Annotated in this window: 51 protein-coding genes (1 of these 51 running past the window's edge); 25 read left to right on the forward strand and 26 right to left on the reverse strand. The window is 63.6% G+C overall.

Going from position 1 to position 57671, the window contains the following annotated elements:
- Window positions 1–324: 324 nt before the first annotated feature.
- Genes AB6804_RS23665 through AB6804_RS23675 form a run of 3 tightly spaced genes read right to left on the reverse strand, consistent with a single transcriptional unit; the run spans window position 325 to window position 3248 of the window.
- Window positions 325–1767: an NAD(P)(+) transhydrogenase (Re/Si-specific) subunit beta gene (locus tag AB6804_RS23665; RefSeq protein WP_370888557.1), complete on the reverse strand. Its 1443-nt coding sequence runs from the start codon at window positions 1765–1767 to the stop codon at window positions 325–327.
- The gene (locus AB6804_RS23670) at window positions 1768–2088 is read right to left on the reverse strand and encodes an NAD(P) transhydrogenase subunit alpha (RefSeq protein ID WP_035961918.1); all 321 of its coding nucleotides are present in this window, start codon (window positions 2086–2088) and stop codon (window positions 1768–1770) included. It abuts the gene before it with no gap.
- 14 nt (window positions 2089–2102) lie between these two features.
- Window positions 2103–3248, reverse strand: a complete 1146-nt coding sequence (locus tag AB6804_RS23675; protein ID WP_370888558.1) for a Re/Si-specific NAD(P)(+) transhydrogenase subunit alpha — start codon at window positions 3246–3248, stop codon at window positions 2103–2105.
- A 204-nt stretch (window positions 3249–3452) separates the two neighbouring features.
- Here AB6804_RS23675 and AB6804_RS23680 point away from each other — a divergent pair, with 204 nt between their 5' ends.
- The 4 genes from AB6804_RS23680 (at window position 3453) to AB6804_RS23695 (ending at window position 7048) form a co-directional block, all read left to right on the forward strand.
- On the forward strand, window positions 3453–3935 hold the full coding sequence (locus tag AB6804_RS23680) for an NUDIX hydrolase (RefSeq protein ID WP_370888559.1): 483 nt from the start codon (window positions 3453–3455) through the stop codon (window positions 3933–3935).
- A gap of 30 nt (window positions 3936–3965) precedes the next feature.
- Window positions 3966–5105, forward strand: coding sequence for a tRNA 2-thiouridine(34) synthase MnmA (gene mnmA, locus AB6804_RS23685; RefSeq protein WP_370888560.1), 1140 nt, complete (start codon window positions 3966–3968; stop codon window positions 5103–5105).
- A gap of 125 nt (window positions 5106–5230) precedes the next feature.
- On the forward strand, window positions 5231–5788 hold the full coding sequence (locus AB6804_RS23690) for a TetR/AcrR family transcriptional regulator (protein ID WP_370888561.1): 558 nt from the start codon (window positions 5231–5233) through the stop codon (window positions 5786–5788).
- 234 nt (window positions 5789–6022) lie between these two features.
- Window positions 6023–7048, forward strand: a complete 1026-nt coding sequence (locus AB6804_RS23695; protein WP_370888562.1) for an alpha/beta hydrolase — start codon at window positions 6023–6025, stop codon at window positions 7046–7048.
- Between the two features lie 38 nt (window positions 7049–7086).
- On the opposite strand, the gene AB6804_RS23700 is transcribed toward AB6804_RS23695, so the two are convergent.
- From AB6804_RS23700 to AB6804_RS23720, 5 genes are all read right to left on the reverse strand, one after another.
- Window positions 7087–7698, reverse strand: a complete 612-nt coding sequence (locus AB6804_RS23700; RefSeq protein WP_370888563.1) for a glutathione S-transferase N-terminal domain-containing protein — start codon at window positions 7696–7698, stop codon at window positions 7087–7089.
- A gap of 301 nt (window positions 7699–7999) precedes the next feature.
- On the reverse strand, window positions 8000–8683 hold the full coding sequence (locus AB6804_RS23705; RefSeq protein ID WP_370888564.1) for a membrane integrity-associated transporter subunit PqiC: 684 nt from the start codon (window positions 8681–8683) through the stop codon (window positions 8000–8002).
- A complete protein-coding gene (locus tag AB6804_RS23710; protein WP_370888565.1) occupies window positions 8680–10341 on the reverse strand; it encodes an intermembrane transport protein PqiB in 1662 nt (553 codons plus the stop codon). Before AB6804_RS23710 ends, AB6804_RS23705 begins: the two co-directional genes overlap by 4 nt.
- Entirely contained in the window at window positions 10334–11023 is a 690-nt protein-coding gene (locus AB6804_RS23715; protein WP_370888566.1) for a paraquat-inducible protein A, read from the reverse strand. Before AB6804_RS23715 ends, AB6804_RS23710 begins: the two co-directional genes overlap by 8 nt.
- Window positions 11020–11682: a paraquat-inducible protein A gene (locus tag AB6804_RS23720; protein WP_370888567.1), complete on the reverse strand. Its 663-nt coding sequence runs from the start codon at window positions 11680–11682 to the stop codon at window positions 11020–11022. The genes AB6804_RS23715 and AB6804_RS23720 overlap by 4 nt, the downstream gene beginning before the upstream one ends.
- A 411-nt stretch (window positions 11683–12093) precedes the next feature.
- Between AB6804_RS23720 and AB6804_RS23725 the strand changes: the two genes are divergently transcribed.
- The 3 genes from AB6804_RS23725 to AB6804_RS23735 all read left to right on the forward strand — a co-directional run bounded on the left by AB6804_RS23725 (window position 12094) and on the right by AB6804_RS23735 (window position 13968).
- On the forward strand, window positions 12094–12663 hold the full coding sequence (locus tag AB6804_RS23725) for a cytochrome b (RefSeq protein ID WP_370888568.1): 570 nt from the start codon (window positions 12094–12096) through the stop codon (window positions 12661–12663).
- Window positions 12664–12776: 113 nt separating this feature from the next.
- Window positions 12777–13340 carry a YceI family protein gene (locus AB6804_RS23730; RefSeq protein ID WP_370888569.1) on the forward strand — a complete coding sequence of 188 codons (564 nt, stop codon included), beginning with the start codon at window positions 12777–12779 and terminating at the stop codon, window positions 13338–13340.
- 64 nt (window positions 13341–13404) lie between these two features.
- Entirely contained in the window at window positions 13405–13968 is a 564-nt protein-coding gene (locus tag AB6804_RS23735; protein WP_370888631.1) for a YceI family protein, read from the forward strand.
- Between the two features lie 75 nt (window positions 13969–14043).
- On the opposite strand, the gene secF is transcribed toward AB6804_RS23735, so the two are convergent.
- The 5 genes from secF to queA form a co-directional block, all read right to left on the reverse strand.
- Entirely contained in the window at window positions 14044–14994 is a 951-nt protein-coding gene (gene secF, locus AB6804_RS23740) for a protein translocase subunit SecF (protein WP_370888570.1), read from the reverse strand.
- A gap of 18 nt (window positions 14995–15012) precedes the next feature.
- Window positions 15013–17082 (reverse strand): protein translocase subunit SecD, encoded by a 2070-nt coding sequence (gene secD / locus AB6804_RS23745; RefSeq protein WP_370888571.1) that lies wholly within the window; start codon window positions 17080–17082, stop codon window positions 15013–15015.
- Between the two features lie 130 nt (window positions 17083–17212).
- A complete protein-coding gene (gene yajC, locus AB6804_RS23750) occupies window positions 17213–17542 on the reverse strand; it encodes a preprotein translocase subunit YajC (protein ID WP_370888572.1) in 330 nt (109 codons plus the stop codon).
- A gap of 206 nt (window positions 17543–17748) precedes the next feature.
- The gene (gene tgt / locus AB6804_RS23755) at window positions 17749–18909 is read right to left on the reverse strand and encodes a tRNA guanosine(34) transglycosylase Tgt (RefSeq protein ID WP_370888573.1); all 1161 of its coding nucleotides are present in this window, start codon (window positions 18907–18909) and stop codon (window positions 17749–17751) included.
- A 50-nt stretch (window positions 18910–18959) separates the two neighbouring features.
- Window positions 18960–20006, reverse strand: a complete 1047-nt coding sequence (gene queA / locus AB6804_RS23760) for a tRNA preQ1(34) S-adenosylmethionine ribosyltransferase-isomerase QueA (protein WP_370888574.1) — start codon at window positions 20004–20006, stop codon at window positions 18960–18962.
- 81 nt (window positions 20007–20087) lie between these two features.
- Between queA and recG the strand changes: the two genes are divergently transcribed.
- The 9 genes from recG to AB6804_RS23805 all read left to right on the forward strand — a co-directional run bounded on the left by recG (window position 20088) and on the right by AB6804_RS23805 (window position 30015).
- On the forward strand, window positions 20088–22277 hold the full coding sequence (recG, locus tag AB6804_RS23765; protein ID WP_370888575.1) for an ATP-dependent DNA helicase RecG: 2190 nt from the start codon (window positions 20088–20090) through the stop codon (window positions 22275–22277).
- Window positions 22278–22429: 152 nt separating this feature from the next.
- A complete protein-coding gene (locus AB6804_RS23770; protein WP_370888576.1) occupies window positions 22430–23389 on the forward strand; it encodes a LysR substrate-binding domain-containing protein in 960 nt (319 codons plus the stop codon).
- A gap of 233 nt (window positions 23390–23622) precedes the next feature.
- Window positions 23623–23988, forward strand: coding sequence for a DUF805 domain-containing protein (locus AB6804_RS23775; protein WP_370888577.1), 366 nt, complete (start codon window positions 23623–23625; stop codon window positions 23986–23988).
- 299 nt (window positions 23989–24287) lie between these two features.
- On the forward strand, window positions 24288–25766 hold the full coding sequence (locus AB6804_RS23780) for a catalase (RefSeq protein ID WP_370888578.1): 1479 nt from the start codon (window positions 24288–24290) through the stop codon (window positions 25764–25766).
- 42 nt (window positions 25767–25808) lie between these two features.
- The gene (locus AB6804_RS23785) at window positions 25809–25979 is read left to right on the forward strand and encodes a hypothetical protein (protein ID WP_370888579.1); all 171 of its coding nucleotides are present in this window, start codon (window positions 25809–25811) and stop codon (window positions 25977–25979) included.
- Window positions 25980–26170: 191 nt separating this feature from the next.
- Window positions 26171–26665, forward strand: coding sequence for a Dps family protein (locus tag AB6804_RS23790; protein ID WP_370888580.1), 495 nt, complete (start codon window positions 26171–26173; stop codon window positions 26663–26665).
- Between the two features lie 135 nt (window positions 26666–26800).
- A complete protein-coding gene (ubiA, locus tag AB6804_RS23795) occupies window positions 26801–27661 on the forward strand; it encodes a 4-hydroxybenzoate octaprenyltransferase (protein ID WP_370888581.1) in 861 nt (286 codons plus the stop codon).
- A gap of 413 nt (window positions 27662–28074) precedes the next feature.
- Window positions 28075–29202, forward strand: a complete 1128-nt coding sequence (locus AB6804_RS23800; RefSeq protein ID WP_370888582.1) for a methyltransferase domain-containing protein — start codon at window positions 28075–28077, stop codon at window positions 29200–29202.
- Window positions 29203–29463: 261 nt separating this feature from the next.
- Window positions 29464–30015: an FkbM family methyltransferase gene (locus AB6804_RS23805; protein WP_370888583.1), complete on the forward strand. Its 552-nt coding sequence runs from the start codon at window positions 29464–29466 to the stop codon at window positions 30013–30015.
- A 16-nt stretch (window positions 30016–30031) separates the two neighbouring features.
- On the opposite strand, the gene proC is transcribed toward AB6804_RS23805, so the two are convergent.
- From proC to AB6804_RS23835, 6 genes are all read right to left on the reverse strand, one after another.
- The gene (gene proC, locus AB6804_RS23810) at window positions 30032–30844 is read right to left on the reverse strand and encodes a pyrroline-5-carboxylate reductase (RefSeq protein WP_370888584.1); all 813 of its coding nucleotides are present in this window, start codon (window positions 30842–30844) and stop codon (window positions 30032–30034) included.
- A gap of 21 nt (window positions 30845–30865) precedes the next feature.
- Window positions 30866–31561: a YggS family pyridoxal phosphate-dependent enzyme gene (locus AB6804_RS23815; RefSeq protein ID WP_370888585.1), complete on the reverse strand. Its 696-nt coding sequence runs from the start codon at window positions 31559–31561 to the stop codon at window positions 30866–30868.
- 56 nt (window positions 31562–31617) lie between these two features.
- Entirely contained in the window at window positions 31618–32844 is a 1227-nt protein-coding gene (gene glcF, locus AB6804_RS23820) for a glycolate oxidase subunit GlcF (RefSeq protein ID WP_035961579.1), read from the reverse strand.
- 21 nt (window positions 32845–32865) lie between these two features.
- The gene (gene glcE, locus AB6804_RS23825; RefSeq protein ID WP_035961572.1) at window positions 32866–33954 is read right to left on the reverse strand and encodes a glycolate oxidase subunit GlcE; all 1089 of its coding nucleotides are present in this window, start codon (window positions 33952–33954) and stop codon (window positions 32866–32868) included.
- A gap of 118 nt (window positions 33955–34072) precedes the next feature.
- A complete protein-coding gene (locus AB6804_RS23830; RefSeq protein ID WP_052005654.1) occupies window positions 34073–35626 on the reverse strand; it encodes an FAD-linked oxidase C-terminal domain-containing protein in 1554 nt (517 codons plus the stop codon).
- A 117-nt stretch (window positions 35627–35743) separates the two neighbouring features.
- Window positions 35744–37168, reverse strand: a complete 1425-nt coding sequence (locus AB6804_RS23835) for an FAD-binding oxidoreductase (RefSeq protein ID WP_370888586.1) — start codon at window positions 37166–37168, stop codon at window positions 35744–35746.
- A gap of 171 nt (window positions 37169–37339) precedes the next feature.
- Here AB6804_RS23835 and AB6804_RS23840 point away from each other — a divergent pair, with 171 nt between their 5' ends.
- The gene (locus tag AB6804_RS23840) at window positions 37340–37894 is read left to right on the forward strand and encodes a cob(I)yrinic acid a,c-diamide adenosyltransferase (protein ID WP_370888587.1); all 555 of its coding nucleotides are present in this window, start codon (window positions 37340–37342) and stop codon (window positions 37892–37894) included.
- Window positions 37895–37925: 31 nt separating this feature from the next.
- Window positions 37926–38153: a hypothetical protein gene (locus AB6804_RS23845; protein ID WP_370888588.1), complete on the forward strand. Its 228-nt coding sequence runs from the start codon at window positions 37926–37928 to the stop codon at window positions 38151–38153.
- A gap of 165 nt (window positions 38154–38318) precedes the next feature.
- On the opposite strand, the gene aroG is transcribed toward AB6804_RS23845, so the two are convergent.
- The 4 genes from aroG to AB6804_RS23865 form a co-directional block, all read right to left on the reverse strand.
- Complete coding sequence (aroG, locus tag AB6804_RS23850) at window positions 38319–39392, reverse strand: 3-deoxy-7-phosphoheptulonate synthase AroG (RefSeq protein WP_370888589.1); 1074 nt, start codon at window positions 39390–39392, stop codon at window positions 38319–38321.
- 324 nt (window positions 39393–39716) lie between these two features.
- Entirely contained in the window at window positions 39717–41183 is a 1467-nt protein-coding gene (gene tldD, locus AB6804_RS23855) for a metalloprotease TldD (protein WP_035961553.1), read from the reverse strand.
- 118 nt (window positions 41184–41301) lie between these two features.
- Window positions 41302–42135 (reverse strand): carbon-nitrogen hydrolase family protein, encoded by an 834-nt coding sequence (locus AB6804_RS23860; protein ID WP_370888590.1) that lies wholly within the window; start codon window positions 42133–42135, stop codon window positions 41302–41304.
- A 62-nt stretch (window positions 42136–42197) separates the two neighbouring features.
- A complete protein-coding gene (locus tag AB6804_RS23865) occupies window positions 42198–46484 on the reverse strand; it encodes a YhdP family protein (RefSeq protein ID WP_370888591.1) in 4287 nt (1428 codons plus the stop codon).
- A 215-nt stretch (window positions 46485–46699) separates the two neighbouring features.
- On the opposite strand from AB6804_RS23865, the gene glnE reads away from it, so the two are divergent.
- Window positions 46700–49495: a bifunctional [glutamate--ammonia ligase]-adenylyl-L-tyrosine phosphorylase/[glutamate--ammonia-ligase] adenylyltransferase gene (gene glnE, locus AB6804_RS23870; protein WP_370888592.1), complete on the forward strand. Its 2796-nt coding sequence runs from the start codon at window positions 46700–46702 to the stop codon at window positions 49493–49495.
- 46 nt (window positions 49496–49541) lie between these two features.
- Here glnE and recN read toward each other — a convergent pair whose 3' ends face one another.
- Together recN and AB6804_RS23880 are read right to left on the reverse strand one after the other, a co-directional pair.
- Entirely contained in the window at window positions 49542–51194 is a 1653-nt protein-coding gene (gene recN / locus AB6804_RS23875) for a DNA repair protein RecN (protein ID WP_370888593.1), read from the reverse strand.
- A 34-nt stretch (window positions 51195–51228) separates the two neighbouring features.
- On the reverse strand, window positions 51229–52122 hold the full coding sequence (locus tag AB6804_RS23880) for an NAD kinase (protein ID WP_370888594.1): 894 nt from the start codon (window positions 52120–52122) through the stop codon (window positions 51229–51231).
- Window positions 52123–52318: 196 nt separating this feature from the next.
- Here AB6804_RS23880 and hrcA point away from each other — a divergent pair, with 196 nt between their 5' ends.
- From hrcA to AB6804_RS23895, 3 genes are all read left to right on the forward strand, one after another.
- Window positions 52319–53335 (forward strand): heat-inducible transcriptional repressor HrcA, encoded by a 1017-nt coding sequence (gene hrcA, locus AB6804_RS23885; protein ID WP_035961537.1) that lies wholly within the window; start codon window positions 52319–52321, stop codon window positions 53333–53335.
- 160 nt (window positions 53336–53495) lie between these two features.
- Window positions 53496–54563, forward strand: a complete 1068-nt coding sequence (gene hemH, locus AB6804_RS23890) for a ferrochelatase (protein ID WP_035961533.1) — start codon at window positions 53496–53498, stop codon at window positions 54561–54563.
- 25 nt (window positions 54564–54588) lie between these two features.
- Window positions 54589–54996 carry an RNA-binding S4 domain-containing protein gene (locus AB6804_RS23895; protein ID WP_370888595.1) on the forward strand — a complete coding sequence of 136 codons (408 nt, stop codon included), beginning with the start codon at window positions 54589–54591 and terminating at the stop codon, window positions 54994–54996.
- Here the strand turns inward: AB6804_RS23895 and AB6804_RS23900 are convergent.
- A complete protein-coding gene (locus tag AB6804_RS23900; protein ID WP_370888596.1) occupies window positions 54968–55129 on the reverse strand; it encodes a hypothetical protein in 162 nt (53 codons plus the stop codon). The genes AB6804_RS23895 and AB6804_RS23900 overlap by 29 nt on opposite strands.
- A 352-nt stretch (window positions 55130–55481) precedes the next feature.
- Between AB6804_RS23900 and grpE the strand changes: the two genes are divergently transcribed.
- The 3 genes from grpE to dnaK form a co-directional block, all read left to right on the forward strand.
- Window positions 55482–56084: a nucleotide exchange factor GrpE gene (gene grpE / locus AB6804_RS23905; RefSeq protein ID WP_370888597.1), complete on the forward strand. Its 603-nt coding sequence runs from the start codon at window positions 55482–55484 to the stop codon at window positions 56082–56084.
- Between the two features lie 23 nt (window positions 56085–56107).
- Window positions 56108–56497 (forward strand): thioredoxin family protein, encoded by a 390-nt coding sequence (locus AB6804_RS23910; RefSeq protein WP_370888598.1) that lies wholly within the window; start codon window positions 56108–56110, stop codon window positions 56495–56497.
- A gap of 188 nt (window positions 56498–56685) precedes the next feature.
- Window positions 56686–57671: the 5' portion of a molecular chaperone DnaK gene (gene dnaK, locus AB6804_RS23915; RefSeq protein WP_370888599.1), read on the forward strand. 976 nt of this gene lie beyond the right edge of the window; the window shows 986 of its 1962 coding nt (coding positions 1–986); it begins with the start codon at window positions 56686–56688; its stop codon lies beyond the right edge, outside the window.

Here is a 57671-nt window from a genome sequence, read left to right on the forward strand (position 1 = left end):
GACGCCGTAGCCAGGCGGCTCAACGAACGTCCTAGAAAAACACTAAACTTCGATACGCCAGCTGAGCGATTTAACCAGATCGTTGCATCGACCGGTTGAATCCGCCTCTGGCAATCGCCGTTCGCAACGTGTACGTCGCTGCGGGTGTCGCGAATCCGGACTTCGACTGCGTCGTTACCTTTTTCGATACCCTCTTCGCGAGCAACCGAATGCGACTTCCTCTTAAAGGGATCTTGGTCGTTGGCTATTAAGCGGTGAAGTGGCATGACGTCGGGCGCTCGTCCGCCACTGGCGAACGAGCGCCGTGCTCCTCAGCGGGAAACGCTACTCCACCGCCTTCATCATCTCCTCGACAACCTTCTTCGCATCGCCGAACACCATCATCGTCTTGTCCATATAGAACAATTCGTTATCGAGCCCGGCGTATCCCGCCGCCATCGACCGCTTGTTCACGATGATCGTCCTCGCCTTGTACGCCTCCAGAATCGGCATTCCGGCAATCGGCGATTTCGGGTCCGTCTTCGCCGCAGGATTCACGACATCGTTCGCGCCGAGCACGAGCACGACATCCGTCTGCCCGAACTCGCTGTTGATGTCCTCCATCTCCTGCACCATCTCGTAAGGTACTTCCGCTTCCGCTAGCAGCACGTTCATATGCCCCGGCATCCGCCCGGCGACAGGATGAATCGCATACCGGACATCGATGCCCTTCTCGACGAGCTTGTCCGTCAGTTCCTTCAACGCATGCTGCGCGCGCGCCACCGCCAGCCCGTACCCCGGCACGATCACCACGCTTTCGGCATTGCCGAGCATGAACGCGGCGTCATCGGCGGATCCGGATTTCACCGGCCGCTGTTCCTGCGCGCCGCCCACCGCGGCACTGCCCGCTTCGCCGCCAAAGCCGCCCAGGATCACGTTGAAGAACGAGCGGTTCATCGCGCGGCACATGATGTACGACAGAATCGCGCCCGACGAGCCGACCAGCGATCCCGCGATGATCAGCATCGGATTGTTCAGCGAGAAGCCGATGCCCGCCGCCGCCCAGCCGGAGTAGGAATTGAGCATCGACACGACCACCGGCATATCCGCGCCGCCGATCGGAATGATGATCAGCACGCCCAGCGCGAACGCGATCAGCGTCATGATGACGAACGGCAACCACGCCTGCGTCACCATGAAGATGATGCCGAAGCCGATCATCGCGACCGCGAGCAGCAGGTTGATCAGATGCTGCCCCGAGTACACCACCGGCGCGCCCTGAAACAGCCGGAACTTGTACTTGCCCGACAGCTTGCCGAACGCGATGACCGAGCCTGAAAACGTGATCGCGCCGACGAACGTGCCGATGAACAACTCGACGCGATTGCCATACGGAATTGGCTCGCCGGGCGCGGCCAGCCCGAACGCTGAAGGCTCCGACACCACGCCATACGCAATGCAGACCGCCGCGAGACCGATCAGCGAGTGCATCGCCGCGACGAGTTCGGGCATCTTCGTCATCTCGACTTTCGCCGCGATATACGCGCCCGCGCCGCCGCCGATGATCAGCGCCGCGAACAGCAACGACAGCCCGAGCGCGAGATTCGCCTCCAGAAAAGCGGCCTGTTTGACGATCAGCGCGAGCGTCGTGACGATGGCGATCGCCATCCCCGCCATGCCGAACGTATTGCCGATGCGCGCGGTCTTCGGATTCGACAGGCCCTTGAGCGCCTGAATGAAGCACACCGACGCGACCAGATACAGGAGATTGACGACGTTCAGGCTCATTTACGCGCCCTCCTTGCTGACGAGCTTCTTCGGCTCCTTCTTCTTGAACATTTCCAGCATTCGCCGTGTGACGAGGAAGCCGCCGAACACGTTCACCGCCGCCAGCAGCACCGCGAGCGTGCCGAAGAACTTGCCCGCACCGCCGACCGTCAGCCCGACGGCAAGCATCGCGCCGACGATGACGATCGCGGAGATCGCGTTGGTCACGGCCATCAGCGGCGTATGCAGCGCCGGCGTGACGTTCCAGACGACGTGATAGCCGACGTAGATCGCGAGCACGAAGATGATCAGGTTGATCACCGTGTGATTGATGACATCCATGTTCGTCTCCGTGTTCAGGCGGTGGCGCGCGCGGGCTGTCCGTCGCGGCACTGAAGCGTGGCCGCGACGATGTCGTCCGCGAGGTCGATGTTGAGCGTGCCTTCCTTTGTGAGGATCAGCTTCAGGAAGTCGAGCAGGTTTCGCGCGTAGAGCGCGGAGGCATCGGCGGCGACCATCGACGCGAGATTCGTATGGCCGACGATATGCACGCCGTACTTCATCACCACTTCGTCGACTTCCGTGAGCGGGCAGTTGCCGCCCTTTCGGCCTTCGAACTCGGGACCGCGTCCGGCGGCGAGATCGACGATCACCGAGCCGGGTTTCATGTGCTTGACCGTTTCGACCGACAGCAGCGTCGGCGCGGGGCGGCCGGGAATCAGCGCCGTCGAAATGACGATGTCCGCCGCCTTCGCACGTTCATGCACCTGCGCCGATTGCCGCGCGAGCCAGCTTGGCGGCATCGGCCGCGCATAACCGCCGACGCCTTCCGCCGCTTCCCGTTCCTCGGCGGTTTCGAAGGGCACGTCGACGAACTTCGCGCCGAGCGATTCGATCTGTTCCTTCACGGCGGGCCGCACATCCGACGCTTCGACGACCGCGCCCAGGCGCTTCGCGGTGGCGATCGCCTGCAAGCCCGCGACGCCCGCGCCAAGCACCAGCACGCGCGCCGCTTTCACGGTGCCGGCGGCGGTCATCAGCATCGGCATGAAGCGCTGGTAGTAGTGGCACGCGATCAGCACCGCCTTGTATCCGGCGATATTCGCCTGCGACGACAGCACGTCGAGACTTTGCGCGCGGGTCGTGCGCGGCGCGGCTTCGAGCGCGAACGCCGTGACGCCCGCCGTGGCGAGCCGCGCGGTGTTTTCTGTGTTGAAGGGATCGAGCATGCCGATCAGCACGGCGCCCGGCGTGAGCAAGCCCAGTTCGGCTTCGGCCGGCGATTGAACCTTGAGAACGATTTCGGCCGAAAAGGCGGTGGCGGCATCGACGATATCCGCGCCGGCGGAGGCGAACGCGTCATCGATATAGCTGGCTCGCACGCCCGCGCCGCTCTGCACCGACACCCGATGCCCTTGCGCGACGAGTTTTTTCACCGTCTCCGGCGTGGCGGCGACGCGCGCCTCGTTCGCCCGCGTTTCAGCAGGCACTCCGATGTGCATTTTCGAATCCTCCGGTCTTGTTTTATCTTCCCGCGCCCTGGGGCCCGGCGGCGGGAAAGATCGAGGCTGAGTTTTGTTTCAAATGCTGGATCGACGGCTAGTGCCACTGTAACCGAAGAATGCGCGCCAAAAATGCGATCCGGCACCGCGCTAACCCTTAGGCCGCGCGCGCGTGTTCGGGGCCGGGACGGTAAAATGTCGGCCATGAAATCAGATACTTGGGCTCCACACGTCACGGTTGCGGCCATCGTCGAACGCGACGGGCGGTTTCTCGTCATCGAGGAACATACATCCGCAGGGCTGCGAATCAACCAACCGGCCGGTCACCTCGAAGCCGGCGAAACGCTCGTCGAAGCGGTGATCCGCGAGACGCTCGAGGAAACGGCGCATCGCTTCGAGCCCGAGGCGCTCGTTGGCGCGTATATGACGCACTTTGCGCGGCCGGGGCGCGATGTCACGTATCTGCGATTCACGTTCTGCGGAAAGTCCGCGGGCGAAGTGGCCGGCAGGGCGCTGGACAAGGGCATCGTCCGCGCGATGTGGCTCACGCCCGACGAACTGCGCGCGACCGTTACACAGCATCGGACGCCGCTCGTCATGCAGTGCGTCGACGATTACTTGTCCGGGCGGCGCGTGCCGCTCGATTTCATCCATACGCATTCGGTCGCGCCGGTCGTGCGCGCCTGACCCGCTCGCGCGGAACAAAGCGGTATTTCTATGAGCAAGCAAAGAGTGGTGGTGGGCATGTCGGGCGGCGTGGATTCGTCGGTCACGGCATGGCTCCTGAAAGAGCAGGGCTACGACGTCGTCGGCCTGTTCATGAAGAACTGGGAAGACGACGACGACAGCGAATACTGCTCGACGCGCCAGGACTGGATCGACGTGGTGTCGGTCGCGGATCTGATCGGCATCGACGTGGAAGCGGTGAACTTTGCCGCCGAGTACAAGGACCGCGTGTTCGCCGAATTCCTGCGCGAGTATTCCGCCGGCCGCACGCCGAATCCGGACGTGCTGTGCAACGCGGAGATCAAGTTCAAGGCGTTTCTGGATCACGCGATGTCGCTCGGCGCGGAAACCATCGCGACCGGCCATTACGCACGCGTCCGTGAACACGACGGCCTCTTCCAGTTGATGAAGGCCACCGATGCGACGAAAGACCAGTCGTACTTTCTGCATCGGCTGAACCAGCAGCAGCTTTCGAAGACGCTGTTTCCGCTCGGCGAAATCCCGAAGACGAAGGTTCGCGAAATTGCCGCGCAAATCGGCCTGCCGAACGCGAAGAAGAAGGACTCGACCGGGATCTGCTTCATCGGCGAGCGGCCGTTCCGCGAGTTTCTGAATCGATACTTGCCGACGAAACCCGGACCGATGAAGACGGCGGAAGGGAAGATCGTCGGGGAGCATATCGGGCTCGCGTTCTACACGTTCGGGCAGCGCAAGGGCATCGGTATCGGCGGCGCGAAGGACGGCAGCGGCGAGCCGTGGTTCGTCGCCGGCAAGGACATGGCGAGCAACACGCTCTACGTCGTGCAGGGCCACGATCATCCCTGGCTGCTGTCGCATACGCTCGTCGCCGGCAATACGAGCTGGGTCGCGGGCTTCGCACCCGACGACGGCGCGGCCTGCGGAGCGAAGACGCGGTATCGGCAGCAGGATGCGGCGTGCCGGTTTTCCGCTTTATCCGCCGATCACGCCCGCTTCGAGCTGCGCTTCGACGATGCGCAATGGGCGGTCACGCCGGGTCAGTCGGCCGTGCTGTATCAGGGCGATGTCTGCCTGGGCGGCGGCATCATCGAGCGCGCGGCGGCGGGCGTCGCTCAGGACGCGTCCGCACCGGCCGTCCCGACCGCCATCTGAAGGATTGCCCCGGCATCACCGCCGGGGCTGGCTATCGATTCGATAAAAACTTATTTGATACAAGTGCTTGACTGTCTACCTATCAGTAGATAAATTTCACCCATCGAGAGCAGGGGAAAGAAGTCATGGACAAGAACACGGTACGCGAATCACTGCTGGACCACGCACAGACCATCATGATGACGCGCGGCTACAACGGCTTCAGTTATCGCGACTTGTCCGAACTGGTCGGCGTGAAGACGTCGAGCATCCATTACTACTTTCCGACCAAGGAAGACCTCGCGCTGGAAGCGGTGAACGCGTACAGCGCCGACGTCATGTCGTCGATTTACGCGATCGACAGTTCCGCTCCCGCCGAGAAGAAGCTCGATCGCTACACGCGGCTGTTCGGGCGAATCATCGGCGACGGCAAGCAGATTTGTCTCTGCGGCATGCTTGCGTCGGATATGGAGTCGCTGCCCGAGAACGTTCGCCATGCAGTGCAGGCATTTTTCAAGGCAAACGAGAGCTGGCTCGCGAAGGTGCTTGCGGAAGGCGATGCGCAGGGCACGCTGAACGCACGCGGCAAGCCGGAAGCAACGGCGCGGGCGCTGTTCGCAGCGTTCCAAGGAAGTTTGCTCGCCTGCCGGCTGTTTCAGACGCGCGCGCGGCTGGAAGAAGTCGCCGATTCCGTGCGCCGGTAGATAAACCTGTGGATAACTCTGTGCAAAAGCAGGTATAAGCGTCGGACATTCTATCTTTTGATAGGTAGATTTTGGCGAGGCGTCAGTGGCGTGCAAAGCAATGCCGGCTCTCGTCAGAGCGACGCAGTCGCAATCAGAAACGTCGTGTTCGCTTGTAAAAGCAGAACCTTAGTCTGAAGAGTTATCTATCTAGTAGTAGATCCAAGTCTCGAAGTTCAACCACCGGAGTCACTCATGAAAAAGCTCAAGACCGCCATCATCGCCAGCGCAGTTGCAACCGCCGTCTTCGCTCACGCCGCAGCCGATGCCGCGCCTGTCCTCGAACCGGCGACACAGCAGTTCATCGATGCCCTTGCAGCCAGCAACGCCCCGCCGATCTACACGCTGTCCCCCGCCGATGCGCGCGACGTGCTGGCCGGCGCTCAGTCGCATCCGGTGAAGAAACGGGCGGCGGCCATCGAAGACCGCGTCATCCAAGCTGGGCCGACCGGCAAGATCGCGCTGCGCATCGTGCGGCCTGAGCATGCGAAGGGCGCGCTGCCGGTCATCATGTATCTCCACGGCGGCGGCTGGGTGCTCGGCGACAAGAACACGCACGATCGCCTCGTGCGCGAGATCGCGAACGGCGCGCAGGCGGAGGTCGTGTTCGTCGACTATGACCGCTCGCCGGAAACGAAATACCCGGTGCCGATCGAGCAGGCGTACGCCGCGACCCGCTACGTGGCGGAACACGCACGCGAGTTCAACGTGGATGCATCGCGCATGGCGGTGGCGGGCGACAGCGTCGGCGGCAACATGGCGGCGGCCGTCACGCTGCTCGCAAAGGAACGCGGCGGCCCGGCCTTGCGTGCGCAGGTGTTGTTCTATCCGGTGACGGATGCCCGCTTCGACGACGGCTCCTACAACGAGTTCGCCAACGGCCCGTGGCTGACTCGCGAGGCGATGAAGTGGTTCTGGGACGCCTACGCGCCGAACGCGGCGGATCGCGAGAAGATCACCGCGTCGCCGCTGCGCGCGACCATCGACGAATTGAAGGGCTTGCCGCCGGCGCTCGTGATCACCGATGAAAACGTCGTCCTGCGCGATGAAGGCGAGGCCTACGCCCGCAAGCTGACGCAGGCCGGCGTGCCGGTGACATCGACGCGATACAACGGCACGATCCACGATTTCGTGATGCTGAACGCCCTCGCGCAGACTCCGGCGACGCGGGCGGCGATCGCGCAAGCCAGCGCAACGCTGAAGGCCGCGCTCAGCAAGTAAGGATGAAGCCGCTCCCGTCCATGGCGGGAGCGTGCTCATCAGGCGGGCGCAGTATCGACGAACGACTGTCTCTGCGCGAGGCGCGCGTAGAACTTGTCGAGCGCCGGATGCGCTTCGCGCCAGTTCAGGTCGGGCATGCGGAAGTCGAGATAGGCGAGCGTGCAGCCGCAGGCAATATCCGCCAGCGTGAAGCGGTTCGCCGAGCACCACTGCTTCGAGCCAAGGCCCTGCGCCATCGCGCGCAGGCCGTCGTCGATCTTGTGACGCTGCCGCGCGATCCACGCTTCGCTGCGATGCGCCTCCTCGCGCAGCACGCCTTCGAGACGGATCAGCACGGCGGCGTCGAGCATGCCATCCGCGAGCGCCTCCCAGCAGCGCACTTCGGTGCGCTCGCGCCGCTCCTGCGGCAGCAGTTTGCCGACGGGCGTCAGCGTGTCCACGAATTCGCAGATGACGCGCGAATCGAATACCGCTTCGCCGTCGTCCAGAATGAGACACGGGACTTTGCCGAGCGGATTGAAGTCGTGGATTGTCGAATTGGATGCCCAGACATCTTCGAGCACCAGTTCGCAGTCGATCTTCTTTTCCGCCATCACGATCCGCACCTTGCGGACGAATGGACTCGTGTGCGAACCGATCAGTTTCATCATTTATTCTTCGCGTTTTGTTTCGGATACAGCCGACCGACGATCTTAACCGCGCATACGCGACCAAACGGCAATTTCGAGATGGAGCGGGCGGGGGGTGTCGTCTGGCGACAACATCGCGCCGTTCCCTGAACAAGAAGCATAGGAAACCGATGTTTCGCTGACGAAGGCAAGCAGTCCGGAGCACGCTTGCATGGCCCGGACCTGCGTAGTGCGCACGAACCGTTGTGGAGGATGACGAAAAGCCGGCCGCGGGCACGAAGCCCGCGTCAGAGCCGGCTGAACCCGCCGCGCGCCGACGACACTACTGCGCACTGGCAGTAGTAGCGCCGCCCGATGGCGGGCACGGCAGAATCGGCGGAGTAGCTTGCTTCGAGGACGACGACCCGGACGACCCGGTCGGCGCGGAACCGAGGCTTCGCACGCCTGCGGAAATCGCCGAAGCGATGTCGTTCACCGCCTTGCGATGCCCGTCGACGAGCGCATCGTAGCCATCGCCGACGCGCTCTTCCGCGATCGTCCGGCACGTCATCACCGCTTGCGACGCGCCGCCGCGCACGCTCCAGACCGCGTCGATGACCGCCTGCGATCCCGGCCACGATTCGAACCGCTGCACCTTCACCTTCACGCGATACACCCGCGCCGAATCCGGATATGGCGTGCCATAAACGTCGATCGCGTTCAACTGCTGCGCGAGATCGCCGGATAGCGCGCGCCGCACTTCGTCGGCGGGAAGCGAGGCCCAGCGCTCCTGTTCGAGCACGCTCACCTGCGCGGGGCTGGACTGCACGACGAGCTGATTGCGCGCCACCTGCTGCGGCACGTCCACAGGCGCGAGCTCGAAATAGAACGACGCCGGCGCCGACGATACCGCGACCGGCGCGACCGCCGTGCCGCCAAGCGTATAGAACCGGCTCGACGGCGAGGACGAACATGCGGCGAGCACGCCCGCCGCGCCCAAAGTCAACAACAACGCGCCGATTCTCATGGCTTGTCTCCCGGTTTGCCGCGCAGCAACGATTCCGGATGACGCTCCAGATAATCGGCGAGCGAATTGAGCGATTGAAGCGTCCGCGTGAGTTCCTGCATCGCCTGATGCACGTCGGACTGAAGCGGCGAATCCTGCTGAAGCGTCGACTGCGCCTCGCCGAAGGTCTTCTTCGCCTGCGTGAGCGTATCGCGCACTTCCGGCACGACTTCGTTGCCGAGCTGATCGAAGAGCGCATTGGCGTTCTTCAGCGAGCCGTTCAGGTTCTTGCCGATCTCGTCGAACGGAATCTTGTCGAGCTTGCGCGCGATGTCTGCGATCTGAAGCTGCAGTTCGTCGAGCGTGTTGGGCACCGTCGGCAGTTCGAGCGGATCGTTGCTTGCGCTCACCTTCGCGGGCGGCGCCTTCGGGAAGAAGTCGAGCGCCACGTAAAGCTGGCTCGTCAGCAAATTGCCGGTGCGCAACTGTCCGCGCAGGCCGCGCTTCACGAGCAGTTCGAGCATGTCGTGGCTCGCCGCCGTGCCTTGCTCGGGCAACGCAGCCCGCGCGCGCCTGCCGAGCCGATCGGGGTAGAGGTCGATCGTCACCGGCATCATGAACGAATGCGACTGCTGGTCGTATCGCACGCCGATGCCCGTCACCTGACCCAGCACGATGCCGCGGAAATCGACCGGCGCGCCGACCGACAAGCCGCGCAGCGACTGATTGAAGTTCATCACGACATGCACCGGATCGCCGTCCGGGTCCCTCATCGCGTCGGCCTGATCCGAGGCGAGCCGGAACGTGGCGTTCTCCTTCGCCTGCGGGCCGGCTTCCTGATTCGGCGGCGTCTGGAACGCAATGCCGCCGAGCACGACCGTGGCAAGCGACTGCGTATTGAGCGTGAAGCCGCTCGAATCGAGCCGCAAGTCGACGCCGCTTGCATGCCACCAGCGCGAGTTGCCGCCGACGTATTGATCGTAAGGCGCGTTGACGAAGACTTGCATCGTCACGCCGGTGCCGTCCTTGTCGAGCGAAAACGCCGTCACCTGGCCGACTTGCACGCGCCGGTAATAGACCGGCGAGCCGATATCGAGCGATCCGAGCGATTCGCCGTGCAGCGTGAACGTGTGGCCCTTCTGGTCGCCGGTGACGGCAGGCGGCGTTTCCAGACCGACGAAGTAGGTCTGGTCCTCGGTCGACTTGCCGGCATCGACGCCGATGTAGGAACCGGACAGCAGCGTCGACAGCCCGGTCACGCCGCTCGCCGCCACACGCGGGCGCACGACCCAGAAGCGCGTGTCCTTCACGGCGAAATCGGTCGCTTCCTTGGTGAGCTGAACGTCGACGAGCACGCGCGAATGATCCTTCGACAACGTGATGGTCTTCACCGTGCCGACGTCCACGTCCTTGTACTTGACCTTGGTCTTGCCAGGCTCCAGTCCTTCGGCGCTGACGAAGCTGATCGTCACCGTCGGGCCGCGGCTCGATACCGTCTTGACGACGAGAAACACGCCGATCAGCGCCGCGACGATCGGGATCACCCACACCAGCGACGGCAGCCACCGGCTGCGCGGCTCGATCACCGGTTCAGGAAGATTCGGCGGCAGTCCGCCGCCGCTGCCCCGTTCGGGCGTGTCGTTCGATTTCGGCCCGTCCGGACCTTGGCCACTAGTCATATTTCTTTCCTGACGGTTCTATGTTGTCCCATATCAGACGGGGATCGAACTGCATGGAGGCGAGCATCGTCAACACGACGACCGACGCGAACGCGAGCGCCGCCGGTCCCGCCGTGATCACCGCCACCGACTTGAATCGAACCAGTGCGACGGTGAGCGTGACTACGAAGATATCGAGCATCGACCAGCGGCCGATGCCTTCCACTACGCGATACAGCGTGGTGCGCTGGCGCGGACGCCATACGGAACGCCGCTGCACGGTCACGAGCAGAAACCCGAGCGAGAGCAGCTTAAGCATCGGCACCAGAATGCTCGCGACGAAGATGACGATGGCAAGCGGATAGTCGCCGTCGTTCCAGAAGAGCGCGACGCCGCTCATGATCGTGTCGTCCTCGGCCCCGAGGATCGACGACGTATGCAGCATCGGAAAAACGTTCGCGGGAATATAAAGGATCGCGGCGCTGATGAGTAGCGCCCATGTTCGCGCGATGCTGTCGGGATTGCGCCGGTGCACGACGGCGTCGCAGCGCGTGCACCGCTGCTTCTCGATCGTGCGCGCGAGCGGCTGCACGAGTCCGCACGAATGACACGAGACGAGCTGCGCGCGCGATGCCGTCGTATAGAGCGTGGGTGTCGGTGTTTCCGGCTCGTCGATGGCTGCGTCGAGCGATTTGTCGTTCACGTCTTGTGCCTCACGGATGGCGCGAGCGGCTTGCGCGCACGCCGCGTCGGCAATTCGTTCGCGATGTCCCACAGCGAGCGCGGATCGAAGCTCACGACGACCGCGACCATCAGCGTCAGTGCGCCGAAAGCGAAGAGCGCGGCCTCGGGAATCACGCGCGCGACGCTCAACATCTTTACGAGCGTGACGAGCACGCCGAGCATGAACACTTCGATCATCCCCCACGGGCGCACGAACTGAATTGCACGCAACGTGAGATGAAAGCCCGGCGGCACGTAACCCGCGCGCACGGGTATCAGCACGTAGAGCAGGGCGACCAGCTCGCATAGCGGGAAGAGAATCGTCGCGCAAAAGACCAGCACCGCGACGACCTGCATCTGTTCGTTCCACAGCGCGACGATTGCGCCGATAAGCGTCGTCTGCGACGTGATGCCGTTTGCATCGAGTTCGACGATGGGAAACGCCTGTGCGATGACGAACGTGATGAGCGCGGCGAGCGTCGTCGCGCAGATGCGGTCGAGATTGCGCGCGACGCTGCGATAGAGCACCGCGCCGCAACGCGGACAGTTCGCCGAACTGTGCTCGGGAAGCGCGCGCTTCGTGAAGAGCGCGTCGCATTCGTGACACGCGATCAGTGGTTCCGATTCGTTCACGTTCATAGTTCGAGGGCGAGCCTTCTCATGCGTGTTCCATGCGTGTTTCGTATGCGCCGCGAGACGGGGCCCGGAGCCGGACGAGCAAGTACCGAGCCAGCGGGCGATGGTAGCAGGATGGTAACAAACCGGCTTTCGCCGCGACATGAACGGAATAAGACGGGCCGCTGCATCGTTCTGTTGTGTTCGCGGCGCGACCACGATGGACCGTTGCACAGGCAGAATAGTTCGTTGCATAAAAGGCGTGCATCGCGGCGAATCGCCCGGAGAGCCGCGCCGGGCCTGGCTTTGCCTGCTGGCGGCAGCCGTTTCTGCGCATACTGGCAATTCACGGACGTTGCGGTAGCATGGCGGCGCGTGCATCGGACACACCCCGAAAGCATGCGCGATTCGAACATTCCCAGGACATCACGCACCATGGAAAGCAGTGTTGGCATCACGCCGGCGGCACCCGCCGAACGATACAGCCCTACGGCAATCGGCCTGCATTGGCTCATCGCGTTGCTCATTATCGGCGGCTTCTATCTCGGCTGGATCATGACCGATATCCCCGGCTTCACGCCGACGAAGCTCAAGTACTACTCGTGGCACAAGTGGATCGGCGTGACCGTGTTCGTGCTCGCGGCCTTGCGGCTCGCGTGGCGCGTCACGCACCGCGCGCCGGCGCTGCCGCCGGGCACGCCGCGCTGGCAGCAAGGCGCGGCGCACGCCACGCACATGCTGCTCTACGTGCTGATGCTGGTGATTCCCGCGTCAGGCTATCTGTACAGCTCGGCTGCGGGCCTGCAGGTCGTGTATCTCGGCGTGCTGCCGCTGCCGACGATCATCGGCCCCGACAAGGCGCTGAAGGCGACGCTGCGCATCGTGCACGTCGCGCTGAACTACGGGCTGCTGGTGCTCGTCGCCATGCACGTGCTCGCCGCGCTCAAGCATCACTTCGTCGATCGAGATGGCTTGCTCGGGCGCATGCTGCCTTTCGTCAAGTAAGCGTTGTCGATTGTTTCCTCGCAGTTTGCAGGACATTTCCGGCCGGCTGTTGGAAACGGCATGCTTTTGATTTCCAATACCCGCTGTTCGTTAGAACCGTTCAGAAGGCACACATGAAAGTGAAACTCAATCGTTGGATGGCGGCCGCCGTGGCCGTGACGTCGCTTGCAGTCGCAGCGGCCGCAGCGGCGCAAGTGGATATGGCGAAGAGTTCGGTCGTCGCCACGTCGAAGCAGATGAACGTGCCCACCGACGGCAAGTTCAACAAGTTCAGCGCGCAGATTGCGTTCGATCCGGCGAAGCCGACAGCGGGCAGCGCGAACATCACCATCGACACGGGCAGCTACGACCTCGGCGACGACGAGTACAACAAGCAGGTGCGCGGCAAGGAATGGTTCGATGCGGCCGCGTATCCCACGGCAACGTTCGCTTCCAGCGCGATCGCGCCGGCGGGCGGCAACCAGTACAAGGTGACGGGCAAGATCACGATCAAGGGCAAGTCCCAGACGGTCACGGTGCCGGTCACGATCACGCAGCAAGGCGCCACCGAAACGTTCGACGGCTCCTTGCCGATCAAGCGCAGCCAGTTCGACATCGGCACCGGCGAATGGAAGGACACGTCCGTCGTCGCGGACGAGGTCGTCATCAAGTTTCACATCGTCGCCGCCAAGAAGTGAGCGGCGGATATTTCACGCGAATTCAACGCACATTCTGTAGGAGAACAACTTGAAAAAGATTTCGATGATCGCGGCGGGCGCGCTCGCCGCTGGCCTGTCCTTCAACGCGATGGCCGCCGATACGTATCAGCTCGATCCGAACCATACGTATCCGAGCTTCGAGGCGGATCACTTCGGCGGCGTGTCGACGTGGCGCGGCAAGTTCAACAAGAGCAGCGGCACGGTGGTGCTCGACCGCGCGGAGAAGACCGGCACAGCGGAAGTGACGATCGATCTGGCGTCCATCAACACCGGCAATGCGAAGCTCGACGAGCATCTGCAAAAAGCGGAATTCTTCGATACCGCCAAGTATCCGACGGCGGTCTACAAGGGCACGTCGATCCGCTTCGACGGCGACAAGCCGGTTGAAGTCATCGGCTCGCTGACGATGCACGGCGTCACGAAGCCGCTGAATCTGAAGATCGAGAGTTTCAAGTGCTTCGTGAACCCGATGCTGAAGAAGGAAGTCTGCGGCACGGAAGCCACGGCGACGTTCGATCGCGGCGACTTCGGCATCGACTATGGCAAGTCGTACGGTTTCAGCCTGAAGACGGTACTGCACATTCAGGCGGAAGGCATCAAGCAGTAACTCCCGCTGCAAACGAAAAAGCGGCCGGTCTGTGTGGACCGGCCGCTTTTTTTCATGCGTCGCATACGCTTGGGATCAGACCTGCGCCCCTGCGTTCGGATCGTTCGGATCGAACTTGTCTTTCTTGTCCTTCACGAGATCCTCACGCTTCACGCCGAACCACATTGCGAGCGCGGCGGCCACGAACACCGACGAATAGATACCGAAGAGAATACCGACCGTCAGCGCCAGCGCGAAGTAATGCAGGGTCGGGCCGCCGAACAGGAACATCGACAGCACCATCATTTCCGTACAGCCGTGCGTGATGATGGTTCGCGACATGGTGCTCGTGATCGCGTGGTTGATGACTTCGGTCACCGTCATCTTGCGCTGCTTGCGGAACGTCTCGCGAATCCGGTCGAAGATAACCACCGACTCGTTCACCGAATAACCGAGCACCGCGAGAACCGCCGCCAGCACCGAGAGCGAGAACTCCCACTGGAAGTAGGCGAAGAAGCCGAGAATGATCACCACGTCGTGCAGGTTCGCGATGATGCCCGCGACCGCGTACTTCCACTCGAAGCGGAACGACAAGTAAATCACGATGCCGATCACTACGCACGCGAGCGCGGCCAGGCCGTTGGTGACGAGTTCCTTGCCGACCTGCGGACCGACGAACTCAACGCGCTGCAAGCTCACTTGCGGGTCGTTGGCCTTCAGCGCGCCCATGACCTGTTCGCTCTGCTGCGCGGACGTCAGCCCTTGCTTGAGCGGCAGGCGGATCAGCACGTCGCGCGAGGTGCCGAAATTCTGCACTTGCGCGTCGGCATAGCCGAGCTTGGCCATCGTGCCGCGCACGGGTTCGAGCGACACGGCTTGCGGATACTGCACCTCGACCACGGTCCCGCCGGTGAACTCAACCGACAGATGCAGCCCGCGATGCACGAGAAAGAACACAGCCGCGAGAAACGTGATGAGCGAGATTGCGTTGAAGATCAACGCGCGCTGCATCAGCGGCAAGTCACGGCGAATGCGGAAGAATTCCATGTTTGGTTACTCCGGGGCTCAGTGGGACGAGCCCGGTTTCTGTTGGTCGATGCCCGGGCCCGAACGGCGGCGCACGGTCGGCTTGCCGGAGCGCGCGGGCGTGGTCGGGACCGCGGCGCGCGGCGCGACCGCGGCGGTCTTCTTCTTGCCCGTGGCCGTCGTGATGACCTCGTCGACAGGGGAATCGTCACCGCGCTGCGCCGCCAGATAAGCGGCTGCCGCAGCGTCGCCATCCGCGCCTTCCGGACGCCACACCTGACCGATCGCCAGCGACTTCAGCTTCTTCTTGCCGCCGTACCACAGGTTCACGAGACCGCGCGAGAAGAACACGGCAGAGAACATCGACGTCAGAATGCCGATACAGTGCACTACCGCGAAGCCGCGCACCGGACCGGAGCCGAACGCGAGCAGCGCGAGACCGGCGATCAGCGTGGTCACGTTCGAGTCGAGAATGGTCGCCCAGGCGTGCTTGAAGCCTTCCTGAATCGCGGTCTGCGGCGGCGCGCCGTTGCGCAGTTCTTCGCGGATACGTTCGTTGATCAGCACGTTCGCGTCGATCGCCATACCGAGCGCGAGCGCGATAGCGGCGATGCCCGGCAGCGTCAGCGTGGCCTGCAGCATCGAGAGAATCGCGACGAGCAGCAGCAGGTTCACCGACAGCGAGAGCATCGAGATCAGGCCGAACAGCATGTAGTACACGATCATGAAGACGGCGATCGCGGCGAAACCGTAGGTGACCGAATCGAAGCCCTTCTTGATGTTGTCGGCGCCGAGGCTCGGTCCGACCGTGCGTTCCTCGATGATGTCCATCGGCGCGGCGAGCGAACCGGCGCGCAGCAGCAGCGCGAGATCGGTCGCGGCTTGGGCGGTCGGCTGGCCGGTGATCTGGAAGCGGTCGCCCAGTTCGGACTGGATGTTCGCCACCGTCAGCACTTCGCCCTTGCCCTTTTCGAACAGCACCATCGCCATCGGCTTGCCGATGTTCTCGCGCGACACGCTCGCAATGGCGCGTCCGCCCGCCGAGTCGAGGCGGATGTTGACCGACGGACGCTGATGATCGTCGAAGCCCGTCGACGCGTCGATGATGCGGTCACCGGTGAAGATCACCTGCTTGCGCAGCAGCACGCGGCGGTCGCCCTGCTTGAAGGCTTCGTCGCCCGGCGGCACCGGATCGTTCGGGCCGATGTACGTGTTGACCGGGTCCGCGAGACGCGCTTCGAGCGTCGCCGTGCGGCCGATGATGTCCTTCGCCTTCGCCGTGTCCTGCACGCCCGGCAGCTCGACCACGATGCGGTCCGCGCCCTGTTGCTGGATCACCGGCTCCGCGACGCCCAGTTCGTTCACGCGGTTATGCAGCGTCGTGATGTTCTGCTTGAGCGCGCCATCCTCGACGGCCCGCTGCGTCGCGGCCGAAAACGTGCCGACCACCTGGAAGCCGTCGCCGCCCTGACGCGTCGTCCATTGCAGTTCGGAAACGCCCGTCGTGAGCAGGGTGCGCGCGTTTTCCGCCACGGCCTGATCGGAGAAGTTCACCACCACCGATTGCCCCACGCGGTTCACACCGCCGTCACGGACATTGCGGTCACGCAAGTAAGTGCGGGCGTCGGCTGCGTCGGAGTCGAGCTTCTTGTTCAGCGCGCCGGCCATGTCCACTTGGAGCAGGAAGTGCACGCCGCCGCGCAGGTCGAGACCGAGGTACATCGGCAGCGCATGCAGCGCCGTCAGCCAGCGCGGCGAGGCGCTCTGCAGGTTCAGCGCGACGATGTACTGCGGATCGGCCGGGTCGCTGTTCAGCGTCTTCGTGAGCAGGTCCTTGACGCGCAACTGCGTGTCGGTGTCCTTCAGGCGCACGCGAATGTTCGCGTTGGCCTGTGAATTGTCGAACGTGATTTCGTCCGCGCTGATCTTGCTGGCCGCGAGCGCGCCTTCGACATTGGCGAGCGTCGACGAATCGAGCTTGACCGTTGCCTTGCCGCTCGACACCTGCACCGCGGGCGCTTCGCCGAAGAAGTTGGGGAGCGTGTACACGAGGCCGATGACGAGCGCCACCAGCATCACGACATACTTCCAGAGGGGATAACGATTCATGGGGATGGCCGAACGGAAAGTTGGCTTCGGAGGAGAGGGCGTCCGGCGTTATGCGCAACGAGCCGGCTAAGTTGACTCGTCGACTCGGATGGCTCGGAGCGAGGCCGCGCCGGACGCGAAAATACTGGCCTTACAGCGACTTGATCGTACCCTTCGGAAGAATGGTCGTAACCGACGCCTTTTGCACGGTTATTTCCGTGCCCTCGGCGATTTCGACGCCCACATACGCGTCCGACACCTTCGTGACCTTGCCGACGATGCCGCCGTTCGTCACCACTTCATCGCCCTTGGCCATGGCCGCGAGCATGTTGCGATGTTCCTTCTGACGCTTCATCTGCGGACGGATCATGATGAAGTACAGCACCGCGAACATCAGGATCAGCGGCAGGAAGCTCATCAGGCTCGATTCAGCACTGCCCGCGGTTGCGCCTTGTGCAAAGGCATTGGAAATGAACGACACGTTGGTCTCTCCGTTATACGTCGAAAATACGTTCAAAAACTAGGTCAGAAATTAGCCCGGTATTCTACCACTCGCCCATGCCGCGAAAGTCCCCGGAATGCGCTTTGGCATCAAGCCGTTACGGCATCCGCACGGCGTTTTCGCGGCAATGGAAAGCTAATTGTAATGCGTCGCCGCATCCTGACGGCGAATTGCCGGTCGCCCGCTTAATCGACGCCCCGCGCGCGGTTTTCCGCGAACGTTTTGCGGAACGCCTCGAAAGTGTGACTTTCGATCGATTCGCGCACTTCGCCGATCAACTGCAGGTAGTAATGCAGGTTGTGGATGGTGTTCAGTTGCGCGCCCAGAATTTCGCCGACGCGATGCAAATGATGCAGATACGCCCGCGTAAAGTTCTGGCATGTGTAGCAGCCGCAGCTTTCGTCGAGCGGCTTCATCGAATTCTTGTGCGTCGCGTTCTTGATCTTGAGGTCGCCGAAGCGTGTGAAGAGCCAGCCGTTGCGCGCGTTGCGCGTCGGCATCACGCAGTCGAACATGTCGACGCCCGCCGCCACGCCTGCCACGAGATCCTCCGGCGTGCCGACGCCCATCAGGTAATGCGGCTTGTCCGCAGGCAGCTTCGGGCCGATGTGGTTCAGCACGCGCATCATGTCGTCCTTCGGCTCGCCGACCGACAGCCCGCCGATCGCGAATCCGTGGAAAGGGATGTCCGAAAGCCCCGCCAGCGATTCGTCGCGCAGGTCTTCGAACATGCCGCCCTGCACGATGCCGAAGAGCGCATTCGGGTTGCCGAGCCGCGTGAATTCGTCGATGGAGCGCTTTGCCCAGCGCATCGACATGCGCATGGAATCGGCGGCGTCCTGATGCGAGGTCGGCACGCCGTTGGTCGAATAGGGCGTGCATTCGTCGAACTGCATGACGATGTCGGAGTTCAGCACCTTTTGAATCTGCATCGACACTTCAGGCGACAGGAACAGCCGGTCGCCATTGATCGGCGACGCGAACGTGACGCCTTCTTCGGTGATCTTGCGCAGATCGCCGAGCGAAAATACCTGGAAGCCGCCGGAATCGGTGAGGATTGGCCGATCCCATCCCATGAAGCGATGCAGCCCCCCGTGCGCGCCGATGGTCTCGAGACCGGGCCGCAGCCACAAATGGAACGTGTTGCCGAGGATGATCTGCGCGCGAATTTCTTCGAGTTCGCGCGGCTGGATCGCCTTGACCGTGCCGTACGTGCCGACCGGCATGAAGATCGGCGTTTCGATGACGCCGTGGTTTAGCGTGAGGCGGCCGCGGCGCGCTTGGCCATCGGTCGTGAGCAGTTCGAACTTGAGCCCGTTATCGGGCGGGGTGTGATTCTCGGTCATTGAGGTTCCTGCCACCGGAGAACAGTCCGGCGCAAAGGTTGATGAAATGGTCAGGCGGAGCGCGTGAGCAGCATCGCGTCGCCGTAACTGAAGAAACGGTATCGCTGTTCGATCGCGTGGCGGTAAGCGTCGCGGATCGTGTCCATGCCGGCGAAAGCGGAGACGAGCATCATCAGCGTCGACTTCGGCAGATGGAAGTTCGTCACGAGCCGGTCGACGACGCGGAATTCGTAACCCGGCGTGATGAAGATGTCGGTCTCGGCGCTCGTCGCGGATAGCGGGCGGCCGGCTGCGGCGGCGTCGCGGGCGGCGGCTTCGAGCGCGCGCATCGACGTCGTGCCGACGGCGATCACCCGATTGCCGCGCGCCTTGACCGCCGCGATGCGGTCGACGAGCGTCTGCGGCAGCGCATACCATTCGCTATGCATCTTGTGCTCCGCGACGTTCTCGACGCGCACCGGCTGGAACGTGCCCGCGCCGACGTGCAGCGTGAGCGTCGCGCGCTCGACGCCGCGCGCATCGAGCCGGGCGAAGAGGGCGTCGTCGAAATGCAGGCCCGCCGTCGGCGCGGCCACGGCGCCGGGATTGGCCGCATAGACCGTCTGGTAACGCGTTTCGTCGTAGGCGTCGGCGTCGTGTTCGATGTAAGGCGGCAGCGGCAAGCGCCCGTATTGCTCGATGAGCGTCAGGCAATCGGCGGGAAAATGCAGCGTGTAGAACGGTTCGACACGCTCGCCGACCGTCACGTCGAAGGCATCGGCGAGCCGGATGGTGCTGCCCGGCCCCGGGCTCTTGCTCGCGCGGATTTGCGCGAGCGCGGTCGTCGCGCCGGTCAGACGCTCCACCAGCACTTCCACGCGCCCGCCACTGGCCTTCTGGCCGAAGAAGCGCGCCTTGAGGACTTTGGTATCGTTGAACACGAGCAGATCGCCGGGCTCGACGAGATCGGGCAGTTCGGAGAAGCGCCGGTCGGTGAGCGTGGCCGGCGTACTGCGGTTGTCGACTTCGAGCAGACGGCTCGCGCTGCGCTCGGCAAGGGCGCTCTGCGCGATCAGCTCGGGCGGCAGATTAAAATCGAAATCGGAAAGCGTGAACATGGCTTGAAGTCGCACGAACGATGGCGCAAACACGCAGATCCGCGCCGAACAAACCTCACATTGTACTTGCGAAGAGATTCGATGCCCTTATCCGACCGCCGCCTCGCTTCATCGACCGATGTGCTTCCGGATCCGGAAGAAAGCGTCGCGCCGCCCGCGAGGAAGCGGGCCAAGGCTGCGGACAGCGCGGAAAAGAAGCCGAAGCCCGTCGTCAAGACGGCGGACAAGCTCGCGCGGCTCGGGCTCAAGTCGGACATCGATCTCGTCCTGCATCTGCCGATGCGCTACGAGGACGAAACATCGCTGACGCCGATTGCCGAACTCATTCCCGGCGATAACGCGCAGACCGAAGGCATCGTGTTCGACAATGAGATTGCCTACCGTCCGCGTCGCCAGTTGCTCGTCAAAATTCACGATGACGCCGGCGACGAACTCACGCTGCGCTTTCTCAACTTCTATGGCTCGCAGGTCAAGCAGATGGCCATCGGCACGCGGCTGCGCGTGCGCGGCGACGTGCGCGGCGGCTTCTTCGGGCTCGAGATGGTGCATCCGGCCGTGCGTCCCGTCGACGAAGACACGCCGCTGCCGCAGGCGCTGACGCCGGTTTACCCGGCCACGGCGGGCATTTCGCAGGCGTATTTGCGCAAGGCGATCGACAGTGCGCTCGCTCGCGTTTCGCTGCCGGAATTGCTGCCCGGGCCGGTCGCGCGGGCGCATCTTGCGCCGCTCAACGTGCCGGGCCTGCTCGATGCGGTGAAGACGCTGCATCATCCGCGCGCGGATTCCGACGAAACCGCGCTCATCGACGGGACGCATCCGGCGTGGACGCGGATCAAGTTCGAGGAATTGCTCGCGCAGCAGTTGTCGCTCAAGCGCGCGCACGCCGAGCGGCGCACGCGCGCCGCTCCCGCCATGCCGCGCCGCGCCGCCGACGACGCCGGTTCCCTCGTCGTGCGCCTCTTGCGCGCGCTGCCGTTCAGCCTGACGGGCGCGCAGGAGCGCGTGTGCGCCGAAATCGCAGGCGAACTGACGCTTGCGCATCCGATGCAGCGTCTTCTTCAGGGCGATGTCGGCAGCGGCAAGACCATCGTCGCCGCGCTCGCGGCGGCGCAGGCCATCGACGCGGGCTATCAGGCCGCGCTGATGGCGCCGACCGAAATTCTCGCCGAACAGCACGCACGCAAGCTGCGCGGCTGGCTCGAGCCGCTCGGCGTGTCGGTGGCGTGGCTCGCGGGCAGCCTCAAGGCGAAGGACAAGCGCGCGGCGAGCGAAGCGGCGGCGCTCGGCACCGCGCAACTCGTGATCGGCACGCACGCGATCATTCAGGACACAGTGGAGTTCGCGCGCCTCGGCCTCGTCATCGTGGACGAGCAGCATCGCTTCGGCGTCGCGCAGCGGCTTGCGCTGCGGGCAAAGGCGATCAACGCGGCCGACGGCAGGCACGACTTCCAGCCGCACCAACTGATGATGTCCGCGACGCCGATTCCCCGCACGCTCGCGATGACCTATTACGCCGATCTCGACGTGTCGACCATCGACGAACTGCCGCCGGGCCGCACGCCGATTCTCACCAAGATCGTGTCCGATGGCCGGCGCGACGAGATCATCGGCCGCGTGCGCGAGGCGGCGCTGACTGGGCGGCAGGTCTATTGGGTCTGTCCGCTGATCGAAGAGAGCGAAACGCTGCAACTGCAAACGGCCGTTGAAACTTACGAGACGCTCGTCGCCGCACTCCCGGAACTGCGCGTCGGACTGGTGCACGGCCGGCTCGCGCCAGCGGAAAAAGCCGCGGTGATGGACGCCTTTACGCGCAACGACGTGCAGTTGCTCGTCGCGACGACGGTGATCGAAGTGGGCGTCGACGTGCCGAACGCGTCGCTGATGGTGATCGAGCATGCGGAGCGGTTCGGCCTCGCGCAGTTGCATCAGTTGCGCGGGCGGGTCGGGCGCGGCAGTGCGGCGTCGGTATGCGTGCTGATGTACTCGAATCCGCTGTCGCAGACGGCGCGTGCGCGACTTCAGACGATGCGCGAAACCACCGACGGCTTCGAAATCGCCCGGCGCGATCTCGAAATTCGCGGTCCCGGCGAGTTTCTCGGCGCGCGGCAATCCGGCGAGGCGATGCTGCGCTTCGCCAGCCTCGAAAACGACGGCTGGCTGATCGAACCGGCGCGCGAGGCGGCGCAACATATGCTCGATGCGTTCCCGGACGCCGTCACGCAGCATCTCGCGCGCTGGCTTGGCGCGCGTGAACAGTATTTAAAGGCCTGACGAAGAACTCGCCGCCGCCTTGTCTGTCCCTATTGGATGCGACACCTGACACACGCGACAGACGCGCGCGCCGATGCAAGACCAGTTGGCGAACCGGCGTTCGCAGGTGTATAACTTCAACCTATCGAATCCAAGTCTTTCATTGGCCCCCAATGACGCTCACTGAATTGAAGTACATCGTCGCGGTCGCGCGGGAGCGGCACTTTGGCCGCGCCGCCGAGGCGTGCTTCGTCAGCCAGCCGACGCTGTCGGTGGCAATCAAGAAGCTCGAGGACGAGCTCAACGTGCAGATTTTCGAGCGCGGCACGAGCGAGGTCAGCGTCACGCCGATCGGCGAGCAGATCGTCACGCAGGCGCAGCGCGTGCTCGAACAGACGCTCGCCATCAAGGAAATCGCCAAGCAGGGCAAGGATCCGCTGGTCGGTCCGCTGCGGCTGGGCGTCATCTATACGATCGGGCCGTATCTGCTGCCGACGCTCGTCAAGCAGATGATCAAGGCCGTTCCGCAGATGCCGCTGATGCTGCAGGAGAACTACACGCTCAAGCTGATCGAATTGCTCAAGCAGGGCGAAATCGATGTCGCGATCATGGCGCTGCCGTTCCCCGAAACCGGGCTGATGGTGCGCGCGCTGTACGACGAGCCGTTCGTCGTCGCCATGCCGTCGGGGCATGCGTGGGAAAACCGCGGCAAGATCGACGCGGACGATCTCAAGCAGGAAACCATGCTGCTTCTTGGCAGCGGCCATTGCTTCCGCGATCACGTTCTGGGCGTCTGTCCCGAGCTGATGCGTTTCTCGCAAAATGCGGACGGCATTCAGAAGACGTTCGAAGGCTCGTCGCTGGAAACCATTCGCCATATGGTCGCGAGCGGCGTCGGCATTACGGTGCTGCCGCGCATGTCGGTGATGGAAGTGAAACCGCACGCGCCGGGCATCGACGCTGGCCTGCTCAGTTACGTACCATTCGACGATCCGGTGCCCGACCGGCGCGTCGTGCTCGCGTGGCGCAAGAGCTTTACGCGGATGCCCGCCATCGACGCAATTAGCGATGCAATTGCGGCGTGTGAGCTGCCGGGCGTGAAGAAACTGGATATGCCGGTGGCGGTTAATTGATGGACGGTTTTCGCGCTCATTAGCGAGATATAGCGCGTCTTGCCGAGCCGCATTAGGATTATTTCAGACGCTACGGCCGTGTTCAGAGGACGCTTCCGACGAAAGCGTCCCGGTTTGTCGCTTTTGGTCAAGGAAACGGCTCAAGACTGTTTTCGTTCTCCTTACGACCCTAGAATCGCCCGTGGTTAGCCGATCCGAAACGGAGATCGGCGACCTCTTACCACGGAGCTTTCATGAATTTTTCGCAGGCCGTCCGCGCCGTCTTCTCCAGATACGCAACGTTCGACGGCCGTGCTCGCCGCGCCGAGTATTGGTATTTCAGTCTGTTTCTCGGACTGGTGTATGTGGCAATTTCCGTCATCGGCGTTCTCGGCGGGAACTCCATGACGAGTTTCGCGGCCGTCTTGCAAGGCGTGATCGCGCTCGGGACGTTGTTGCCGACGCTCGCAGTCACGGCTCGCCGTCTGCATGACACCGGGCGGTCGGGCTGGTGGATGTTGCTCTCGCTGGTGCCGATCGTTGGCCTCATCCTGCTGGTCTGGTACTGCACACGCGGCACGCTCGGCACCAATCGCTTTGGCGCCGACCCGGTGGCGTAAGCCATCGAAGCCTTATGCGGTCAACGCGCAAGGCTTTTCTAGCAACGCCCTTTCGGCACCAACCCGAAGCTATCGAATAGATAAAATTAATCGAATATAGTTATTCGATAGTTCCAGTTATGCTTCTCCCACAAGCCAGCCAGGAGAGAAGCGATGACCCCCAACCCGTCCCCAGCCCGCGTGCCGACCACATGGTCCGACTGGCGCGGCGTCGCGCTTCACATCCTCGCCGACTTCGCCCGCACCGCGTGAGCGACGCATCCATCATCCCAAGCGAACATAGATCAAGGAGCATCACGATGACGACCCAACGACTCACGACCGCCGCCGGCGCACCTGTCGGAGACAACCAGAACTCGCAGACCGCCGGCCCGCGCGGCCCGGTGACGCTGCAGGATTTCTGGCTCGTCGAAAAGCTCGCGCATTTCGACCGTGAAGTGATTCCCGAGCGCCGCGTGCACGCAAAAGGCTCCGGCGCGTTCGGCACGTTCCGCGTGACGCACGACATCTCGCGCTACACGAAGGCGAAGCTCTTCTCCGCAATCGGCAAGGAAACGCCCATCTTCATGCGATTTTCCACGGTCGCGGGCGAACGCGGAGCCGCCGACGCCGAACGCGACGTGCGCGGCTTCTCGATCAAGTTCTACACGGAAGAAGGCAACTGGGACGTCGTCGGCAACAACACGCCGGTGTTCTTCATCCGCGATCCGTTGAAGTTTCCCGATTTCATCCACACGCAGAAGCGCGATCCGTACACGAATCTTCGCAGCAACGTGGCGGCGTGGGACTTCTGGTCGCGTCATCCGGAATCGCTGCATCAGGTGACTATCCTGATGAGCGATCGCGGCATTCCGAAGAATTACCGGCAGATGCACGGTTTCGGCTCGCATACGTTCTCGTTCCTCAACGCGGACAACGAACGTTCCTACGTGAAGTTCCATTTCAAGTCGCAGCAACCGCTCGAGAATTACAGCGATGCGGAAGCCGCCGCCGTGATCGCGAACGACCGCGAAAGCGCGCAGCGCGATCTCGTCGACAACATCGACCGTGGCAACTTCCCGCGCTGGAATTTCCGCATTCAGGTGATGACCGAGGCCGAGGCCGCGAACTACCGCATCAATCCGTTCGACATCACGAAGGTGTGGCCGCATGCGGACTTTCCGCTGATTGATGTCGGCGTGATCGAACTGAATCGCAATGCGCAGAACTACTTCGCGGAGGTCGAGCAGGCGGCGTTCACGCCGGCGAACGTGGTGCCGGGCATCGGCTTCTCGCCGGATCGTCTGTTGCAGGGGCGGCTGTTCTCGTACGGCGACACGCAGCGCTACCGGCTCGGGATCAACCACCATCAGATTCCGGTGAACGCGTCGCGTGCGCCGATGGCGAATCCGTTTCATCGCGATGGCGCGATGCGCGTCGATGGCAACCTCGGCGGCACGGTGAACTACGAGCCGAACCGCTTCGGCGAGTTCGCGCAGGACGCGAGCGTCAATGAGCCGCCGCTCGCGGCGGGCGACGTGTATCGGTACGACCATCGTGAGGACGGCGACTATTACTTGCAGCCGGGCGCGCTGTTCCGCCTGTTCGACGATGCGCAACGCGAGCGTCTGTTCGGCAACATCGCGCGGCACATTCATGGCGTGCCGAACGGCATCGTCGCACGGCAATTGCAGCACTTTCGCCGCGCCGATCCGGCCTATGCGCAAGGCGTCGCGGATGCGCTCGCGGCACTCGGGCAGCGCGTCGACATCGACGAAAACGACACCGCAGCCGTCTAACGCGAGACGCGCGGCGACTGCGATAGATCAGGGAGAAAGATCATGGCTCAGGCTATCCACATCATCGGACAGGCGGTGAACTGCGTCGAAACGACGAGCCGCCAGGCATCGCGCGGCGTGCGGGTGGCGCTTGCGTTTGGCATCGTCGCGACCGGTTATGGGTTCGTCGTCGCGAGTGCGCTGCATGGCGCGGGTGCGGGCGTCTTTGCATGAGACGCCGGGCGGATGCGGCCGTACGACGCGGTTCGCAGCGCTTGGCTGCCTTGCAGGGCAGGAAGGCACAGACGTTTCTAAGATAAACTGTCGAGCGCTCGAAAACGTCGGCCGGCGAAACGATCGGAGTCCGAGATCCGTTCGCCGGCAGGGCATGCATAACGTTCGTATCACTCTCTTACGGAGTCATCATGGCGAAGAAAAATGGCACACCAGCACCGGCCGTCAATATCGGCATCAGCGACAAGGACCGCAAGCGCATTGCTGACGGCCTGTCCCGGCTGCTGGCAGACACGTACACGCTGTATCTGAAGACGCACAACTTCCATTGGAACGTCACGGGTCCGATGTTCAACACGTTGCATCTGATGTTCGAGACGCAGTACACGGAACTCGCGACGGCCGTCGATTCCATCGCGGAACGCATTCGCGCGCTGGGCGTGCATGCACCGGGCAGCTATCGTGAGTTCGCGAAGCTGTCGTCGATTCCTGAAGCCGAAGGCGTGCCGGAAGCGGAAGACATGATTCGCCAGCTGGTGGAAGGTCAGGAAGCCGTCGTGCGCACCGCACGCGAAATCTTCCCGGCAACGGAAGCCGCGAACGACGAGCCGACCGCCGACCTGCTCACGCAACGCATGCAAACGCACGAAAAGACTGCGTGGATGCTGCGCTCGATGCTCGCGTAAAGCGGCACTGCGTCGATGCTGACAAGAACCCGTGCGATCCGAAGCACGGGTTTTTGCTTTTTGGGACGTCGAGCACGCGAAGTCCGCACGCGGGACGGTGGTCTAAAATAGCCCATCGACTTCATGCCGCCCGCCATGCTCGCCCGTCTCCCGCTCTACATGCGCCTCGTGCGCCTCGACAAGCCCATCGGCAGCCTGCTGCTGTTGTGGCCGACGCTCAACGCGCTATGGATCGCGTCGGATGGCCGTCCATCGCTGATGCTGATCGTCATCTTTGCGATAGGCACGCTGCTCATGCGCTCGGCGGGCTGCGCAATCAACGATTACGCCGACCGCGACTTCGACCGCTACGTGAAGCGCACCGCCGAGCGGCCGATCACCTCCGCCAAGATCAAGGCGTGGGAAGCGGTGGCGCTCGCGGCGGCGCTGTCGCTCGTGGCGTTTCTGCTGATCCTGCCGCTCAACACGCTGACGAAGCAGCTTTCGGTTTTCGCGCTGTTTGTCGCAGGGACGTATCCGTTCACGAAGCGCTTCTTCGCGATACCGCAGGCGTATCTCGGCATCGCGTTCGGCTTCGGCATCCCGATGGCCTTCGCCGCCGTCCAGGATCAGGTGCCGATGCTCGCGTGGATCATGCTCGCCGCCAACGTCTGCTGGTCCGTCGCCTACGACACCGAATACGCGATGGTCGATCGCGACGACGACATCAAGATCGGCATTCGCACTTCCGCGCTTACCTTCGGCCGATACGACGTGCTCGCGGTCATGCTGTGCTACGCGGCGACGCTCGCGGTGTACGTGTGGATCGGCGTGGCGCTTCATTTCGGCTGGCCGTACTGGCTCGGCTGGGCGGCGGCAGCGGGCTGCGCGGTGTATCACTACGTGCTGATCCGCGATCGCGAGCGCATGGCATGTTTCGCTGCGTTCAAGCACAACAACTGGCTCGGCGGCGTATTGTTCGCGGGAATCGCGCTGCAATACGCGCTCGCGGGCTGATCGCCTTTTGCGGATGAATTCCGCGCCGGTTTCGCTTTGCCGAAGCCGGCGCCGAATGTGCATACGGCTTCCAATCGAATCGCCGAACGATACAAATGGTCGCGTAAATCGTCGCGCGCATAGCCATTCTGTTACTGTCGAAAGTCATCGGGTGTATCTGCATTCTCGAATGTATTAACTCTTCCCGATCGTCTCCGACAGCTGTCTCGAGGCATTGCATAGCTCCTGTCGTGTTAGTCACAGTAGTGACAACGCCTGTGCGCGACAGCTTGTCACCTCAATACAGGGTAATAGTCATGGGTTTTCTCGCGCGGTTCAACGTGGCAACGCTCGTTGATCGACACAAAATCACGCAGTTTGTCGAAACAGGTTACGGTCTTGGGAACTCCTGCCGGCATGCGTTGAATAGCGGCATGCGTCACGCGCTTTCCTGCGAGCTTTACGAGGATCTTCATCGAAAGGCGGCGCAGAATGAGCGGCTATATGTCGCGAAGTCGGACAGCATCGATTTTCTGGAATCCGATCGCGTGCAAAGCGCAATCGCGCAGCAGCGTTGTCTGATTTTTCTCGACGCCCATTTTCCCGGCGCGGACTTCGGCGATGCCAGCTATAACGACGCAAGCCACTCGTCCGCGACGCGCCTGCCGCTCATCGACGAACTTGCATTATTAAAGGGCCGCGCGGCCAATGCGCTGATCCTGATCGACGACGTGCGGATTTATCGCCGCAACTTTCAAGTGGCGCACGGCGCGCTGCCCGATTCCGTCCCGCACGCCTTCGATCAGGAAGCGCGCTTTCTCGCATTGCTCGGCGAGTTCGAGGCCACGCACTCGCTGCACTGGCTCGCCGAAGACACCGGCTACGCCGTTCTCTGGCCGCGCGCCTGGGGCGACTACGAACTGAGCGCGTGGATTCTTCCGGGCGATGTCACGCAGCCGTCCGTGCTTTACCTGGACCTTCCCGGCACGACGTGCGTCTCGCTCAACCGCCGGCTGCAGGACGCGCGGTTCAGCAATCGCTGGCTCGTGGGGATGGGTATCGACATCGGCGGGGGAAACGACAGCATCGCGGCTTACGCGCAGCTATTCCCCCGCATCCAGACCGTGACGGTCTACGATATGCCGCAGGGCGATGCGCAACAGCTCGCGAACGTGCCCGACGGCGCCTTCGATTTCGCGTATTCGGGACACTGCCTGGAACACATGGTCGATCCGCGCATCGCAATGCGGAACTGGCTGCGCGTGGTGAAGCCCGGCGGACATCTCGTCATTACGGTGCCGGACGAGGACATGTACGAGCAGGGCGTGTGGCCATCCACGTTCAATGGCGATCACAAGCATACCTTCACGATGTTCAAGCGCAGGAGCTGGTCGCCGGTGTCGATCAACGTGCTCGACATGCTGCGCGAGTTCGACGGCGAAGTGAACGTGGAGAAGGTCGAGCGCCTGAATCACGCGTTTCTGCGAGGCATGGAGCGATTCGATCAGACACGCACCGCGTTCTCGGAATGCGGCATCGAATTCGTGGTGCAGAAGTTATAAGGGCAGCAGCGCGGCTTTCGGGCTCGCAGTGACATGACAATCGTCGCGCTCGATCAAGTTGCACTCGGTCATCTGGACACTAGACTGGCCAGATGACTTTCTAACCTCTCTGAGCCATGTGATTTCCAGAACGCCCCATTGCTTACGTTTTAGCCGCGTCGAATCACGGCAGCATGATCGTCAATCGAAACGATGTCGCGTTTAAGGACGGTTTCACGTATGGCGTCGGTCATCAACTGCTCAATAGATCGGGCGCGGCGAATGTACGCCTGGGGTCGCGTGCCGAGTTTCGAGGCACAGAAAATCGTGTGTTACGCGCTGGCCGGTAATGTCGCGATCAACAATTGCATGAATGCGCGTGCGAAACTCGCTGCGCTGGGCGAGCGCGTCGGTGAAATCGAAATTCCGCAGCCCGATTATCACGCGGCCGGAAGTTTCGGCAGTCTCGAACTGCGCGAAATAAAAGACACACTGAGCATCGGTCAGGACGTGTCTTACGCTTCCGGACGCGACGTCGAAGTGCCGATGATCAGCATCGATTCCCTGCAAATGGAACGCGTCGATTTTCTCAAGCTCGATGTCAAGGGCATGGAGTTCGACGTGCTAAGAGGCGCTAAAGAAACTTTGAAACGATGCGCGCCGGTCATTCTCGTCGAAACGCTGAAAACCGACGCGCAGGACATCCGCAAACCGCTCGCGGACGTGGCTTATGCCGGCTTCTACGAGGTCGCCCCGAACATGCTCGCGATCAGCGAGCGCGATCCGCTGCGGCAACATGTTTCGTTGCGCGACAACGTGCTTGATCTCGGCTGACGCTCGCCGCCGCCGGTTACGCCGCGCCTAATTCATCTCCCATCTCTTTCGCCCGCGCTTGTGCGGCCAGCGCGCCGCGCACGATCGCATCCTTCACCCCCTGTGCGTCGAAGGAAGCCAACGCCGCCGCCGTCGTGCCGCCTTTCGATGTCACGCGTTCGCGCAGCACGCTCGCCGGCTCGCCGGATTGCGCCGCAAGCTGCGCCGCGCCGGTGAACGTCGCGACGGCGAGTGCGCGGCCCTGTTCCTCGTCCATGCCGAGCGCGCGTGCCGCTTCCTGCATCGCTTCGATGAAATAGAACACGTAAGCCGGGCCGCTGCCGGAGATGGCGGTGACGGCGTCGAGCTTCGCTTCGTCGTCGAACCAGACGGTCGTGCCAACCGCCTCGAGAACTTGCGATGCAAGCGCCTTCGCGGCCTCGCCGACGCCGGGCAGCGCGGCCAGCCCCGTCACGCCCATGCCGATGAGCGCCGGCGTATTCGGCATCGTGCGCACGATCTGCGTGTGACCGTTGAGCCAGCGCGAGAGGTCCGTCGCGCGAATTCCCGCCGCGATGCTGATGATGGTCTGCTGCGACAGATGCGGCGCCAGCGCCTCCGCGACGCTTTTGAGCACCTGCGGCTTGACCGCCAGCACGATGGCGTCGTATGCGCCGAGCGTGGCGTCGATGGCCGCGCCCGTCGCGACGCCGAACTCCTTCGCGGTCCGCGCGCGCGCGTCGTCGTTGATGTCGATGGCATAGATATCTGCCGGCGCGACGCCGCGTTTGACGAGACCGCCGATGAGCGCCGCGGCCATGTTGCCGCCGCCGATGAATGCGATTTTCATAGAAGAAAAAGGAGTGGGTAATTAGTTCGTGTAATCGCGTGCGCCGAAGATCGCGGTGCCGATGCGGACCATCGTCGCGCCTTCGATCACGGCCGCTTCGAGATCGGCGGACATGCCCATCGAGAGCGTGTCGAGATCGAGGCCGTCGGCGCGCAGGGCGTCCATCAGTGCGCGCAGGCGGGCGTGGGGCGCGCGCTGGGCGTCGAGCGTATCGGCGGGTTCGGGAATCGCCATCAGTCCGCGCAGCCGCAAGCCGGGCAGAGCGGCGATCGCATGGGCGAGCGCGGCGGCATCGGCGGGTTCGACGCCGCTCTTCGACGCCTCGCCGCTCACGTTCACCTGCACGCAGACATTCAGCGCCGCTGCGCCTTCGGGACGCTGCGCGGACAGCCGCTCCGCGATCTTCAGGCGGTCGATCGAATGCACCCAGTCGAACTGTTCCGCGACGAGCTTCGTTTTGTTCGATTGCAGCGGCCCGATGAAATGCCATTCGATTTCGCCGCGCAACTCGGCCAGCGCCGCGATCTTCGTCACGCCTTCCTGCACGTAGTTCTCGCCGAACGCGCGCTGGCCGGCGTCGAAGGCTGCGCGCACGTCGTCGGCGGGAAAGGTCTTGGAAACGGCCAGCAGCCTGACCGACGCGGGATCGCGCGATGCGCTTTGTGCCGCCTGCGCGATGCGTTGCCGGACTTCTGCGAGATGGTGTGCGATGGACATGCGTGAGCGGCTTTCGGAGCAAATCGGACAGTAAGCGGGCAATTATACGAAGCCGCCTAGCCGTATAGCAGATGCTCCAAAAGTTGAATCCAGTGCGTGACCGGCGTCGACGTGCCGCTTTGCAGATGCGCGATGCAGCCCACGTTCGCCGACACGATCATCTGCGGTTCGGTCTTCTCCAGCCGATCGAGCTTCTGGTTGCGCAGCGCGTAGGAGAGCTTCGGTTGCAGCACCGAATACGTTCCCGCCGATCCGCAGCAAATGTGGTTATCCGCAGGCAGGCGCACTTCGATGCCGAGCGCCGTCAGCAACGCCTCGACGCGCCCGCGAATCTGCTGCCCGTGCTGCAGCGTGCACGGTGGATGAAACGCGACGGTATGCACGCCCCGCCGCCGCGCGATCGATACGAGCTCTTCCTCGTACAGCGGCAGGATTTCGGCGAGATCGCGCGTCAGATCGACGATGCGCCGCGCCTTCTCCGCGTACATCGGATCGTTGCGCATCAGATGCGCGTACTCCTTTACGGTCGCGCCGCAGCCCGACGCATTCATCACGATGGCCTCGACGCCGTTCTCCACATACGGCCACCAGGCGTCGATGTTGTTGCGCACGTCGCCGAGCGCGTCGTCGTTATAGCCGAGATGCAGGCGGATCGCGCCGCAGCAGCCGGCATCCGGCGCGGTCACGATCTCGATGCCGAGCGCATCGAACACGCGCGCCGTCGCGATGTTCACGTTCGGCATCATCGCGGGCTGCACGCATCCGGCGAGCATCAGCATCTTGCGCGCGTGCTTGCGCGTCGGCTGCGCGAGCGGCTTTTGCGCGACCGGTATCTTCGCGCGCAGCGTGCGCGGAAGGATGCCGCGAAACTGCTGCCCGAGCTTCATCGCGGGCGTGAAGAGCGTGCTGTTCGGCAGAAAGCTCGCGAGCAGGCGGCGTTGCAGGCGCTGGCGCATCGGCCGTTCGACTTTCTCCTCGACCACCTTGCGCCCGATCTCGACGAGCTTGCCGTACTGCACGCCCGACGGACACGTGCTCTCGCAGTTGCGGCACGTCAGGCAGCGGTCCAGATGCGTCTGCGTGCTGCGCGTGACGGGCGCGCCTTCGAACATCTGCTTCATCAGGTAGATGCGCCCGCGCGGTCCGTCGAGTTCGTCGCCGAGCAGTTGGTACGTCGGGCAGGTCGCCGTGCAGAAGCCGCAGTGCACGCACTTGCGCAGGATGGCGTCGGCTTCGTCGCCGTCGGCCGTGCCGCGGATGAAATCGGCGAGATTGGTTTGCATCGCTCAGTCCGCTCGGTTGGCCTAGAAGTCGGGATACAGCCGCCCGCGGTTGAACACGCGCGCCGGATCGAACACCGCCTTCAGTCCGCGATGAATCTTCATCAGCGGCGCAGGCAGCGGCGTGAATACGCCTGCATTACGGTCATAGGCCGAGCCGGCGCGGAAGATCGTCGCGTGGCCGCCCGCCTGCTTCGCGCTGATGCGAACGGTCTGCGGATCGGTGTCCGTGATCCACCAGCGTTGCGCGCCGCCCCATTCCATCAGCTGCGCGCCCGGCAGATGCAGCGGTTCCGCAATCGACGGCAGCGCGAGACGCCACAGCGCCGAGCGCGGCTCGATCACGGCGAAGAACGGGTCGGTCTGCTCGCGCATGGCGATCCAGAAGCGGTCGGCCTCGACGGCATCGACCACTTCGCCGCCGAGCGTGTTGCGCGCGGTCTTGACGGCGGCTTCCGCGCCCGCGAGACGCAGCGCCAGCGTGCCGTCGCGCCACGCGCTGCCGTTGATCGGCAACGGATGGCCGCCCCATTCGTTGAGCTTGCGCACGCCGTCGGTGGCGTGCATGTCGAATTTGAGCGTGGCTTCGGCGACGGGGCGCGGCAACACCTTGATCGACAGTTCGAGGATCAGGCCGAGCGTGCCGAGCGACCCGGCCATCAGCCGCGAGACGTCATAGCCCGCGACGTTCTTGACCACTTGCCCGCCGAAGTGCAGCACTTGCCCGTGTCCGTTCATGACGACCGCGCCCAGCACGAAATCGCGCGGCGCGCCGGTCCAGGCGCGGCGCGGCCCCGCGATGCCCGCCGCGATGCAGCCGCCGAGCGTCGCATTGCGGCCGAAGTGCGGCGGCTCGAACGGCAGCATCTGGCCGTGCGCCCGCAGCGCGGCTTCGACTTCGGCGAGCGGTGTGCCGCTTTTCGCGGTGATGACGAGTTCCGCCGGATCGTACTCGACGATGCCGCGATGCACGCGCGTGTCGAGAATCTCACCCTGGAGCGTCTGGCCGTACCAGTCCTTCGTCCCGCCGCCCCGGATGCGCAGCGGCGTGCCGGCTTCGGTGGCGCGGGCGATCCGCTCCGACCAGCCGGCGACGATGTCGTCCTGTTCCATGGATGTCCCGCTCTTCGTTTCGACTGCTGTAGTGGCGGTGCCGCCTGTCCGGTCGATTGTACCGGCCGCTTAACGCAGCCATACCCGGACAAACGTGGATAGCGCAGCGCGTCGCGGGTTAGAAGCGCGGCAGTTCGGGATGCGGCAGCAGCCCGCCGCGAATGTGCATCTTTCCGTACTCGGCGCACCGCGCGCGCGTCGGGATGCCCTTGTCCGGATTAAGCAGCCCCGGCGGATCGAACGCGCGCTTGACCGCGTGAAACGCGTCGCGCTCCTCGGGCGAAAACTGCACGCACATCGAATTGATCTTTTCGATGCCCACGCCATGCTCGCCCGTCACGGTCCCGCCCAGTTCGACGCATGCCTCGAGGATGTCCGAGCCGAACGCTTCCGCGCGATGCCACTCGTCCAGATCGTTGCCGTTGAACAGAATGAGCGGATGCATGTTGCCGTCGCCCGCATGAAACACGTTGATGCAGCGCAGCGCGTATTTCTTCTCCATCTCTTCGATGCGCGCGAGCAGCGGCCCGATGGCGCGGCGCGGCACCGTGCCGTCCATGCAGTAGTAGTCGGGCGAGATGCGGCCGGCGGCCGGGAACGCGTTCTTCCGCCCCGACCAGAACTTAAGACGCTCGGCTTCCGACCGCGAAATCTGGATGCGCGTCGCGCCGTGCTCGCGCAGCACCGCCGTCATGCGAACGATTTCCTCGGTGACTTCGTCGTAGGTGCCGTCGGATTCGCAAAGCAGGATGGCGGCGGCGTCGGTGTCGTAGCCCGCGTTGACGAACTCTTCGACGGCGCGCGTCGCGGGCTTGTCCATCATTTCGAGACCGGCGGGAATGATGCCCGCCGCGATGATCGCCGCGACCGCGTTGCCGCCTTTCACGACGTCGTCGAAGCTCGCCATGATGACCTGCGCGGTCTGCGGCTTCGGAATCAGCTTGACGGTGATTTCGGTGACGATCGCGAACATGCCTTCGCTGCCGATCAGCACGGCCAGCAGATCCAGCCCCGGCGCGTCCGGCCCGAGCGAGCCGAATTCGACGACATCGCCTTCCATCGTCACGGCGCGCACGCGCAGCACGTTATGCACGGTGAGGCCGTACTTCAGGCAATGCACGCCGCCCGAATTCTCGGAGACGTTGCCGCCGATGGTGCATGCGATCTGCGACGACGGGTCCGGCGCGTAATAGAGCCCAAAAGGCGCGGCGGCCTCGGATATCGCGAGATTGCGCACGCCCGGCTGGACCGTGGCGGTGCGCGCGTACGGATCGACTTCGACGATCTTGCGGAACCGCGCCAGCGACAGCACGATGCCATGCCGGATCGGCATCGCGCCGCCCGATAGCCCGGTGCCCGCGCCGCGCGGAACGATGGGCACGGCAAGCCGCGCGCAGATTTGCACGACGCGCTGCACCTGCGCCTCGGTTTCCGGCAGCACGACGGCGAGCGGCAGGCGGCGATAGGCGGCGAGGCCATCGCATTCGTAGACGGACGTGTCTTCGTCGCGAAAGAGCAAGCAATGCGTCGGCAGCACGGCCATCAGCGCCTGCACGACTTCGCGCTGGCGCTCGGCGAGTTGCTCCGGCGACAGGTCCGGCGCAACCTCGTGCGGCAGGTTCGGCGATACGGCCGGCGTGAGCGGCGGCTTCAGTTCGTCGGGTGCGTTCATGTCTCCTCCCGGCGCCGGTCGTGATGCTGGCGCTTGTTCGATGAATGTCTCTGACGCGGCGACGCCCTATGGTGCGCGCTCGGGGCTTCCGCGTCCATCGGGCGCGCTGCCGAGGCGTTACTGCGTGAAGCTGAAAATCTTGCCCGGATTCATCAGGTTCTTCGGATCGAGCGCCTGCTTGATCGAGCGCATGACCGCGATGCCGTCTTCGCCGTGCTCGTCGATCATGAAGCCCATCTTGTGCAGCCCGACGCCGTGCTCACCCGTGCACGTGCCGCCGACTTTGAGCGCACGTTCGACGATGCGCCGGTTCAGCCGCTCCGCCTCTTCCAGTTCTTCGGGCTTCGCGGGATCGAGGAGCATTGCGACGTGGAAGTTGCCGTCGCCGACATGGCCGACGATCGGGCACGGCAGCGACGAGCCGAGCAGATCCTTTTCCGTCTCCACGACGCATTCCGCGAGCCGCGAGATCGGTACGCAGACGTCGGTGGTGACGGCGCGGCAGCCGGGCTTGAGTTGCAGCATCGCGAAATAGGCGCTGTGGCGCGCATTCCAGAGGCGGCTGCGGTCTTCGGGACGCGTCGCCCAGTCAAAGTCGGTGCCGCTGTTTTCGGCGGTGATGTCCTGCACGGTCTGCGCCTGTTCCTTGACGCCGGCTTCGGTGCCGTGGAATTCGAAGAACAGCATCGGCGATTCGCGCAGGCTCAGGTTCGAATGGCGATTGATTGCCCGCACGGCGAGCGCATCGACGAATTCGACGCGTGCAATCGGCACGCCCATCTGAATGGTTTCGATGACGGCGCGCACGGCGTCGCCCATCGACGGGAACGCGCAGACGGCGGCGGAGATCACTTCCGGCTGCGGATAGAGCCGCACGGTGATTTCGGTGATGACGCCGAGCGTGCCTTCGGAGCCGACGAAGAGCCGCGTGAGGTCGTAGCCCGCCGACGATTTGCGTGCGCGCGTGCCGGTCTTGACGACGCGGCCATCGGCGAGCACGACGGTCAGCGCGAGCACGTTTTCGCGCATCGAGCCGTAGCGCACCGCGTTCGTGCCGGAGGCGCGCGTCGCCGACATGCCGCCGATGCTGGCATCCGCGCCCGGATCGATCGGAAAGAACAGGCCGGTGTCTTTCAGCGCTTCGTTCAGCTGCTTGCGCGAGATGCCCGGTTCGACGGTCGCGGTGAGGTCTTCGGGGTTGATCGAGATGACCTTGTTCATTTCCGACAGGTCGATCGACACGCCGCCTTGCACCGCGAGCAGATGCCCTTCGAGCGACGATCCGTTGCCGTAGGGGATGATCGGCACGTCATATTGCGCGCACAGGCGGACGATGGCCTGCACTTCCTCCGTGCTGCGCGCGAAGACGACGGCGTCGGGCAGTTGCGGATCGAACGGCGATTCGTCGCGGCCGTGGTGTTCGCGCACGGCTTCCGAGGTCGAGACGCGGTCGCCAAAGTGTGCTTTGAGCGATTCGAGGAGCGCGGCGGGGAAGGGGCGGCGCGCGTGCTGGATGGCGGCGTGTTCGGCGGGGTGGTTCACGGGATGTCTCCGGGCTTTTTTGCGGCTTTTGTGCGGTTCTTGGCGGCGATCGCGGACCGTCTGCGCGATGCCGTGACGCGTTACCTCATTTTACGCGCAGGACGGAGCCGAGGAGGGGCGTGCCTATAATGGGGCGGCTGGTTTTGACGCTTTGATAATCGAGGAGCAGTGATGGGACACCGCCTGAGCAAGATCGCCACGCGCACTGGCGACGATGGCACCACCGGTCTCGGCAATGGCCGACGCGTTTTGAAAGACGATGCGCGTATTGCGGCGATTGGCGATGTGGACGAGTTGAATTCGTCGTTGGGCGTTTTGTTATGCGAGCCGTTGCCGACCGATATTCGCGATGCCTTGACGTCCGTTCAAAACGATTTGTTTGATTTAGGCGGGGAATTGTCGATTCCGGGGCATTCGATGATTTCGGATGCGCATCTCGAGCGGCTGGATGGGTGGTTGGCTGAATACAACGGGACATTGCCGCCGCTCAAAGAGTTTATTTTGCCGGGCGGGTCGAGGGCGGCGGCTTTGGCGCATGTTTCTCGCACCATTTGCCGGCGCGCGGAAAGGGCGATTGTTGCGTTGGGGCGTGTTGAGGCTGAGGCGGTTAATGAGGCGCCGAGACGGTATGTCAATCGGTTGTCGGATTTGTTGTTTGTGGTGGCTAGGGTGTTGAATCGGGCGGATGGGGGGAAGGATGTGCTTTGGGAGCACGTGCGACATTGATAACCGCCTTTAAGTATCCGTCGCGCATGCCGTGGAATCTGAAGAGTACGGCCTTAAGACCCAATATTTCAGGCGAGAAGTGATCAATGATTATAAGGATTGGATCGCGCTGGCAAAGGAACGTGCGTTTCGTGCCGGCGTGCCACTAAAAGTAGAGTTGATGGAGATCGTTCATGGAGATCACAATCCCCTCGGGCATAAGGCTGAGGCTGAGAGTTTAGGGCTCAACAAGTCGCGCCTGCATCCCGATATCTATTGAGCGATCTACTAGTCGGCATGAGACTCGTCCACCAAGTGCTGCCGGCAATCATGCAGAAATTGGGAATTGACGATGAGTTCAGACTTGACTCATCGAATCTGAGACTGAAGTAATCTTACGCAGTGCGGTCGGCCGAGATCATGTCGACCGCACGATGCGGTTTCCTCAATTGCCCCCACCCCTCAAAACCCGCCGCTGCTTAACTGCAGCCGCGAGTCCTTCAAGCAGTCCGATACTCTCGTCCCACCCAATACAAGCATCAGTAACGCTCTGCCCATAGGTAAGCTCACACCCCTCCTTCAGATCCTGCCGCCCAGCAACAAGGTGCGATTCCACCATCACGCCGACAATCCGCTCATCCCCGGCAGCGAGTTGCCGCCCAATATCCTCGCAAACCGGAATCTGATTCTCATGCTTCTTCGAGCTATTAGCATGACTGGCATCGATCATCAACCGCGCAGCCAACCCGGCCTTTCCGATATCACTGCAAGCCGCGTCAACCGAAGCCGCATCGAAGTTCGGCGATTTCCCGCCACGCAAAATGATGTGGCAATCTTCATTACCCGCAGTAGAAACAATCGCCGAATGCCCGCCCTTCGTGACCGACAAAAAATGATGCGGTTGCGACGCAGCCTTGATCGCATCGACGGCGATCTTCACGTTCCCATCCGTGCCGTTCTTGAATCCGACAGGACAAGAAAGCCCCGAAGCCAGTTCCCGATGCACCTGCGATTCCGTAGTCCGCGCCCCAATCGCGCCCCATGAGATGAGATCGGCGATATATTGCGGGCTGATCATGTCGAGATACTCAGTGCCAGCCGGCAAACCCATCTCGTTGATATTCATCAGCAGCTCGCGCGCCTTGCGCAACCCGTCGTTGATCTTGAAGCTGTTATCCATATACGGATCGTTGATCAACCCCTTCCAGCCCACCGTCGTGCGCGGTTTTTCGAAATACACGCGCATCACGATTTCCAGCTCGCCCGCAAACCGCTTCCGCTGCTCGATCAACCGCCCCGCATACTCCAGCGCCGCCTTCGGATCGTGAATCGAGCATGGGCCGATAATGACGATCAGCCGGTCATCCATCCCGTGCAGAATGCGATGCATCGATTGCCGCGCATTGAAGATGAGGTCGGACACCGGCTCCGTGCACGGGAATTCGCGGATCAAATGCGCGGGCGGGACGAGTTCTTTCAACTCGCGAATTCGAACGTCATCGGTATTGTGCGGGGGCATATCGGTTCTCCAACGGCATCGATCAAAAATAAGCGGCGAAAAAAAACCGCCAGACTCGCTGGCGGTTTTTCGGGAATTCGGTTTGTGTCTTTAGCTACGACTCACCCCTCTCGATCCGCCAGCGGCTTGAGATGCCAAAAGAAATAAAAGTAAAACTTGGCGGACATGGCGGGTCGAAGGTGTATCGCAAAAAAGGTTGACTGACTTTATAACCTCAAACGTGCGCCGCTGACAAGCCGCAGCGCATCAAAACGCGGGAAATCCGCATCGGAGACGACCCGGACGACGATCCGAGACAAAATCGATGCGGAAAACCCGCACGCATCAAACCGTGCCGCCCACCGTCATCTTCTCGATGCGCAGCGTCGGCTGACCGACGCCCACCGGCACGCTCTGGCCTTCCTTGCCGCACACGCCGACGCCGCTATCGAGCGACATGTCGTTGCCGATCATCGTCACGTACTTGAGCGATTCCGGCCCGCTGCCGATCAGCGTCGCGCCCTTCACCGGATACGTGATCTTGCCGTCCTCGATCATGTACGCCTCGGACGCCGAGAACACGAACTTGCCGTTGGTGATATCCACCTGGCCGCCGCCGAAATTCACCGCGTACAAGCCATTTTTCACCGAAGCGAGAATCTCCTGCGGGTCCTTGTCGCCGTTGAGCATGTACGTGTTCGTCATGCGCGGCATCGGCAGCGCGGCGTACGATTCGCGGCGCGCGTTGCCCGTCACCGGCATCTTCATCAGCCGCGCATTCAGCGAATCCTGGATGTAGCCCTTCAGGATGCCGTCTTCGATCAGCGTCGTGCATTGCGTCGGGTTGCCTTCATCGTCGATATTGAGCGAGCCGCGCCGATTCGGCAGCGTCCCGTCATCGACGACCGTCACGCCCTTCGCCGCCACCTGCTCGCCGATGCGTCCCGCGAACGCCGACGATCCCTTGCGGTTGAAATCGCCCTCCAGCCCGTGGCCGACTGCTTCGTGCAGCAGCACGCCCGGCCAGCCCGGCCCGAGCACCACGGTCATCGCGCCAGCCGGAGCAGGTCGCGCTTCGAGGTTGACGAGCGCCGCGTGCACGGCGTCGTCGACGTATTTGTTCAGGATGTCGTCGGTGAAATAGCCGTAGTCGAAGCGTCCGCCGCCGCCGCCGGTGCCGATCTCGCGCCGGCCGTTCTGCTCGGCGATCACCGTCACGGACACGCGCACGAGCGGGCGCACGTCCGCCGCGAGCGCGCCGTCGCTGCGGGCGACGAGCACCACGTCGTATTCGCCCGCGAGGCCCGCCATCACCTGGACGATGCGGGGATCGCGGCTGCGCGCCATTTTCTCGACGCGCTCAAGCAGCTTCACTTTCGCGTTCGCATCGAGCGAATGCAGCGGATCGGCGGGCAGATAAAGATCGCGGCCCGACACGCCGGTGAGCGTGCTCGCCGGCTTCACCTTGTGCTTTCCGCCGCCCGCCTTGGCGATCGCGCGAGTCGCGTACGCGGCCTGGCGGATGGATTCGGGCGAAAGATCGTCGGAATAGGCGAAAGCCGTGCGCTCGCCCGAGACGGCCCGCACGCCGACGCCCTGATCGATGCTGAAACTGCCCGATTTGACGATGCCTTCTTCGAGACTCCACGCTTCGCTGCGCGTGGACTGGAAATAGAGGTCGGCGTAATCGACGCGGTGCGTGAAAATTTCCGCGAGCGTACGCGTAATGACGCCTTCGTCGAGTCCATAGGGCGTCAGCAAGACGTCCTTTGCCGTGACGAGGTTGCGAATGCCGGGTTCGATGATGTTCATGCGGTGCCTATTGCGTGATTAGCGTGATTTAGCGTGTTCGAGCGATTGTGTCGGACTATTCTACTGTCCGGCGCCGATGAGGCCATGTGCAGGGGAGAACGCCCGTCTTCAAGTCCATTCAGCCGATCACCCGATGCCGATACGCCGGCAAGCTCTGCCGCACTTCGGCGATGCGCGCCGGATCGACCGCGCCCGCGACGACGCCCGCGCCTTCCTCGCGCATCGCGACGACTTCGCCCCACGGATCGATCAGCATGCTATGGCCCCACGTGCGCCGCCCGTTCTCGTGCCTGCCGCCTTGCGCCGCGGCGAGCACGTAGCACTGGTTCTCGATCGCCCGCGCCTTCAGCAGCGTTTCCCAGTGCGCCTTGCCGGTCGTGTAGGTGAACGCGGACGGCACGACGATCAACGCGCAATCGCCCATCTTCCGGTACAGCTCCGGAAACCGGAGGTCGTAGCAGACGGACAGGCCGACGCGTCCGAACGGCGCATCGAAGGTCCGCACTTCGCCGCCGGGGCAGATGGTGCGGGCTTCGTCGAACGATTCCTCGCCCTTTTCGAAATTGAACAGGTGAATCTTGTCGTAGCGCGCGGCCTGTTTGCCGTTCGCATCGAAAACGAGCGTGGTGTTGAGCACGCGCGACGCTTCCGGCGATTTCAACGGCAGCGTCCCGCCGATGATCCACACGCGATGCTCACGCGCGGCATCGGAAAGAAACTGTTGAATGGGACCGTCGCCGGGCGTTTCGCCGATAGCGAGCTTGTCCGTGTCCTTGAAGCCCATGAAGCAGAAGTATTCCGGCAGCAGCACCAGTTGCGCGCCGCCTTGCGCCGCTTCGGCGATGAGCCGTCCCGCTTCGGCGAGATTGCGGTCGCGGTCGGGCGTGCTCACCATTTGCAGCGCGGCGACGTGAAACGGCTGCGCCGCGCTTTCGCTCGATGGTTCGTTCATGTTGTGCGCCGGTTGGTGAATCTGACGAGGCGGGACGAGGCGGAACGAAGGTGCGCTCCGCGTTATGGAGCGACTGACGGAATCGCGACGGCCGCGGGTGATTCGATCTTACCCTGATCGCCATGCAGACGCTGGACGACGGGCTTCGTCAACGTTCCGGTGATCGAATAGTCCATCGCGAACGCCTTCTGGATGGACTTCGAGAGCGCGAGATCGGCGGCGAGCGCGCCCAGACCGAGCAGCGGATTGATCACCGCCGCACCGATTGCGACCGCGCCCGCGCCGATCGTCGGCACCACCTTGACGCGCAAATCCTGCGTCTGCTTCGGCAGGTTCACGACGCCCTGCATCTGCACGCGGGCGGGCGGCGTGACCATCAGCAGGTCGTCGGTCCGGCTGATGCCGTTTTCAATGCGCGCGTTGCCGGTGATCTTCTCGAACGGCAATCCCTTGCCGACGACATCCTCAAAATGCAGCGTCAACAGATTGGCGAGACTGCGCACGCTGAAGATGCCGAGCAACTTGGCCGCGCCCGGCGCGCGCAGAATCTGCCCATGACGAAGATCGACGCCGACCTTGCCATCGAGCGTGTTCATATCCACGGCCGCCGGGCTGCCGTTCCAGGCCGCGTGCCCCGAGATCTTGCCCGCGCCGCCGTTGACGGTGTGCGGCAGGCCGAAGCGGTCGAGGAACTGCCCGCCATTGGCGACATCGAGCGTAAAGCCGAGCGTTGTGCGGCGCGGCCTCGAGTCATCGCCGCTGGCGGTCGCCGGCGCGGGCAGCGTGCGCCACGTCGCGTTCGCCGTGAGCGTCGCGTCGGGATTGGCGAGTTCGAGTTTGTCGAGCGTCCAGATCGGCTCGTCGGCGATGATTTCGTTGTGCGCGTCCACCTCGAGCCGCCCGAGGCCGTGTCCGCGGTAGACCAGCTCGTTGACGATCACGTCGATGGACGGCATGTTGCGCGGCGGCTTGCTCGCGATCTTTTCGGCGGGCGCGCCTGTAGCCTTCTCGGGAATCACCACCTTGTCGAGCCGCGCCTGTATCGCGCCGGGGCTTCCGTTTAGCGCGGCAGGCGTAAAGGCGACGTTGCCGGATACTTCGTCCGACGCGATTTTCGCCTGCCATTTCCTCGCATCTTCCGTCGCGTTGACGTCGATGTTGTTCCAGCGACGGTCGAGCAGCTTCAGTGTCCCGATGCGAACAGCCGCGCGCGTCGGAATGAACTGTCTGATATCTGCGTTCGCGCGAGGCTCCTGTTTCGTTGCCGGCTGCGCAGAAGCGCTACCGGTAGCGGCGGTAGCGATGGTATCGGCGAAGACTTTGCGCCACGCGTCGGCGTCGAGCGTGTCCATGTCCGCGACGGCGCTCACGCCCTCGGCTGGCAAATCGGCGGGCTTGTTGAGCGCAATTGCGCCGCGCACGGCCTTGAGTTGCGCGCGCACGTTCATCGGCTCGGCGGCGTTTTGCGGATCGACTTTCACCTGCGCCCGCCCGATCTGCTGCAGCTCGTAATGCGCCGCGAGCGGGCCGAAGACGAGTTGCGCATCATGCAGACCGGAAGCGCCGCCGGGCGCCGGCTGGAAGCTGAGCGAGAAGGGCATCGGCGCGCCTTTCGCCTTGCCGAACGGCGCAGGCAGATCGATGCCGATACCGCTCAAATCCGCGCTCGCGCGCATGTTCGGCAGCGCGTTTTTCGCACCGCGCACGTGGAGTTCGTAGGGCGCCGCGCCATCGATACGCTTGAGCAGCGCCGCTGCTTGCGGTGCGATGCGTCCGTCGAAACGCTGCGCCGCATCCGGACCGATGCGCCCGTTCACGTCGAACGCGTAATTGCCGTTCGGCTGCACGCCGCCGCTCGCGCGCACGTCGCCGCCGAGCAGTTGCGCGCTGAGCGCATCGACGTTGACGGTCTTCGCGGCGAAGTTCGCCCGGCCGCGCACATGCGTGAGCGGCGGCAGCGTGCCATACGCGACTTCGTTGTCGAGGAAGGTCAGCGAGCCCTTGTAGTCGGTGCGCAGCGGCGGTTCGGGCGGCGGCGGCCGATAGCGCGGAATGCCGAGCGTGAGCGCGAGCGCCGCGTTGCCTTTCGTGTCGAGCTTGCGTGTCGCGTGCTTGGCCATCAGGCCGAGCGAGCTGTTGTCGACATAGTCGAGCATGTCGGCGAGCGGCCCGCGCGCTTCGCCGTCGATCCGCAGCCTGGTTTCGCGATTGCCCGTATCGTCGATGCGTCCCGCCACGCGCGATACCGCGACGCCCTTGTAATGCCCGCGATGGATATCGAAGGCGAGCTTGTTTTGCGCGAGCCTGAACGTGCCGTCGATGCCCTCGAACGCCGGCCAGAAGTTCGGCAGGCCGTTCTGCAGCTTGCGCGGCGGAAACGGCGTCGGATCGAACTTGCCGCCCGTGAACGGCGCTTCGATGCGGAAGATGCCCGCGTCCGGCGCTTTCGCGTACGGGAAGCGCGTGAGGTCGCCGTGAATCTCGAGCGTGCCGTTGCGCGCGATGCCCGCCTGCAGCGCATGGCCGAGATAGACGCGCACGCGTTCGTTGAGACTCGTCGGAAGATAGCGGACGAGGCGCGCCGCCTTCAGATAATCGACCTTCGCCTTGAGGTCGAGATTGCCGCGCCCGTGACCCTGGTTCCAGTACGCGGCGGTGACTTCGCCTTCGGCGTCGGCGTTGCGGATGCGCAGCGTGTCGAGGTGAATGGTGAACGCGCGGCGCAGTTCGCCCGGCGCGATGGCGTCCGCGACGGTCCAGTTCGCGCGGCCTTGCAGGGAATCGAAGGTGAGACGGGGATCGTCGAACGCGCCGGGGATCGTCACGGCCGCGTTCTTCGTGTCGATGACGATATTGCCTTGCGACTCGTTGGCATCGACGACGCCCCACAGATTCTCGATGCCCGGAATGCCCGCGCGCGGCCGATTGTTGATCGTCAGTCCCGGCGGCGGTTCCTGCGCCTGCACGCTGATGCCCTGTAACTCGGCCTTGAACGCGTAATGGACGATCTTCGCATCGCCTTTTTCGCGCTGCTGCTTGGCTTCCGCCTCGGTCTTGGGCGCGGCGCGTTCGGTGTAGATCGTGTAGTTGGCGACCTGCCCGCGCGGGTTGAAGCGCACGAGTTCGTTGAGCACGCGCGATGGCAGCGGGAGCGTGCGCGCAAATTCCGCAAGAATGCCGAGATCGATCTGATCGCCCGCGATGCGAAACAGCAGCCCCTTGTTCACCGACGCCGGGCGATACGTGCCCGTGAGCGTCTGCATCGTGAGCAGGCGCGCGACCGTCGTGCCGTCTTCGAGCGAAGGCTGGCCGAGCTCCGCGCGAAGGTCGGAGAGGTTCAACGTGTACGTGGTGTCCTTCTTGTCGATGGTCCACGCGAAGCGCGCCACCGGCAGATCGAGACGCGGCTGCGTCGCGCGCACGCGCAGCGCGATGTTGCCGCCCGTGAGATCGCCGTTTGCCGTCTGTAGCTGCCCGCGTGCGAAGTTCAGCCAGATGCGGTTTTCGATGCGGCCATCGTAGACCGCGAACGGCATCTTCACGTAGCGCGCGAGCATCGGCAGATCGACGGGGCCCGTCGATACATAAACGCGGCCGGTCCAGTTCGCGGGCGCGCCCATCGCGGTGAACGGCTCGTGGCGAAAGTCCGCGCGAACGTCGAGCGGACCGTGCAGAACGTCGCCATCGGCAGGCGCGGTCAGCGCGAGACGGTGACGCGCGCCGTCGTTCAGGGTCGCGAGCTTCAGACGCTTGAACGCGATTTCGGGTGCATCGCGCTGGGCGTCGCGCCAGCGCAGCGTGCCATCGCGCAGCAGGATGCGCTGCTGCCCGAGCAACCATGTGGTGAATGCGTTGGAGCCGGTGCGATGCGCCGGAACCGGCACGCCGGCGACCGTCAGCTCACCGTTCGCCTTGCGCGTGATGATGACGTCGGGACCATCGACGGTGAGGTCGGCCAGCTTCGGCTGCAGCGCCAGCAGCGACCGCCACGCGATGCTCGCGCTCGCATGCGGGACCGCCAGACCGGGCGAGCCATCGGCGGCGTCGATGCGGAGGTTATCGATATCGATGGTCGGCTGCATGCCGCTCCATCGCGCGGAAAGCCGGCCGACATGAAGCTGCGCGTGAATGCGCGACGACACCGCCTGTTCGATGGTCGGCCTGAACGAGTCGATCTGCGGCAGCACCACATAGCGCAAGCCCAGATAGATGCCCGCCACCGCGAAGTACATCGCGACGGCGACGATGAGGACGACTTTTAAGACACGCGACAGGACGCGCTCGGCGTTGCCGCTGGGCTTGGCTTGTCCAACTTCGGTCGGGTCGACGGATCGTCTGCTGTCGGACATGCTGCGGCTGTTCGGCGATATGGTAGTTTTGCGTGTTTGACGCTGCAATGTAACACACGGTATGTCGTGGACGGCTTCGCCCGCACACTCGAAAAAGCCCGGAAAGCCGCGTCCCGCAAGCCTCGCGGCGAAGCCGGCGAGGCCCGGCGGTGCAGCCGGGCGACGGCATCGGCAAGCAGCAAACGACCCAAAGCAACGAGCGAGCCTAACCATTCATGACCGATGTGACTCTGCGCAGTTCCGGCTACTCCAACTATGCGGCGCGTGTTTATGCGGCGCGTCCCGAACTCGCGGCGCTCGTGGCGCAGTGGGCGCAGACGCCCGTCACGCGCGAATGGATCGAAGCGCGTTTCGAGGAACTCTGCACGCGTTGTGGCGAAAGCGGCGCGCTCGACGAAGCCGCGCTGAAGACCGCGTTGCGCCGGCTGCGCACCGATGTTTTCTGCACCGTGATGGAACGCGATCTGTCGGGCGCGGCCGATGTCGCCGAAGTCACCGGCGCAATGACGGACCTCGCCGAAGTCACGATTCAACGCGCGCTCGCGGTGTTGTCGGCGGATCTGGAAGCGCTATTTGGCGAACCGCGCGGACCGGACGGGGAACGGCTGACGCTCGGCGTCGTCGGCATGGGGAAGCTCGGCGGGCGCGAACTGAATGCGTCGTCGGATATCGACCTTATCTTTGTCTACGAAGAGGACGGCGAAACGGCGGGCGGCAAGCGCTCCCCGCTGACGACGCAGGAGTTTTTCACGCGGCTTGGACGGCGGCTGATCGGCGCGCTGGCGGAACTCACCGAGGACGGCTACGTGTTTCGCGTGGACATGCGGCTGCGCCCGAATGGCGATTCCGGTCCGCTCGTCTGCAGCCTCGGCATGCTCGAGGAGTATTTCTACGTGCAGGGCCGCGAATGGGAGCGTTATGCGTGGATCAAGGCGCGGCTCGTTTCCGAGCGCGAGAGCGATTCCGCGCAACGGCTCGCGAAGCAGCTCGAGTCCATCGCGACGCCGTTCATCTATCGCCGCTATCTCGATTACGGCGTGATCGCGGCGATTCGTTCGCTGCATCAGCAGATTCGCCAGGAAGCGCGGCGGCGCGCGTCGATGCGCCCCGACAAGGCCGACGACATCAAGCTCGGGCGCGGCGGCATTCGCGAAATCGAGTTCAGCGCGCAGGTGTTCCAGTTGATTCGCGGCGGACAGGCTGCGGATTTTCGTATCCGGCCGACGCTCGCGGTGCTCGAGCGCGCGGAGGCGCATGGACTCGTTTCGACCGCCGTGCGCGATGGGCTCACCGACGCGTATCGGTTTCTGCGGACGGTCGAGCATCGGCTGCAGTATCGCAACGACGCGCAGACGCATGCGATGCCCGTCGCCGACGACGAGCGCGCGCTGCTCGCGTCGTCGCTCGGCTTCGCGGATTACGCGGCGCTGATGACGAAGCTGGATGCGCATCGCGAGTTCGTCGAACAGCAGTTCGATGCGATCTTCGCCGACAAAGTCAGCGGCGAAAACGGCTGCGGCGTGGCCGACGATTCAGCGGCATCGTGGATCTGGAGCAGCGCCCTCGCCGACGATTCCGCGCAGGAAGAACTCGCCTCTCGCCTGAAGGAACTGGGCTTCGCGGACCCGTCGCCGGTGCTCGCGCGGCTGACCGGCGTGTGGAATTCATCGCGCTACGCCGGCTTGCCCGAGAGAAGCCGCGAGCGCTTCGATATCGTCGCGCAGCGCGCGCTCGAAGCGGTGCAGTCGATCGACCCTGCGCGTCGCGGCGACACCATCGCGCGTCTGTTCGATCTGCTCGAAGCCACGGCCAGGCGCGGCGCGTATCTCGCGCTGTTGACGGAATATCCGGCGGCGCTGGATCGCGTGCTGTCGGTGCTGTCGGGCTCGCGATGGGCGGCGGGTTATCTGATCCGCCATCCGCAATTGCTCGATGAATTGCTCGACGACGAAGCCATCGCGAGCCCGTTCGACTGGCCCGAATTCAAACGCTCGCTGCTGGCGCGTCTCACCGCCGCCGAGGATGCCGAGCATCAGATGGACTTGCTGCGGCACGCGCATCAGGCCGAAGTGTTCCGCATTCTGCTGATCGATCTGGCCGGGCGGCTGAGTGTCGAGCACGTGAGCGACCGGCTCTCGGAACTCGCCGACGCCGTGCTCGACGTCACCGTGCAGACAGTGTGGAAGCAGTTCCCGAAGCGGCATCGCGAGACGCCGCGCTTTTCGGTCATCGCGTATGGGAAGCTGGGCGGCAAGGAACTCGGCTACGCGTCGGACCTGGACATCATCTTTCTCTACGACGACCCCGACGATGCCGCCGCCGACATCTACGCGATGTTCGCGCGCCGCCTCATCACGTGGCTCACGGCGTCGACCGGCGCGGGCACGCTCTTCGACGTGGACTTGCGGCTGCGGCCGAATGGCGAATCGGGCTTTCTCGTGACGAGCCTCGACGCGTTCCGCCGCTATCAGATTCGCGAAGGCGATGCGGCCAATACCGCGTGGGTGTGGGAGCATCAGGCGCTGTCGCGGGCGCGTTTCAGCGCGGGCGATGCGGACATCGGCGCGCAGTTCGAATCCATTCGCGCCGACGTGCTCGACACCGAGCGCGATGCTGCGGCGCTCGCACGCGAGATCGTCGCGATGCGCGAGCGCGTGCTGGCGGGGCATCCAAATCGCACGGAATTGTTCGATCTGAAGCACGATCGTGGCGGCATGGTCGATATCGAGTTCATCGTGCAGTACTGGGTGCTGCTGCATGCGCGGACGCATCGCGAGTTTGTGCGCAATGCGGGGAATATCACGCTGCTGAAGATTGCGGCGCGCAGCGGACTCATCGCCGCCGACGAGGCGGAAACGATCGGCGCGGCGTATCGGCGTTACCGGAAGCTGCAGCACACGCTGCGGCTCGACGGGATGGAAAAGGCGCGGGTCGATCCGGAAAGCGTGCGCGAGGAGCGGGAGGCAGTGACGAGGTTGTGGAGGAGCGTGTTCGCGGAAGGGACTGAGTAGGGAGCTGGACGGTAGCGGGATATTCGTGCCGCCTCCGCCTCACGCCTTACGCCGCCAACATCTCCTTCGCATGCTTGCGCGTCGTCGCGGTGATTTCGATGCCGCCGAGCATCCGCGCGACTTCTTCGATGCGCCTCGCCTTGTCGAGCGGCGTAACCGTGCTGACGGTGCCGCCCGCATCGTCGGACGACTTCGCCACCTGAAAATGCTGATCGCCGCGCGCCGCCACTTGCGGCAAGTGCGTGACGCACAACACCTGACGGTCGCGCCCGAGCTGATGCAGCAGCCGCCCGACCACTTCCGCCACGCCGCCGCCAATGCCCGTATCCACTTCGTCGAAGATCAGCGTCGGCGTCGGGCTGGCGGTGCTGGCAATCACCGCGAGCGCCAGGCTGATCCGCGCAAGCTCGCCGCCCGACGCGACCTTCGCCAGCGGGCGCAGCGCCACGCCCGCGTGACCGGCAACGCGGAATTCGATCTGCTCCAGCCCGTTCGCGCCGCCTTCCGCGAGCGGCACGAGCGCGACGTCGAAGCTGCCGCCCGCCATCGACAGTTCCTGCATGCCTTCCGTGACCGCTTTCGACAGCGCCTTGGCCGCCTTCGCGCGCGCCTTCGACAGCACTTTCGCTTCGGCGAGATAGGCTTCCTTCGCCCTGTCCGCTGCGGCGTTGAGGGCGTCGAGATCGGCTGCGGCGTCCAGTTCGGCCAACTGGCGGCGGCGCGTTTCGTGTTCTTCAGGCAGCGTTTCCGGCTGCAGGCGGAACTTGCGCGCCGTCGAATGCAATTGCTCCATGCGCCTTTCGACTTGCGCGAGCCGGTCCGGATCGAGCTCCAGACGCTGCGCATAGTGCGACAGCGAATAAGCCGCTTCCTGCAATTGAATCTCGGCGGGTTCGAGCGATGCCAGCACGTCGGTCAACGCCGGATCGATATCCGCGAGGCTGCGCAATTTCGACGTGATCGCGCCAAGCTGCGAGATCATCGCCTCGTCGGATTCCGAAAGCGCGCCGAGGGCGCTCTGCACGCCGTCGATCAGACTCGCCGAATGCGACAGCCGATGATGCTCCGCGCTCACTTCCTCCCACTCGCCGGGCTGCGGCGCGAGCTTGTCGAATTCGCTCAACTGCCACGCGAGACGCTCCCGCTCCAGTTGCAGCTCGCGATCGCGGCTCTGCGCGGCGTCGACGGCCTGCTGCGCTTCGCGATACGTCCGCCAGGCACGGCTCACCGCATTCGCGGTATCGGTGATGCCGGCGTGCGTGTCGAAAAGCTCTCGCTGGGCATCCGGCCGCATCAATAGCTGATGAGCGTGCTGGCCGTGAATATCGACGAGCATCTCTCCGACTTCTCGCAGTTGCGCAAGCGTCGCCGGCGTCCCGTTGATGAACGCCCGCGAGCGTCCGCTGGAATCGATGACGCGACGCAGCATCACCGTATCGCCATCCTGCGAAAGCGCGTGCTCGTCCAGCCAGCGCGCGGCTTGCGCGTGCGTGCCGAATTCGGCGGTGATGTCCGCGCGCGCCTCGCCGGTTCGCACGACGCTCGCGTCGGCGCGTGCGCCGAGCGTGAGGGCGAGGGCGTCGATCAGGATCGACTTGCCCGCGCCGGTTTCACCCGAAAAAACCGTGAAGCCCGAATCGAATTCGATGTCGAGCGCGGCAACGATAACGAAGTCTCGAATAGAGAGATGACGGAGCATGGACGCTTCGGGATGAGGGTTCAGCGAGATTGCGTCAGACGGACGAGTCCTGCGAGGGATGCTCGTTCCAGTGCAGTTTCCTGCGCAGCGTGGCGTACGTGCTGTAGCCGACCGGATGCAGCACCGGCACGGTATGGCGCGAGCGCCGCACTTCGATGGCGTCGTTCAGTTCGACGGCGGTGAACGACTGCATGTCGAAATTCACGTTGACGTCCCGGCCGCCGATGATCTGAATCGTGACCTTCGAATCGTCGGGCAAGACGATCGGCCGGTTCGACAGCGAATGCGGCGCAATCGGCACCAGCACGAAGCCTTGCAGTTGCGGATGCAGTATCGGCCCGGCGGACGACAGCGCATACGCCGTGGAGCCGGTCGGCGTCGCGACGATCAACCCGTCCGAGCGCTGGTTGTACATGAAGTGACCGTCGACGGAGACGCGCAGCTCGGCCATGCCGGAAAAGCCGCTGCGATTCACGACGACATCGTTGAAGGCGAGCGCGTGGTAGATCGGCTTGTCGTTACGCACGATGCGCGCTTCGAGCAGCGTGCGCTCCTCGCGTTCGAACTGGCCCGCGAGCATCTGCGGCACCCGCTCGCGCATCTCGGCGAGCGGAATATCCGTGATGAACCCGAGCCGCCCGTGATTCACGCCGATGAGCGGCGTCTTGTACGGCGCAAGCTGCCGGCCGACGCCGAGCATGGTGCCGTCGCCGCCGAGCACGACCGCGACGTCCGCGCGCGCGCCGATCGCCGCGATGGACAACGCTGGGTACTCCGTCACGCCCACGTCTTTCGCGGTGCCTTCTTCGAACACGACTTCGAACCCCTGGTTCGCAATGTGCTCCGCAAGGGATCTCAGCGGCGCCTCGATACCGGGTGTATTGGTTCGCCCGACGAGAGCGACGGTCTTGAATTGGCCAATTTCCATGCCGGCATTACACCATAGGTGGAGGGCGAAAAGAACCGGGGCCGCCCGCAGCGACGGACGACATGCCGCGACGTCGGCGCACGGTTCGTTTCTCGATAGAATGGAACAGACATTGAACGGGTCACGCGTGCTTGCGCTCGTGACATCGAAGCGGCGGCGGTCGTCGCGCCCCGACACGTTGCGCTAAAATTTGCCCATGCTAGACCCACGTGCACAAACCCTCCTCAAGACGCTGATCGAGCGCTACATCGCCGAAGGTCAGCCGGTCGGTTCGCGCACGTTATCACGGCATTCCGGTCTCGAACTCAGCCCCGCGACCATCCGCAACGTCATGTCGGACCTGGAAGACCTGGGCCTCGTCGCGAGTCCGCATACGTCGGCAGGCCGCATTCCGACGCCGCGCGGCTACCGGCTGTTCGTCGATACCATGCTGACCGTCGAGGCACCGCAGGACGAAGCGATGACCACCGCGGTCAAGACGCGGCTGCAAGGCCAGGAGCCGCAGAAAATCGTCGCCGCGGCGGCGAGCGTGCTGTCGAGCCTGTCGTCGTTCGCCGGCGTGGTGCTCACGCCGCGCCGCAGTCACATGTTCAAGCAGATCGAATTCATGCGGCTGTCGGACAAGCGCATTCTGCTGATCATCGTGACCCCCGAGGGCGACGTGCAGAACCGCATGATGGCGACGCAGCGCGACTACTCGCCCTCGCAACTCACCGAAGCCTCCAATTACATCAACGCGCATTTTGCGGGCCTGTCCTTCGACGAAGTGCGCCGCCGGCTGCGCGAGGAAATCGACCAGTTGCGCGGCGACATGACCACGCTGATGCAGGCGGCGGTCGTCGCGAGCACGGCGGAAGCCGATCCCGGCGAAACGGTGCTGATTTCCGGCGAGCGCAACCTGCTGGAAGTGGCGGATCTGTCTTCCGACATGGCGCGCCTGCGCAAACTCTTCGACTTGTTCGATCAAAAGACGAGCCTCCTGCAATTGCTGGATGTGTCGAGCCACGCGCAAGGCGTGCAAATTTTCATCGGCGGCGAGTCGAATCTCGTGCCGATCGAGGAAATGAGCGTCGTGACCGCGCCGTACGAAGTGAACGGCAAGATTGTCGGCACACTCGGCGTGATCGGCCCGACGCGCATGGCCTACAACCGCGTGATTCCCATCGTCGACATCACCGCGCGGCTGCTGTCGATGTCGCTCAGTCAGCAGTAAGCAGCCTCAACCCGCAATCACGAGCAGCAGCGCGGCACTTCCGTGCATCATGCCGCGTCGTCGAGGCGCGCCGCCACTAGGCCATTCGGCCAATGATGCGCGCCGGAACGCGCCGCTATAATGACCGTCACCTTTCGATGCCTTCCGGCCGCCTTGCCCTATGCGTTTCGACCTCGAGTTGCCTTCGCAGCCCAGCGCTTCACATCGCGTCGCTGTGCTGCTGATCAATCTCGGCACGCCGGACGCGCCCACGCCGCGAGCGGTGCGCAAATATCTGGCGCAGTTTCTGTCGGACCCGCGCGTCGTCGAAATTCCGTCGTTCATCTGGCAGATCATTCTGCGCGGCGCCATCCTGCCGTTTCGCAGCCGTGCGTCGGCGAAGAAGTACGCACAGGTCTGGCTGCCGGAAGGCTCGCCGTTGCGCGTGTACACGGAAAAGCAGGTCGAACAGCTGCGGCGGCTTTTTGCGGCGAACGACTATCACGTGATCGTCGATTACGCGATGCGCTACGGCACGCCGGGCATCGGCGCAATGCTCAATCAGATGAAGCTCGAAGGCGCGGACCGCATTCTTCTCGTGCCGATGTATCCGCAATACTCGTCGTCGACGACCGCCACCGCGTTCGACGACGCCTTCACGGCGCTCAAGCGCGTACGTAACCAGCCGGAAATCCGCACGATTCGTCATTACGCGGATCATCCGGCGTATATCTCCGCGCTCGCCGAGCAGGTGCGCGAATACTGGCGCGTTCACGGCCAGCCGGACTTCTCCGCCGGCGACAAGCTCGTGCTCAGTTTCCACGGTGTGCCCAAGCGCACGATGGACCTCGGCGACCCTTATCACGACCAGTGCCAGTTGACCGGTTCGCTGCTGGCTGCGGCGCTTGGACTTACGCCGGTCGAATGCCGCGTGACGTTCCAGTCGCGCTTCGGCCGCGCGGAATGGCTGCAGCCCTACACTGCGCCGACGCTGGCGGAACTGGGCGCAGCCGGCGTCGGGCGCGTCGACGTGTTTTGCCCCGGCTTCACGGCGGATTGCCTCGAGACGATCGAGGAAATCGGCATCGAGGTGCGCGACGAATTTCTGAAGGCGGGCGGCAAGCAGTTCCACCGGATTCCTTGCCTGAACGCATCGCCGGCATGGATCAAGGCGCTCGGCGAGATTGCGGCACAACATCTGCAAGGATGGCCCGTGCAGGGCGCGCAGCCGGTGACGGTCGCCGCCTGAACCCGGTCATCGCAAGAGAATCGCCATGAACTACAAGATTTCGACGGAACCCGGCGCGCGTTTGCGCATCGACAAATGGCTATGGGCGGCGCGCTTTTTCAAGACGCGCTCCCTCGCGAGCGATGCGGTGGAAAAGGGCCGCGTCAGGATCGGCGGCGCGAACGTGAAGCCGTCGAAGGACGTGCGCGTGGGCGATATCGTCGAGATCGATATCGAGCGGATTGTCTGGCAGATCGAAGTGCTCGGCCTTTGCGACGTGCGCGGCCCCGCGCCGGTTGCGCAGACGCTCTACGCCGAGACCGAAGAAGGCCGCACGAAGCGGCTCGCGGAAGCCGAACGCCGCAAGACGTATCGCGAGCCGGCGGCCGGCATGCAGGGCAGGCCGACGAAGCGGGATCGCCGCATCATCGATAAGTTTTCTGGCTCGGAGTAAAGAACTCCTCCAGGGTCGCATGTACGCCGCCGTACTCGGTGTTACGTGCGGTCAGTGCACCGGACAAGCAGATGGTGGTCGTGCCCGCGGTGAGTACCAGGGCGACCACCGCGACAGCAAAGGTCAGTTTCATGGTACCCCCGGCTATGCGGGCTGAGCGGTCTTTCAACCGGACAAGGTCAGGAAACGGGCGAGGCGTAAGCGGTTTGAAGCATTCGTAGGATAAGGGTAAACGTGCTTCCTGCGATGCCTTTTCGAAGTGTAGGCGACGGCATCGCTACGCTCAATGTGTTTCTCGCCGGCGTGCGTTACCGGCTGTTTCCGGCTCGGCGCGCTGTGGTGTCCAGCGTACAAAATTCGTCGTAAGAAGCCTTGAAAATGCTTCTGGCGCCCCAAATTCCGCCGCTAGTGCTACGAAGCGCGGCCCGATGCAGCAGTGGCCGCGCTTCTCATCCGACTCACTCACAGAAATAACATTAAGCGACATGGAAAACACGCAAGAGAATTCAGCGAGCCAGAACCCGACGCCCGCCGACGAAACCGCGCGCCAGGCCGCCGATCCGACTCAGGCGACCACCCAAGCCGCGCCGGAAACGCAGGCAACCGGCGACGCAGCAACGCAAGCCGCTCCGAATGGGAGCGAAGCGGCGCTCGCCGAAGCGCAGGCCAAGGTGGCCGCGTTGCAGGAAGAATTCCTCCGCGCCAAGGCGGAAACGGAGAACGTGCGCCGCCGCGCTCAGGAAGACGTGGCCAAGGCTCACAAGTTCGCGATTGAAAACTTCGCGGAAAATCTGCTGCCGGTGCTCGACAGCCTCGAAGCGGCGCTGGCCGACCAGTCCACGGACGTCGCGAAAGTGCGCGAGGGCGTCGACCTGACGCTGCGCCAGCTTTCCAGCGCACTGGAGAAAGGCCGCGTCATCGCGTTGAATCCGGTCGGCGAAAAGTTCGATCCGCATCGCCATCAGGCCATTTCCATGGTGCCGGCGGACCAGGAGCCGAACACCGTCGTGGCCGTTCTGCAGAAGGGCTACATCATCGCGGACCGCGTGCTGCGTCCGGCGCTCGTGACCGTCGCCGCACCGAAGTAAATAAACAGCCGCGAGACTCGTTCATGGCCAACACTCCCGTCGATGCCACCGCATTCTCCGAATTCGGTATGCAGGAGCTCGACGCTGCCGGCTTCGACGCCGGTCTGGCGTCAGCGGGAGACGAACTGGCCGTGGTGTTCTTCTGGGGCCTCGACTGCTTCAACTGCGAAATCGCCAAGAAAGCGATGCTCGCGCAGCCCGACGCCATCCGCGCGCTCGGACTCAAGTGGTTCCACAGCAATGTCTACGAGCATCGCGAGCTTGGCCACCGTTTCCTGCTGCATGGCGTGCCGACGTGGTTCTTCTTTCATCGGGGCAAGCGGCTCGGGCGGGCGACCGGCTGGCACGGCATCGCGCAGTTCGAGGCGGCAGTAAAGGCGGCGCGCGAAAAAGTCGCCGCAGCGGGGATTTAGGCGCAAGAAGCGGCAGGGAATCGAAAAAGTTATAGACCGCATCGCATTCAGGGTCTTGAAAACGAAACCGGCGCTCCTATCTTGCGTACAGGTATGAATTTTGGGCGTTCGGCCCGTTGAATCGGCCGCAAAAGCCGGCGTGTTCCGGCCGCAGCGCCAAAGCGATCAAAGCTAGGAGAGTATAAAAAATGGGCAGAATCATCGGCATCGACCTCGGCACCACGAATTCGTGCGTGGCGCTGATGGAAGGCAATCAGGTCAAGGTCATCGAGAACTCGGAAGGCGCGCGCACCACGCCGTCGATCATCGCGTACATGGACGACAACGAGATTCTCGTCGGCGCGCCTGCAAAGCGTCAGTCGGTCACGAACCCGCGGAACACGCTGTACGCGGTGAAGCGCCTGATCGGCCGCCGCTTCGACGAGAAGGAAGTGCAGAAGGACATCAACCTGATGCCCTACAAGATCGTCAAGCACGACAACGGCGACGCATGGGTCGAAGCGCACGGCAAGAGTCTCGCGCCGTCGCAAGTGTCGGCTGAAGTGCTGCGCAAGATGAAGAAGACCGCTGAAGACTACCTCGGCGAGCCGGTGACGGAAGCCGTCATCACGGTTCCGGCGTACTTCAACGACAGCCAGCGTCAGGCAACCAAGGACGCGGGCCGCATCGCCGGTCTGGAAGTCAAGCGCATCATCAACGAGCCGACGGCAGCCGCGCTCGCGTTCGGTCTCGACAAGGCCGAAAAGGGCGACCGCAAGATCGCCGTGTTCGACCTCGGCGGCGGCACGTTCGACATCTCGATCATCGAAATCGCGGATGTGGACGGCGAAATGCAGTTCGAAGTGCTGTCGACCAACGGCGACACGTTCCTCGGCGGTGAAGACTTCGACCAGCGCATCATCGATTACATCATCGGCGAGTTCAAGAAAGAGCAGGGCGTCGACCTGTCGAAGGACGTGCTCGCGCTGCAACGCCTGAAGGAAGCGGCTGAGAAGGCGAAGATCGAACTGTCGTCGACGGCTCAGACCGACATCAACCTGCCGTACATCACGGCCGACGCGTCGGGTCCGAAGCACTTGAACCTCAAGTTCACGCGCGCCAAGCTGGAAGCGCTCGTCGAAGAGCTGATCGAGCGCACGATCGAACCGTGCCGCATCGCGATCAAGGACGCGGG

The organism is Caballeronia sp. RCC_10, assembly GCF_041360715.1.
Classification (GTDB): Bacteria; Pseudomonadota; Gammaproteobacteria; order Burkholderiales; family Burkholderiaceae; genus Caballeronia; species Caballeronia grimmiae.

Coding starts and splice junctions, on each gene's coding strand:
- AB6804_RS23665 (WP_370888557.1), bottom strand. CDS start 1,767: ATGAGCCTGAACGTCGTCAATCTCCTGTATCTGGTCGCGTCGGTGTGC.
- AB6804_RS23670 (WP_035961918.1), bottom strand. CDS start 2,088: ATGGATGTCATCAATCACACGGTGATCAACCTGATCATCTTCGTGCTC.
- AB6804_RS23675 (WP_370888558.1), bottom strand. CDS start 3,248: ATGCACATCGGAGTGCCTGCTGAAACGCGGGCGAACGAGGCGCGCGTC.
- AB6804_RS23680 (WP_370888559.1), top strand. CDS start 3,453: ATGAAATCAGATACTTGGGCTCCACACGTCACGGTTGCGGCCATCGTC.
- mnmA (WP_370888560.1), top strand. CDS start 3,966: ATGAGCAAGCAAAGAGTGGTGGTGGGCATGTCGGGCGGCGTGGATTCG.
- AB6804_RS23690 (WP_370888561.1), top strand. CDS start 5,231: ATGGACAAGAACACGGTACGCGAATCACTGCTGGACCACGCACAGACC.
- AB6804_RS23695 (WP_370888562.1), top strand. CDS start 6,023: ATGAAAAAGCTCAAGACCGCCATCATCGCCAGCGCAGTTGCAACCGCC.
- AB6804_RS23700 (WP_370888563.1), bottom strand. CDS start 7,698: ATGATGAAACTGATCGGTTCGCACACGAGTCCATTCGTCCGCAAGGTG.
- AB6804_RS23705 (WP_370888564.1), bottom strand. CDS start 8,683: ATGAGAATCGGCGCGTTGTTGTTGACTTTGGGCGCGGCGGGCGTGCTC.
- AB6804_RS23710 (WP_370888565.1), bottom strand. CDS start 10,341: ATGACTAGTGGCCAAGGTCCGGACGGGCCGAAATCGAACGACACGCCC.
- AB6804_RS23720 (WP_370888567.1), bottom strand. CDS start 11,682: ATGAACGTGAACGAATCGGAACCACTGATCGCGTGTCACGAATGCGAC.
- AB6804_RS23725 (WP_370888568.1), top strand. CDS start 12,094: ATGGAAAGCAGTGTTGGCATCACGCCGGCGGCACCCGCCGAACGATAC.
- AB6804_RS23730 (WP_370888569.1), top strand. CDS start 12,777: ATGAAAGTGAAACTCAATCGTTGGATGGCGGCCGCCGTGGCCGTGACG.
- AB6804_RS23735 (WP_370888631.1), top strand. CDS start 13,405: ATGATCGCGGCGGGCGCGCTCGCCGCTGGCCTGTCCTTCAACGCGATG.
- secF (WP_370888570.1), bottom strand. CDS start 14,994: ATGGAATTCTTCCGCATTCGCCGTGACTTGCCGCTGATGCAGCGCGCG.
- secD (WP_370888571.1), bottom strand. CDS start 17,082: ATGAATCGTTATCCCCTCTGGAAGTATGTCGTGATGCTGGTGGCGCTC.
- tgt (WP_370888573.1), bottom strand. CDS start 18,909: ATGACCGAGAATCACACCCCGCCCGATAACGGGCTCAAGTTCGAACTG.
- queA (WP_370888574.1), bottom strand. CDS start 20,006: ATGTTCACGCTTTCCGATTTCGATTTTAATCTGCCGCCCGAGCTGATC.
- recG (WP_370888575.1), top strand. CDS start 20,088: ATGCCCTTATCCGACCGCCGCCTCGCTTCATCGACCGATGTGCTTCCG.
- AB6804_RS23770 (WP_370888576.1), top strand. CDS start 22,430: ATGACGCTCACTGAATTGAAGTACATCGTCGCGGTCGCGCGGGAGCGG.
- AB6804_RS23775 (WP_370888577.1), top strand. CDS start 23,623: ATGAATTTTTCGCAGGCCGTCCGCGCCGTCTTCTCCAGATACGCAACG.
- AB6804_RS23780 (WP_370888578.1), top strand. CDS start 24,288: ATGACGACCCAACGACTCACGACCGCCGCCGGCGCACCTGTCGGAGAC.
- AB6804_RS23785 (WP_370888579.1), top strand. CDS start 25,809: ATGGCTCAGGCTATCCACATCATCGGACAGGCGGTGAACTGCGTCGAA.
- AB6804_RS23790 (WP_370888580.1), top strand. CDS start 26,171: ATGGCGAAGAAAAATGGCACACCAGCACCGGCCGTCAATATCGGCATC.
- ubiA (WP_370888581.1), top strand. CDS start 26,801: ATGCTCGCCCGTCTCCCGCTCTACATGCGCCTCGTGCGCCTCGACAAG.
- AB6804_RS23800 (WP_370888582.1), top strand. CDS start 28,075: ATGCGTCACGCGCTTTCCTGCGAGCTTTACGAGGATCTTCATCGAAAG.
- AB6804_RS23805 (WP_370888583.1), top strand. CDS start 29,464: ATGTACGCCTGGGGTCGCGTGCCGAGTTTCGAGGCACAGAAAATCGTG.
- proC (WP_370888584.1), bottom strand. CDS start 30,844: ATGAAAATCGCATTCATCGGCGGCGGCAACATGGCCGCGGCGCTCATC.
- AB6804_RS23815 (WP_370888585.1), bottom strand. CDS start 31,561: ATGTCCATCGCACACCATCTCGCAGAAGTCCGGCAACGCATCGCGCAG.
- glcF (WP_035961579.1), bottom strand. CDS start 32,844: ATGCAAACCAATCTCGCCGATTTCATCCGCGGCACGGCCGACGGCGAC.
- glcE (WP_035961572.1), bottom strand. CDS start 33,954: ATGGAACAGGACGACATCGTCGCCGGCTGGTCGGAGCGGATCGCCCGC.
- AB6804_RS23830 (WP_052005654.1), bottom strand. CDS start 35,626: ATGAACGCACCCGACGAACTGAAGCCGCCGCTCACGCCGGCCGTATCG.
- AB6804_RS23840 (WP_370888587.1), top strand. CDS start 37,340: ATGGGACACCGCCTGAGCAAGATCGCCACGCGCACTGGCGACGATGGC.
- aroG (WP_370888589.1), bottom strand. CDS start 39,392: ATGCCCCCGCACAATACCGATGACGTTCGAATTCGCGAGTTGAAAGAA.
- tldD (WP_035961553.1), bottom strand. CDS start 41,183: ATGAACATCATCGAACCCGGCATTCGCAACCTCGTCACGGCAAAGGAC.
- AB6804_RS23860 (WP_370888590.1), bottom strand. CDS start 42,135: ATGAACGAACCATCGAGCGAAAGCGCGGCGCAGCCGTTTCACGTCGCC.
- AB6804_RS23865 (WP_370888591.1), bottom strand. CDS start 46,484: ATGTCCGACAGCAGACGATCCGTCGACCCGACCGAAGTTGGACAAGCC.
- glnE (WP_370888592.1), top strand. CDS start 46,700: ATGACCGATGTGACTCTGCGCAGTTCCGGCTACTCCAACTATGCGGCG.
- recN (WP_370888593.1), bottom strand. CDS start 51,194: ATGCTCCGTCATCTCTCTATTCGAGACTTCGTTATCGTTGCCGCGCTC.
- AB6804_RS23880 (WP_370888594.1), bottom strand. CDS start 52,122: ATGGAAATTGGCCAATTCAAGACCGTCGCTCTCGTCGGGCGAACCAAT.
- hrcA (WP_035961537.1), top strand. CDS start 52,319: ATGCTAGACCCACGTGCACAAACCCTCCTCAAGACGCTGATCGAGCGC.
- hemH (WP_035961533.1), top strand. CDS start 53,496: ATGCGTTTCGACCTCGAGTTGCCTTCGCAGCCCAGCGCTTCACATCGC.
- AB6804_RS23895 (WP_370888595.1), top strand. CDS start 54,589: ATGAACTACAAGATTTCGACGGAACCCGGCGCGCGTTTGCGCATCGAC.
- AB6804_RS23900 (WP_370888596.1), bottom strand. CDS start 55,129: ATGAAACTGACCTTTGCTGTCGCGGTGGTCGCCCTGGTACTCACCGCG.
- grpE (WP_370888597.1), top strand. CDS start 55,482: ATGGAAAACACGCAAGAGAATTCAGCGAGCCAGAACCCGACGCCCGCC.
- AB6804_RS23910 (WP_370888598.1), top strand. CDS start 56,108: ATGGCCAACACTCCCGTCGATGCCACCGCATTCTCCGAATTCGGTATG.